Raw genomic sequence first — 42,404 nt, forward strand, 5'->3', positions numbered from 1 at the left:
GCGGTGTCATGCCTATTAAAAAATTGACCACCGAAGAATAGACTTACTCCAAGACTGGGTACTAAGCTGAACATGGAGACAAATTAAATGAGTGGGTTGCTGCTGTACCCGCCCTGCAACTTCTTAAACCGCTCCAGGGTACCCCTCATTGGATCACACCCCACCCCCTAGTGCGTTCGGTGCGAAAAAATGCATTCCGTGAGGTACGTGAACCCCTCTCCATTCCGCCAGCAGCACTCTCACAATCAAGCAAACACATCCTGGCATAATATCCTTTTTTTAAACGTAAGCGACCCATAAATAAACATCGGAAGCCCGTGAGGTACAAATCTTAAATAGGGTATAAGAGGCTACAAAACCGAACCGCAGAGACCGTCGAAGGTGGCTGAACTGCACATTGAGTTGACACGTCGCAATCAAACATTACAAAAAATAATCAAAAAAATGATATGTAAGGCATAACCGCGAGCTGAGCTCACCAAGACCTGAAATTTAAACAACGCCATAGGCCATAGTTAGAGCCATTTTTTCACCCAAGTGAGCGACCAGTCTATTAAGTGTACCTCACAATCCTGATGCAAAGCGGCAAATGCCAGTGGTTCGAAAAAAGTCCGCATGCTGTTGAATGAAGATCATTGGGATGGGTTATTGGCTAACGCTAAATCCCAGGTCAAAGAAGGCGCGCAGATCCTCGACGTAAACGTGGATTACGTCGGGCGTGATGGAGAGAGGGATATGCGAGAACTGGTATCGCGACTGGTGACTAATATCACCCTCCCACTGATGCTCGACTCCACCGAGTGGACAAAAATGGAAGCCGGTCTCAAGGTCGCTGGGGGCAAATGTTGGCACGATCCACCAATTATGAAGATGGAGAAGAGCGATTTTTTAAAGTCCTGCAATTGGCAAAAGCATAAGGTGCAGGTGTTGTCATCGGCTGTATCCATGAAGAGGGAATGGCTCGTTGGAAGAATTATCCCAAGATTGTTCTACCATAATCAGTCCAAAATCCGCTCCTTTTTAAGCAGTCTACAACAAAAACCTTGTACTTTTTCAAGACCTAAAAAGGCTACAACCAATATCAGTCAATGCGCGCGATATTTAATCACCCAGCCCTAAATAGACAACTCCCAAGCCTGATCTTACCTGATCCCTTCTCTAATTATCTTTTCAAGAATTAAAATAGGGCGGCTCCTGCTTCGGCAACGGCATGGTCTTGCTCTCCCGACCCCCACTAACCCCAATTCCCCTACTACAAGTCCCTCACTGTAAAGGGGTATTCCCCCAGCAAAAATCATGATTTTGCCATTGTTAGAGGCATGAATCCCAAAAAATTGTCCTCCTGATTGACTCTGTTCGGCTAAATCTTTAGTGGCCTGATTGAACGCCCGCGAAGTATACGCTTTTTTAATAGATATATCGATACTTCCGATCCAAGCTCCATCCATTCGTACATGGGCTACCAGATTTCCTGCTTTATAAAACTGATACAAAGCGTCACATAACGTGACAATTTGATGTTTACTTCCTGCTGTACGGACGTTGCATGCAACGTCCCAACAGTCGGCGGTTACTCATCCACAGGCATTAACGGTCAAGCCAACCGCATTTATTCACCTTATACTTAAATTTAAGTCTTTGTCAATAGTGCATCAATAGTGCTTCCTATCCAGAAATGCTTAAGCAGATAAACGTTCAACCCGACCAATGAAAGCCATTAGAGCAGAAGATACAAATTTCATGCTCATAACTATCTGTGGAGCAATCGGGAAGAGTCTACCAACTACTATATCTAGTAGGAACAAAGGGCAAGAAAAGTTCCACAAATGGCGTATAATTTCTGATGTTGCGCAAGTCCTGTAAGTATCGTACTATATCGCTTACATACGCAAATTATCAACTAAGTCAAAACTCCCTCATCCACTACTGCTATATTCATTGGTTGACCAATTTCGAGTGCTTTTTTTTCGGCAGCACTAATTACTCTTCTGGCATCTTCTAATGTAACCATTAATCCCTCCATTGGATTTGACTTTAGATGTCTGTTAATTTAGCTGATTGGGTTATATATTCAGGACTTACGCTGAGATTCTATATATAGTGAGGGCGAATGCCATTCGCCCCTACAGATGGTGCTTAAAAGGTCGATTTGCGTAAGTCCTGATATTGAGACATTAAGTAGACTAGCAAATTACAGGCTATTAGACAATACCATTTTATGATCTCTAAATTTCAGTCAATCTCGGTATCAATTGAGCCAAATTTCTGTCTTAGCTAGGTTGAATTTTTCCTTGAACTCTGAAAATATCAGATATGGTAATGTTTATTTAGTTTATCTTAGAAAAATAAATGCAAAGTCATGCACACAACAGCAATTGATTTTATACAGCGTTTTACAGGAAAGGATTTAAGCAATCGAAATATACTCCAAGAGTTTTCAGATCAAGTCATATTCTCTAGTTGGTTAAAAAAACAATACCCTAATACGTCACAAGAAATGTACAATGCCATGCTGTTGGTGGCACGACCATATTTTGAGTATAAAGATACGCCCGTATACGTTGTATCATTGGTCGATACACTTTTTATTACGGGGCGTAGTGACTCTAGCATCAGCTTTATCCGACCTAGTACTTTAGGCACTCAAAAACAAATGATACTTGATGTACCACATGCCGGAACCTTACCACCTTCTTGTGTTGATGGACTATTATTTGATGACGTAATTGCTGATGAATCCGTATGCTCTAGCAATCCTTACACAATTTGGAATCAAGCAGATGTTGGGGTTTTGGAGGTATCTGGAAGTATTTGGCAAAATCATCAAAATTTTGTCTGTGGTTCGGCAGTATTGACAAATTTAATTATCAGCAATGGCAATCGCGCTCCAGCAAAAGAAGGTAGAACTAATCAGGTCTACAATACACACACTTATCGTGGGACTCCTCTATACAAAGATATTTCTCAGCCTACGGTCGAAACAAAACTAGGGTTAAAAAAGAATCATGATTTGAGTATTGCTGTAGCTGGAGCATGTCGTGCTGCTGCGTATATGACAAATCCGAATTATCCTATTATCTGTTTAGAACCACATAGTTATTCAGCATTTTCCCATGAAATACTCGATGCGTTATTTTCACCAAAACTAGATGGTATGAACTTAACTAAATTTGCACCGCACAATGGTGGTACAGATACCAAAGCACTACTAGATTATCTGCGCAATACCCATGACTTGAAATCGTATCAAGAGTTAGTTAGACCATTGGTGTCAGTCCTAGATGTCTCAAGTCCTGACGAGCCAGATAAATACAGTACTGTTAATCGATCTCAAATGGAAGCTTTTGTCGATCCCTTTATAAGCATGATACGGGAGACTTCTAACAGACTACCCATTAATATTGATAATTGGGAAAAATCGCGTCCTGATGTTTATGGTGCTACCAATACTATTCTGAAAAGGTTAGAAGAAGTGATAAAAAAAGCCAATTATTATCTTGACATTAATGATGACAACCTAATATCAAAAACCATAAATACGCTGACAATTGAATATAATAGGGGACTTGTAACATCCAACGAAACCTCTAACATCCACACCAGTGAACAAGATTTTTACGAGCGTTGTCAATTGGTCGGTGCGGCATTTGTAGCCGGCATCAAGAATATGCAAAATCTGTGGTAATAATGTATCCGCTCAATAAATGGGGGCGGACTACCAGTTTAGGAAGGATTTTACGCCATTTGAGCCTTGCCATTTACCGATTTACCCCGGATTATTGAGCGGTTACCGAAAAATTGGGTTTAAAGCCTCGCCCTTGTAGGGCGACTTTTTATTTTTATGTTACAGCGCTTTTCAGATGAGTGAACCACAAAAGTGTAAAATGTAACTAAAGACAAAATAGTTATCTAGAGCGATCGCCAAACGAAAAAATGGCCAGACCATATTCACCAGATTTACGTCTTCGTGTGATTAGAGCCTATCAAAACAAAGAAGGTTCTCAACGTCAAATAGCACAAAGATTTCAAGTTAGTTTGACTTTTGTCCGTAATTTCAGAGCGGCATTATCGAAACACAGGAACTGTGAATCCAAAACAACATGGAGGAGGACCCAAGACTAAAATTGAAAATTATTTTGATTTTTAATGAGCGCAGAAAATTCAACAAAAACCAGATATTTTACTTTGTGAATTATGCCAGTATTTTCAAAGTAAGACAGGAGTAAAAGTTAGTGTATCAACAATGTATCGAACGCGTGAAAAACTCAATATAACTAGAAAAAAAAGTATTTGTGCTTCGGAACAAGAGAGAGAAGATATTAAGCAAAAACGCTACGAATATCGAAAATGGTTGGATTTAATAGATATACATAATTTAGTATTTGTTGATGAATCAGGGGTTAATTTAGGCATGACTCGTGCTTATGGCAGAGGAACAAGAGGAGAAAGAGTAGTCACAAATACTCCTAGAAATCGAGGTCGCAATACAAGTGTATTAGGGGCATTAAGTATAGATGGTTTAATTGCATCAATGACAGTAATTGGCAGTACAAATAAAAAAATATTTGAAGTATATATTGAACAAATTTTAGTACCTCAATTATGGCCTGGAGCAATTGTATTGATGGATAATTTAAGTATTCATAAAGGGCCAAGAATTGAAGAATTAATTAACTCAGCAGGAGCAAAATTAATATTTTTACCAGCTTACTCTCCAGATTTGTCACCTATAGAATTATGCTGGTCAAAATTTAAAAATTTCCTCCGTTCTTATGAGGCCCGAACTTCAGAACAATTGGATCGAGTTATTAGTTTAGCGATCGCTCAAATAACTGAAGATGATGCCGTGGGTTGGTTTGAACATTGTGGTTTATTCATATGAAAACCGCTGTAAGTGAATTGAATATATGCTATAGTGTTATTAGTTGCCGGGGGGCACTCGGAAACTCTAAACGGACGTGGAGGGAAGTGTTAGACTACCGCCAAGGAAGCAGCACCCTGTGTTAGCGACAGCTATGCGAAGCAAAGCGTCAACCCGCCGAGGAGCTATGGCTCAGTAGGAATCCCCGTGCCTAACGGCCGGGGAGGATGTCAAGTAATAATTCCCATGTAGTGGAAAGAATTGGCGAGTTTTTCGCCCTACTGATGGCCTTCTATTTGATGATCAGGGCGTTGCTGAATTGAAGTATGAATGCGCGATTGTTTAGCTCTGGTAAAGCCCCTAAATCCCCCAATTTTGGGGGACTTTTAGAGTTTTATTCCCCCCAAAATTGGGGGGCCAGGGGGGCAAAATCATACCCAGAATCAGCAACGCCTGATCAGAGTCGTTTTTATCATAGTTCAAGCGATCGCCTGATCATCTCTTAAGTTTCGGTCAATCTGGGAATCAATTGAGCTAAATTACAAGGACGATTACGAGAATCAAGTTGCTCTTTGATAATACTCCATCCTGTTTGACAAGCACCACTAGAACCAGGTAAACAAAAGATATAAGTACCGTTAGCTACGCCTGCCAAAGTTCGAGACTGAATGGTAGAGGTTTTAATTTCTTGATAGGAAATCATCCGAAATATCTCACCAAACCCTTCAATTTCTTTGTCTAAGAGTGGTTTAATGGCTTCTGGTGTACCATCTCGTCCTGTAACTCCGGTACCACCAGTAGTCAAAATTACTTGGACAGATTCATCTGCAACCCATCTAGATACTACAGCACGAATTTGGTAAATGTTATCGGGAACGATAGTTTTTTCTGCTAATAAATGACCTGTTGTGGTTAAATTATCCACTAATATTTTGCCCGATTTATCATCAGCTTCGGTTCTTGTATCAGAAACGGTTAGTACGGCGATTTTTAAGGGTAGTAAAGATTCGTTTTGATTCATTTTTGTGATTTTTGTTATTTTTAATTAATGTAGGGGCGGTTCGCGAACCGCCCCTACAGGGAAATAATTTTCTACTTCTAAAACACTTTTACCAAAACAACTATTGACAATTGTTGTCACGCGATCGCTATTTAAGTTAGGCAGAGAATTGCTTATTGTTAATTCTAAATATCCTGAATCACCATAAACAAAGAATCTAACTTTATTATTTTCCCACAGCCAAACTTCAGGAATCTTTAAGTATTGATATTTAGTTAAATCGTCGATACTCCCTGATGTTAGATTTATTTCTACTGCCAAATCTGGCTTGTCTTTGTCTATTTCAAAACAGTAAGCTACATCAGGTTCTTTCCCTTCAATTCCATCTTCCTTAAGAGTAGTTTGATTGTAAGGAAACAGTGCAAGGTTGTTTTGACGGCAGTAAGCCCAAATAATTGCTCTAATATAATCACCAATTAATTCATGGTTACGTCCTGGGGACACGATAGTAATAACTCCATTGCGAAATGAGACTCGTTTACTAGGCAAATCTAAACTAATATATTCAGCCCAAGTTGTATTAGTAATTGTGCTAATTCGATCGCTTTTTTGTGTTCCAATAGTTAACATTTTTACTTAGGGGATATAGTTATTTCGTTACTAATCTAGAATATCAGACTAAAAATCTAAATATTAGCCTTATTAGCGGTCTTAAATCTTTGTGCCATCGCTAAATGTGGCAAAGGTTTTGATACCTAAATCTATACCTACTGAATTATCAGTTTGAGGCAAGATTTCTGGTTGTATTTCTACTACAAAACTTAAGGAATATCTAGTAGGGGCGATTCGCGTTTGCGCAGCATTCCGCAGGAAATCGCCCCTACAATCTTTAATTACTGTGTAAGCATTCAGGCGTCAGCCATCAGCTATCAGTTATTACTTTTAGTTTAGGATAAAAGCAATATTTAATTGTCTTACTGCAAAAGTTGCCTCCCTTGCCCTTAAAATCTATATTAATTTAAACACTGTCCTTAAGGGTAGAGTCTTGTTGCTGATAGCTGACAGCTAATAGCTGTTTGCGCAGCATTCCGCAGGAAATGCTTACATTACTGTTACTGATGATGGAGCTGTAGGTAACTCTCTTGACCATACTATTTTCAGCTCTCCAATCTTAGCCAAATAAACTTTGTGTTGACCAACTTTAAACCTCCCTTTGTAAATCTAGCAGTTTGCTTTGACTTTCTAATGCATAAATTTAGGAGGTTTAACAGGTCTACCTTTTCTCTTGCCTTTTGTCGAACTGAAAAAGTTTTGTAGGGGCGTTTGCTGACGCATAGCTCCGAATGGCGCCCCTACGGTTTAAATCATTCAAAGATTGCTGCAATGGTATAGCAGAAACTTCTGATAACCATTCTCTGTATTCAGTCTTTTTAGCTTGAGTAATAAAAAGTTTTTGTAGCTCAGAATTAATGGGTTTTTTTCTCCTGAAGTATACTTTTTTTTTGCAGCAAGCTAGACTATCATTCCAAACCACACGGACACAAGCAAATAGCTTTGCTAATTGGTGTTTTTGTCCCGGTGTGGGATAAATACGATACTTAAATCTAGCTTTCATAATTTGACTCTTAAGCTAACATTTAGGATAACATATTTATTGACATAAAATCAACTAAAAAGTCGCCCGCTTATGGGCGAGGCTTTAAACCCAATTTTCTGATAAATACTTGAAGATTACACCTGTATGTTAGAATTAACTACTATCAAACAAACAGCCCTCGATTATCTCTTGTCCAATCTGGAAGTATTTCCAGAACATCGTCACTTGTTTGAGGTTGTAGGTGCAACCTGTTTTGATAATAATGAGTGGATGATTAACATTAGTATTGTCGGTTTAATAGGTAAATATTGGAATGTTTTTGTCGATGGCAACACGGGAAAAATTTTACCAGACTGCGAGTTTAATACAGATTGCCAAGACTTGAATGAACCCCATCAATATTCCCATTTGCCCGACTATTTAAATCAACTGCTCAATCACCTGACTGCCAGAGTTTCTAGGTAAATTAAATGGCGTTGCTGATTAGTAATGATCTATGCTTATGTAGGAAAAGTTTGAAATTTTAGATAGTGCAGCAGAAGACGAAGTTCTTTCATCTGTGTTGACATCCTCTCCGACCTAAAGGTACGGAGATTCCCTTCTATCAATCAAACAGACGCTCGCTGAAAGAATGATTCAGAGCGGGTTGACACATCACAGTTAGCAACTGCCTTTTTACGAGCAGATTTACGCCGACTCCGTGTCCGTTTTTGATATAATCGACCGCTGTCCGTCGGCGACTGTATTGAAAAGAGATAATTGCACAGGTGTTTCCAATATTTCAGTCTCAACCTTGGTTATCGGTTGCACTGTTTCAACTATTGGGGTATTTAAAATATTGATGGCAGCATTGATATCACGGTCATGGAAAGCACCACAGTTCAAGCACGTCCACTCCCTAACGCCTAATTCTTTTTTACCACCTTTAAATCCACAACATGAACATTTTTGAGTTGTAGCTTCCCATCTAGAAATAACTCTAAATTCTCTGCCATATTTTTCTGCTTTTCCCTCTAATAATGTCCTAAAAGTTCTCCAACCTAAATCAGAAATAGCTTTAGCTAGTTTTCTGTTTTTAATCATTCCTGAAACATTAAGGTCTTCCAAAACAATGGTGTCATACTTACGAACTAAATCAGTAGATAATTTATTAAGGAAGTCTGTACGTTTGCGCAGCATTCCGAAGGAAATGTCTTTGACTTTAGCATGGAGTTTTGCTACCCTTAAATTAGCTTTTTCACGACGTTTACTGCCTGGTCTTTTTTGGCTAGCTTGCGTTGAAATTTTGCTAACTTCTTAAGGTTTTTTTTCAATGGTTTTGGTGCTAATATTTTCTCACCATTAGATAAAGTAGCAAATGTACTAATACCTAAATCTATACCAATAGAACTTTCAGTTTTAGGTAAGTAATCAACAGATGTTTCTACTACAAAACTCAGGAAATATCTATTGGCTGAATCCTTGATTATTGTTACTGATGATGGAGGGTTAGGAAGTGGTCTTGACCAATGTACTTTTAGGTTTCCAATCTTGGCTAAATATACCTGATCTTGACCAGGCTTAAATCCTCTTAAACTAAATCTAGCTGTCTGTTTTGACTTACGCTTTTTTAATTTTGGAGGTTGTACGGGCGAACGGCCGTTCGCCCCTACCCTTTACGTTTACCCGTAACTGAATTGAAAAAGTTTTGATATACTTGGTGCAAATCATTCAATGACTGTTGTAATGGAACTACTGATACTTCAGTTAACCAAGCTCTTTCAATTGTCTTTTTAGCTTGAGTAATAAATACTTTTTGTAATTCGGTATTACTAGGTTTTTTATTGTTAGCTTTAAACTCTTGAATACAATGAGTTAAACTATCATTCCAAACTACTCTAACACAACCGAATAACTTTGCTAATTGTATTTGTTGTATTAAGTTGGGATAACATCTATACTTGTATCTTGCTTTCACTATTTTTGACCATAATTACTAACACTGAATATTTACAGCGTAGCGCTTTGTTATATATTTATTATAATATATTTGTGGGTACATTGTGGGGTTTTATGAAAGATAAAACATTAAAAGTTAGACTATCAAGCAAGAGATTAGATAAGTTAAGATTATATGCTTTGATAAAGGAAAAAAGTATGACCCAAATAGTAGAAGAAATGATTGATGATTTGCCTAATCCAGAATTAAAGTCGCCCTATAAGGGCGAGGCTTCAGACCCACTTTTTCGGTGAATAGGGTTGACTCTTAGGGGATTCAACGAATTAACGACCACATATTCGACATTGGAAACACTGTTGGCCAGGTCTTAGGCCATTTTTCCTGGTGTGGGTGGAGTTACATTTTGGACATATCATGTTCTGGATTCTACAACATTTATCATTACATTTCAGCAACGCCAATTAAACACTGCTTTGTATGTAATAATGATTATCATTCATTACAAAATTTAGCTAACATGAATCCCCTATTTACCGCTCGCACTTCCGTAGAACAGGTTGAGGAAGGTTTGTTACTTGCGCCCAAATTTGATGCCAATGGTTTGATTCCAGTAGTTACCACAGATGTCAACACGGGTGAATTGCTGATGCACGCCTATATGAACGAAGAGGCGTTAGTTAAAACCATTGAAACGGGAGAAGCTCATTATTACAGTCGCAGTCGTCAGCAGCTATGGCATAAAGGTCAATCTAGTGGACTGGTGCAAAAAGTACAGCAGTTAGCTATTGATGACGACCAAGATTGTCTGTGGATGCAGGTTAAAGTAGCTGGTTCGGGTGCTAGTTGTCACGTGGGTTATCGTTCTTGTTTTTATCGCCGTATTCCTACGGGAAAAAGTGCAAGTGAATCCCAGGAACCAATTCAGTTAATATTTACCGAAACGGAGAAAACCTTTGACCCGAAAACAGTGTATGGTGATGCTCCCAACCCAACAAAATTGTAAATTTACTTCAACCGTAGGAATAAAACTGTAGAAAATCGTGACAGCTTTTATCTTGATATTGAATTAACCAATACTGGCGCTCTTGCCGCATCTCACTATTCCCATCCTCCGGAATGCTACGCAAACGGCAGTAAATGCCTCTGGGAATTTCTTTCTAATTATTGCTCTGCTGATTAAATATCAGATGGATTACGTTGAGCGCGACGATGTAACGTAACTTGAAAATCATGCCAATGGTTCTCTATCCAGATTGGAGGATTATGATGCTTCCGACGTAAGGTAGCACGGATTTGATAATCGAAAATTAGGGACTGCGTAATCACTTGTAACTATGAAGGTAGAATCAAGCCAGAAGAAATAAATAGACTCCTCTAAGCCTGATTTTACCTTATCCATCTCAAATGATGTTTTCCAGAATTAAAATGCGGCGGTTCCAGCTTCAGCTACGGCATGGTCTTGCTCTCCCGACCCCCCACTAACTCCAATTCCCCCCACTACTTGTCCCTCACTGTAAAGGGGTATTCCTCCAGCAAAAATCATGATTTTGCCATTATTAGAGGCGTGAATCCCAAAAAATTGGCCTCCTGATTGACTCTGTTCGGCTAAATCTTTAGTGGCCAGGTTGAACGCCCGCGAAGTATACGCTTTTTTAATGGAGATATCGATACTTCCGATCCAAGCTCCATCCATTCGTACATGGGCTAATAAATTTCCTCCCCCATCCACTACTGCTATATTCATTGGTTGACCAATTTCGAGTGCTTTTTTTTCAGCAGCACTAATTACTCTTCTTGCATCTTCTAATGTAACCATTAATCCCTCCATTGGACTTGACCTTAGATGTCTGTTAATTTAGCTGATTGGGTTAACTTATATTAAGACTTTAAGTACACTAGCAAATTACAGGCTATTAGACAATAGCATTTTATTATCTCCAAGTTTCAGTCAATCTCGCTATCAATTGAGCCAAATTTGTGTCTTAGCTAGGTTTAATTTTTCTTTTACTAATACGTCGCCAAAATGCTTTGACTACCTTGAATTGATCGATCGCGTGTAAGATAATAAATGCTAAAAAAGTATAACCTAACCAAAAATGTATGCTTCGACCTAAGTCTACTAAGTCACTATTCTGGGGAAATAAATCAGGTAAGGTTAGACCAAAAAAGCGGACATTATTGCTTTTAAAGGAGTTAGAAAAAAAGAAACCACTAATAGGAACACCCCACATAAAGATATAAAGAGAAGTATGCAGAGCTACTTTTTGCATCCATGGAAAACTATACTTGGGCAATCGCTTAGTATATTTCTTCCACCACACTCGTAATAGAGTTAAAATTCGCCAAGTTAATAAAGCCATTGCCAATACTCCTAGAGACTTATGGAAATCATAAAGAAAGTTTCGTCCAAAGACTTCTCTAGGCAAACGCGACATAAAAGCACCAACTATAAATATAATAATGTAACAATTAAACATCCACCAATGGATCGACATTAAATTTTTGTAAGCAGAATTTTTCTCGATTTGTTTGTTTTTGAAGCTTGAGCCATGATTTTCCCGCAAGTTATTTTGCAGTGATACTATTTCAAAGTTTTAATTTTAACATTTAATATCAATGGCTTTGTTGCAGGAATATCCTGGAATGCTTGCAGTACAATGCTTTTGCATTAGCAAAGTTTATTGATAAATTCTTATTTCATTAGTTTCTACAAATAGCAACTATTGTATGCAATTTTCATTCAACAGTTAATCACCCTACACAGTGCTGACTCTAAGGAGTTCTGATGGGGCCGCTTGCCCCAGAAGCATCGGGCTTACTCAAACTCCGAACAGGTGCCCCCCAAGCCGGTCACAATGGTGCAGGTGTTGTAAACCAGCATGCCCTGATAGCTGCCTGCGGGAGTGCCCTTTTCCCCGATGCCGTCAGCAATCAGCACATCCTCTGAAATATTCACGCCCGCCTCATTGGCGACGGTGCCCAGCACCTTGTCGTTGGCGGTTAGCTCCGCAAACAAAATGGGGACGCCGATCGCCTTAATTCTCTCGGACAGGGATTTAACCTCGGCTGCTGTGGGTTCTTCCTCGGTTGAGAGCCCCAGCAGGGTACCTTCGACCACCATACCATAGGCTCTGGCGTAATAGCTCATGGCATCGTGGGTGGTAATCAGACGGCGCTGATTCTCTGGAATGGTGGCAATTTGTTTGGGAATCCAGGCGTCTAAGCGCTCCAACTTACTGGTGAGTGCATCAGCATTGCTGGTGTAGGTCTTGGCATTGTCGGGGTCGATTTTAATCAGGGTTTGCTTGATTTGCTTTACCATGCGGATGCCGTTTTCAACGTCATGCCAAATGTGGGGATCGGGTTCTTCCTCCACTTCAATAATGTCCTGGACGGCTTCTTCGTGTACCGCCACTTTGGGGGCTGGGGTGGTGCTTGCTTCCGCCATCTCAATAATCGACGGCTCAAAGTTCATCCCCGCGTAGAACACGGCATCCGCCACCTCGATCGCCCGTCGGTCAGACGGCCTAGCTTGATATGTGTGCGGGTCTTGTTCGTAGTCGATCAGACAGTTTGGTTCCAACACCCCCGCCGCAATTTGCTCCACCATGCTGCAGAGAACGCTGTAGGAGGCGACGACCTCCGGAGTCCCGCCATCTGCCTGGGCGATTTCATCGGTGTCTCTTCCTTCCCTCTGAGTGGCGATCGTCTCCGCAGTGCCGCCACCAGCCGCCAAGCCAACCACAACTGCTAAAGCCGCAAAAATACCTGCAAAACGAGGCTTTGACTGAAATAAAAAACGCATTGAAGTCTCCTGAATAACTATATAATCGAGAAAATATCTCATTAAGTCCATAACATGACCGTGCCAAACAAACCCAGTCTGCATCTGTAACAGAAGGTTATCGCAACTGAGCAGACTCAAAATTCAGTAGCTCCCTTGGCAACCCTCTGGAAGTCTTATCTAGCAACATTATGAAGCCAAACGACAACTCTCAATTCCCCTCAACTGGGAAATTGTTAAATTTTGATATATATTTGCAATAGTATATCATTATTATAGAATATGATAATCATTATCATATTTTTTCATTTTCTATTCACTTTTTTCTAGAGGCAGACTATGCTGATCGTTCAAGATTTGTCCGTGAGGTATCGCAGTTTCACGGCGCTCAACAATGTGAGTTGTACCTTTGACGCTGGCGAGTTAGTGGCCATTCTTGGTCCAAACGGGGCCGGTAAAAGCACGATGGTTAAGGCAATGCTGGGGCTGATTCAGTCGGCTACGGGTACCGCCTTGCTGAAAGGGAAACCTCTGACACAGCAGCTTTCGCAGGTTGCCTACGTGCCCCAACGATCGCAAATTGATTGGGACTATCCCGTCACTGTCTGGAATGTTGTCATGATGGGTCGTACCCTGGAAACCGGGCTGTTTCGTCGGCCCAGTCGCCAATCTCGCGAGCTGGTGAAGGCGGCGCTACAGCGGGTGGGGATGTATGAGTATCGCGATCGCAGCATCAGCGACCTATCCGGCGGGCAGCAGCAGCGGGTCTTTTTAGCCCGCGCCCTGGCCAAAGAAGCCGAACTCCTGATTCTGGATGAACCCTTCAATGGAGTGGATAAGAAAACGGAATCCATTATGTTCGACATTTTTAACGAGCTGAAAGCCCAGGGCAAAATCTTGCTGATCATCAGCCATGACTTCAGCGAAACCCTGGATAATTACGATCAGCTATTATTGCTGAACAAGCACGTTGTCGCCAAAGGCCCGCGCCACGAAGTCATGACAGAAGATAACCTGGTGACTGCCTACGAAGGACCCGTACTGTTTGTCACCGCCTAACCTCTACACCATCGGAATTGATAAATCATATCAAATCCGGTAGCATTGGTGTAATTAGATGGGGAGATGGGGAGATGGGGGGACCCACCCCTAACCCCTCCCTGGAGGGGAATGTGGGGGATGGGGGACCCACCCCTAACCCCTCCCTGGAGGGGAATATGGGAGGATGGGGGATGGGGACCCACCCTAACCCCTCCCTGGAGGGGAGAAATATTTGGTAATCGTTGAAGATGGAACATTTTTTACGTGCCGAATTAAACGGATTTGATATCAAAAGGAGAATTTCTTGAACGTACTACTTGAACCGCTCAACTTTGAATTCATGCGCAATGCTATGATTATGGGAATTTTGCTAGGCATTTTGTGCGCTGTCGTGGGCAGCTACATGATCGTGCAGCAGATGAGCATGATGGGGGACATGATTGCTCACTCTGTCATGGCCGGGTTGCCGGTAGCCGTGTTTCTGAGGTTGCCCCTGTCGGTGGGGGCGCTGGTGGCGGGGGTGGTGAGTGCCGTCATGCTATCGGGGATTGAGTCGCAATCCCGGGTCAAGGTGGATGGCGTAATGGCATTGATCTTTTCATCGTTTTTAGCGATTGGCACAACACTGGTAACAGTTTTGCCAGGAGCCAACCGTATCGATGTGATTCACATTTTGTTTGGCAACATCCTGGGGGTTAACCAGGGCGATCTGAAGCTGACCTTCGGCATCACGTTCATCATTGTGCTCGGCGTCTGGCTGTTTTACAAAGAGCTGTTGTTTTACACCTTTGACCCCATTGGGGCTCAGGCCGGTGGCATGAGGGTGCACTGGTATTACCTCGGGATAGTCACCGCCATTAGCCTGACGGTGGTTGTCAGTCTGCAAACCGTAGGAGTTTTACTGGTGATGGGTATGCTGGTGGCACCTGGGATGACGGCTTATCTGCTGGTCAAAGAGCTGCACCAGATGATGATTTTGGGCAGCTGTCTGGGGGCATTTGCCAGTATTGCCGGGATGTATTTGAGCTACTACCTGGATATTCCTTCGGGGTCTTCCATCGTTCTAGTAGCTTTTGGGCTTTTTCTGCTGGCGTTCCTGTTCACCTTCTTGAAAACTAGACAAAGCTAGGCATTTGCCATCGGTGAGTGCAAATGATTTTGTGGCTCACCCGTTTCAATGTGTACTTGCACAGAAAGTTGATGTTCCGCCCTGAACGAAGTCAGAAGTCAGAAGTCAGAAGTCAGAAGTTGTTAAAGTTAGCAGAGTTTGTCTAGGAATGTCAACAATAGCTGTTTGTCAAGTTGTCTTAAGTAGGAGTGACAGAACTCCGTTCCCCTCTTTTAAAGAATTTAATCCCATTCCAAATCAAGAAACTGTGGATAAAAGTTAGAGCGATCGCCCAGACTATATTCTTAACAAAAATCCTCCCTAAAATAGCTACTGTTAAACCATGTCCGTCTCCCACCATTAACGTAGCAGTCAGTAATATTATCCCTTCAAACAAGATATATCCTATAACTAAACTAGCACTCAACCATAAATAATACCTCCAGATTTTTTGCTCAATAAATTTAGGTTTAATACTAGCTACAATTGTTACTAATAATGTTCCCAAACCCATCACTAATCCCCAAGTCAAAGATTCTAAAGTCTGAGGATATTGACGGAGAGTAAAACCATAGAATTGATTAACTAGCCAAATTATTATTGAGGAAATTATCGCCTGTTTTCTATTAAGTGTCACCCCACTAATAGCAGCAAAACCTACTAAGGGAACGTGAGGATAAATAATACTACTAGCACTGCCAATAGTAATTAACAAAAATTGCCATAGACGAGAACGAGACATTGCTTTTTCAGCATGACTCCAAACATTATAATTTTCCTGCGAATCAACTGTAATTTTATTATTCATAAATCTTGATTCCTACTATTTTTCAACAATCAGTTTTCCGTATTATAATTGATAGATATTTTTCCCTCCATACTTTATCAAAACAATTAGGTCTAAAACCCCGCTTTTTAAGGCGAAATATTTTTGGAGAGTTGCTCAAATCCTCGTTACAAAAATAACTTACAGCAAATTCCACCTTGGTGAGGTATACCCACGCGAGCAAGATGCTCGCACTGGGAAGATTCAATTATTAATATCTGTACTTCATATACTCGGAATCTGCTCTATGTAGGGGCGAATGGCCATTTGCCCCTACTGACTTCGTTAACTGAATATTCCATACAACATTCCTACTTAGGATATAAATTTTTAGATAACTTCACCCCTGCTAATAAATGCTCTTTAACAATACTTTCAGCCACATTAGGAGTAACGCGAGTGTACCAAGTTCTGTCTCCCGAATAAAACACCACCGGACCCATTTTGCAAACTTCCAAACAGCCAGAAGTAATCACATCTATATCTAATTCTGATGTTTTTACCGCAGTTTGTAAAGCCTCAAAAATTGGCTGCCACTTCCGAGAGGGATAACAACGACTCGACCGACAAACAGATAAATAAGGTCGTTTTAAAGGATTACTATTAAAAGGAATTGGACGAGTTCCTAAAACATAAATTTCTCGTAACTCCTCATAAAGTGCAAGTTTAGAAAACTCCGCTTTTTTCTCTGGCAAATAATCCTCATCTTCCCCTAAAAATGGATTCGGCAAAAATATCGTCATTAACTTTTCTGCCGCCCCATTCCAAAACTGAATCCCCCAACTTTTTGCCACTCCTTCAGGGTTTAAGCGACGATACAATGCTGCCCGACTTAAAAGACGTTTTTCTCTTAATTCTATTGGTGTCGTACAGTGAGGTCCTCCTAAATTTTTTTCTAAGCATAAATGAAGGTGCCAAGCGGGAGTTGCTACTGTCAAATAACCATCATAAATTAAGCAAAGTTTTGGAGGTTCAGTAAATTCTAATTCTAGTACCCCACCTTCAACAACATGACCTATTTGAACTTGCTGCCACTGTTGCTGAATTAATGTATATAATAGGGGACCAGTGACATCTATTGTAGTAGGAAAATCTTCATATTCTATCGTTCCACCTTTAGGATTTTTTTCCGATACCGTGCGTTTTAATGGTGTCACCCATTGATTAAATTCACTCATTTTAGTTCCCTGGATTTAAAGTTTGTTTATCAACAAAATACCTCAAAAGTAGGGGTTTGATCTCCAAACCCTTGCAAAAGACCAGGTATATTTTAGTCAATACTATTTAATTATACTTGTTGATTCTTCCCTACTCCCTACTCCCTACTCCCTATTCCCTTCCACTGAATTAAATAACATTAATTATACCGATCGCTTCTAAATCAAAACCACCAGAAGTCGCAACTGAAGATGATGCCTTCGGTTGGTTCAACCACTGTGCTCTATTTAGGAATGAGATTAATAAAGTCAGAACTCAGAAGTCAACCCACCCCTAACCCCTCCCAACCCACTCCTAACCCTCCCAGGAGGGAAGTAGGGGATTTGAGCAACTCTCTAAAAATATTTCGCCTTAAAAGGCGGGGTTTTAGACCCATATTATTTTGATCAAATAAAACCGGATAAAATTAATTACCCTCAAGAGGTTTATGTGGCAGAAACCAGATTTTCCCGGTCTTATTTAATTTCCGTTCCTTACCTGAAAATTGCTGTCATTAATTCACAACTTGACAATATTCTTCATACACGCCATCAAGTAGTAAATTTAAAGCGTCTACTGCTGTTGCTGCTGCTGTTAATGCTTCCTGTTTTTGAGCATCAGTTTCACAGAGTTTTACTAATGCTTCTCGCGTAACTTGGCTGTGAATTTCATCGGCTTTTTCATGTACTTTAAAAAATGCCAAAGCTGCTTCAGAATTAATGTCGTAAAATTCTTTTAAACCAGCAATTTTAGTAGTAGCTACTTCGGGAATTTGGGATTCATAAGCATAGAGAGCAGCTAAACCTTTTGCTGGATTTTCACTGCGGGATAACTGTTGCAAAAGCTTCACAGATTCCTGAGTTTTTGCTAGGTGTTCCCGCTCTTTAACTGCTTCTCTTTTTACACCCAAACCTTCTGCAAAACGCAACCATAATTCTGGGTGATTTGCCGCTCCCATTTCTTCTTCCATAAGATTTTCTAGGAGCATTTTTCTGATTTCTAAGTCGTCACAAGCTGCGTGAGTAGCACTAACATAAGTAGGGAAATAATGAACTTGTAGATAATATTCTTGAGCGTACTCTTGCAACATTTCTAAAGATAATTTTCCTTCATTCCACATTTGATAGAATTGGTGCTTAAGTAAATGTTGTTTTTCAATAATTTCGTCTAATTGAACAAGAAACTCTTGAGCGGTCATTTTTGTATTTTCAATTAACATGATTGTTCGGCAAATGTAAGAATATTTACATATACTATCATAGTTTTTTTATTGTCAAGAAGTGAATAGATTTTATCGAAATAAACTGTTAATAAAGAATAATTTTTTATTCGACAAAATTTTTTTAATGGTATAAATCGAAAAGTAAATGACTTTTTGTGTAAAATAAAGTAAGCATTTCCTGCGGACTGCTGCGCAAACAGCTATTAGCAGTCAGCTAGCCTCCTGCGGAGGAACTTTCCTACGGAATGCTACGCAAACGTTAACAGCTTTTTAATGAATAAAACAAGGGTTCTTTTAATTTATACTACATTTTTAAGCAGATTATTATTGAAGCATAAGAACAACGAATTTAAGTTGTGAATCTATACAATTCTATAGAAGGAAATGTAGATGTGTCTTGGAAGCTGATAGCTGATAGCTGAGTGCTGAATGCTTACAAAATAAAGATATAATAAATCACCAAATTTTAAATATGATGATTATTTTGATATTCAGAGGAATATTGAGATGGAAATTCATCCCAACTTTTGATTACTTGCTGGTAACAATCAGGCGGACTAATCGGTAAATTAGTAAGATAAAAGAAAGTAACATAACTGCCAGACTCTAACATAAAAACTACATCTTTTTCAGGGTTATAATTATCTACTGCTTCTAAAATATGAGCATTCATAAAGTGTGTTTTAAGGAGGACAGTATCGGGTGCTTTTAACCAGGCATTGAGAAGAGGTGCAAGATTATTACGAGGCACAAAATGTACTTTAAATGTTTCTCCCGTTGCACCAATAATAGGTGAATTTGTACTGCAAATAATTAGACCCCGTTGGCTACTTAAATAACCTTGCCAAGCATTATATCCTATAGATATTAAATTAGTAGCAATAAACTCTTGTTGCCAATTATGTAAATAATTTTCTTGCTCCATTTGATTCAATAACCTATATAATTAAACTACAGCGTACTTCCTCCGACAGGAAGCTAACTGAAATTAAAGGGTAAATATTTGTTTGTTCCCCTACTCCCTCAGATTATTTGTTGGGAGGTTGGGAGACTCATTCTGTAGGGTTACCGAATAATTAATAATTAATAGTTAATAATTAATAATTAATAGTTGATAGTCAATAATTATTCATTCAACAATTCAGGTTGAAAGCCTCCCCTTGGATAAGGGCAAAAATTTTCCTTTGAGTCAATCCCCTTCTTTGAAGAAGGGGTAATTATTAATTATTAATTGTTCATTATTAATTACTGAATAACGCACCCTTACTATCTGAGTAAAAACTTTTATTGCGACATCCGCAATAGAACCAGATACCTATCGCACTTTTTCTGGCAATAATTCAGGTTTAACTTTTTGCAGAAATCTAACTATCATCGCCGTAAATACTCCCTCAACTAACATTAGTGGGATGTGAGCAATTACCAATGTAGTCATGATGGTCGAACGTTCGGCACTAGCATCTAGATCCAAAGGAATATTGGCAATCAGAATCACAAATACTGCTAAAACGGTTATTGCCACCCCACTAGCACCAGCCACAAATCCGAAAATACTCGTCCATAAAGAATTTTCTAATCCCACTCGGTGACGAAACTGAAATAAATAGTGGGCGAAAATTGCTGGCACACCTGCTGTCAACCCATTAATACCTAAAGTAGTTAAGCCACCGTGCTGAAACATCACTGCTTGCAGAAACAAACCTACTAAAATAGCTGGAAAAGCATAATAACCTAATACTACGCCCAAAAGACCGTTAAGCAAAGGGTGAACGCTGCTTGGCGGAATTGGCAGTTTGATCGAAGAAGCCACAAAAAATGTGGCAGCTAGTAGGGAAGCTTTGGGAATACTTTCGGTGGGATTTTGTTCTCGTTTTATTTTGCGTAAAAAGTACCATGTTGTCAAACCTGTTAGTGCGTAACCACCTATACAAGTTGATGCTGGTAAGTAACCGTCAGATATGTGCATTGATTTAAGTGCAGTTTTAATTTTTTTTTGAATTTAATAGTTAGAGCTTGCTGATTAAATATAAAAGCATTGATAGATAAAAGTTTTAGCTGTTTTAGGTTGAAAAAAGTGCGCCTGTTTTCGGTAAAGATTGCTCAAAAAACTAGCATTTTGTGCAAGAGTTGGGCAGAACAATTTTGGGACAAAACGCCCGCTCCTACCTCCTCTACATTCCCATTTATCCTGTCTCCTGTCTCCTACCCTCAACCATAAGACTTTTTCAGCAAACCCTAATTAAAAACGACGCCCGTAAGCGGGGGGGCGACAGTTAACTTCAGGAGTAGGAAATAAGTTAGAATTTTCGTATCTTTTAGAGAATTTAATTCCATTCCAAATCAAGAAACTGTGGATAAAAGTTAGAGCGATCGCCCAAACTAAATTCTTAACAAAAATCCTCCCCAAAATAGCTACTGTTAAACCATGACCCTCTCCCACCATTAAGCTAGCAGTCAGTAATATTATCCCTTCAAACAAGATATATCCTATGACTAAACTAGCAGTCAACCATAAATAATACCTCCAGACTTTCTCTCCCATAAATTTAGGTTTAATACTAGCTAAAATTGTTACTAATAATGTTGCCAAACCCATCACAACTCCCCAAGTAAAAGATTCTAAAGTCTGGGGATATTGACGGAGAGTAAAACCATAGAATTGATTAACTAACCAAATTATTATTGAGGAAATTATCGCCTGTTTTCTATTAAGTGTCACCCCACTAATAGCAGCAAAACCTACTAAGGGAACGTGAGGATAAATAATACTACTAGCACTGCCAATAGTAATTAACAAAAATTGCCACAGACGAGAACGAGATATTGCTTTTTCAGCATTATTCCAAACATTATAATTTTCCTGGGAATAAACTGTAATTTTATTATTCATAAACCTTGATTCCTGCCATGTTTCAAAAGTCAGTTTTCCATAGATGAGATATCAAAACAAGCTTTCAATAATTGACAATTGATAATTGATAATTGATAATTACTTCTCCCTAAAAGGAAGAGGATTGAATAAAAGGAAAAAAAATTTTTTCCCCCTTAAAGGGGAGGCTTCAAGGCGCGAATTATTTAATTATTTAATTATTTAATTATTAATTATTCGGTAATTAGGTTATCTTAAATCTATAGAGTTTGGAGACCAAACCCCTACAAAATATCCCTCTATTCCCTATTCCCTTCCACTGACTAAATAACATTAATTACACCGATCGCTTCCAAATCAAAACCACCGGAAGTCGCAGTTGGTGGGGCAGTTGTCCAAGGGTCGAAAATGGGGTTTCCTGTGGCATCTAAAAAGCTACCATTACCAGGAATATCTACAATACGAACAAACTGAATAGCATTAATATCTACTGCACCGGATGTCACTGACGGATCGTTAATTAAGTCATCTAAGTCAAAAGGAGTTCCCCAGGAACTGCCAAAAAATTCTCCCTCAAACTCAGAAGCATTATTAACGTGTTTGCCAGCTAAATTATAAACTTGTGTGGGGTCGATGACATCAAAACTACCTAATGGTTGCTCTGTCAAAGAGTCGCTAGGAAAACGAGCAAAATTTACCCCATCGCTGGAAACTTCAACGAATGCTAGTTCGGCAAAAATACCGCCGAGATTATTGAAACCATTTTCAAATACTGCAAAATCTGCTCCTGCACCATTACTAATACCAGAGTCAAAGGTTAAAGTAATCTCTCCTGGTGGTACACCTGCGTCTATTTGTTCTTGAGTTAGATCGCCCAGTGAAGCAATATCAATAAAATTATCTGTTCTAGCAGTAGGTCCTAATGTTAGTTCGGGAGTTTGGAATCTTTCATCGACTCCTGGTGCAGGGGAATAATTTTGAAATCCTGTTGCCCATGCTGCAAATATGGGATTAACAACACTATCCGGTCTTATTAACCCTTCACCCTCAGAACTAATAAAACCAGGGATGGCAGAATCTATTTTTCCTGGGTCTTGGGTGGAACTGGAATAAGGTCCTAGTTGTTGGACAAATATTCTAAATTGGTCTTCGGAAAGTTCGCTGCTGTTAACACCTGAGAGGATGGCTAAAAATTCTCCTGTGACTGCATCTTGAACAATTGTGCTGTCAGCTAGTTCATTACTACCTTGAAATATATTGAGGTCTTCAAAAGTTATTCCTCCTAATAAACCAATTGCATCTTGTTCTAGATTAAAGTCAGTAATTAAGTCTGCTTGGTTAATATCTGGGTCTCCCGTTGGTGGTTGATTTTGTCGTTGAAGAACAAAATTATCGAAACCGTCTCCCCCAGTTAAGGTGTCTGTACCTACATCTCCATAGATATTATCGCTGCCAAGGTCTCCAGAGATATTATCGTTCCCTTTACCACCCCGCAGCGTGTCGTTACCTGCATTTCCGTTGAGAATATCGTTGCCTTGGTTGCCACTAATTAAGTCTCCACTTTCCAGACCATTGATTGTGTCATCTCCTGCTAAACCAAATATTTCGTCTGCATCTGAACTACCTGTGAGGAGTTCACTATTTTCTGTTCCTATTATTGTTGTCATTTTATTTCTTTCTTAAATGTATGCAAGACTTTCTGTCGCAACTTTTTTGCTAATACCAAAGCTGTTGCGATCGCTATTAATCCCACCGTTAACTATCGCTTCTATTACTTTTTTTGGCGTTGCTGATTCTGGGTATGATTTTGCCCCCCTAACCCCCCAAAATTGGGGGGAATAAAACTCTAAAAGTCCCCCTTTTTATCCCCCTCCAGTCCCCCTTTCCAAGGGGGAAGCCAGAGGATGCTGCGCTTTTTGTTAAATGGGGGACCAGCGGGGGCTTTACCAGAACAAAACAATCGCGCATTCATACTTCAATTCAGCAACGCCCTTTTTTTTAACAACAGTAGATTCTGAAGCACTTTTTGTACTTTTTGCTAACTTTCTAGCTATTATTTTTTTCTTCTTATTGAATAGGGCAAAAGGGAAAATTGCATAGAGGAGATTCCCACCCCAAGCAATTTTAAGCGCGGTGATTATGGTGGGGTATTAAATCCACAAAAGAAAAGATAACTGCTAATTTATTTCTTTTAAGTAGTAGCTGTTTCCCAGAGTTTGGTTTAAATAAGCTTTGTCTAAATATCTGTAGCGAAAGGTTCTTATTTAGAGCTAATTCCCTTTTTGTCAATACTATATTAGTCATCATCCATACCTCGCAGATGTTCTATAAAGTTACTATTCAATCGGCGGGCATTCTGACTGAGAGATAATAAAGTATCTCATCACAGTTGCGGGACAGCGACGGATTTACACCGAACTTTCCCCGTTTCCTCTAACGGCTGGTCTCCATTAGAACCGATTGATTATAATATTAAAGCACAGCTCCTAAATTAATGCAATACTTTGACAAAAATTTTTTTTTGCTAACTGTAGCATTTCCCAAGCTTGTGAGGTACAGTTTTGGAGATCCCCCCTAACCCCCGTTTAACAAAAAGCGCAGCATCCTTCTGGCTTCCCCTTCCCAAGGGGGACGGGAGGGGGATTAAGGGGGAACTGGAAGTCCCCCTTTTTAAGGGGGATTTAGGGGGATCATAAATGTATTTCATAACTGTGGGAATTGCTATAGATATTCTGGTGGTGGTGCATAGTAATGGTAGAGAGAGTGTGGGGGATGGGGAGATGGGGGATGGGGAGTGTGGGAGAAATTAAAAAATATATATCCTCACCATTACCATGCAGGACTACCGATATTCTGACTCCAGACAAAAATATCCCGACTATTATTATTATCTCCAACTACTAAATTAGTCGCAAAAGAATCAAAAGCGACAACTTCCCCGGAAGCAGAAATCGTCGGATTAAAAGAACTAAAATTTCCTTCTAACCCCCGATCGTTTACTGATATTTTAGTCGTGACACCATTTAGCAAATCCCGCACGAATATATCATTGGTGCCATTGCTATCTCCAGGCACCAATAACGGGTCGAAAGAATCAAAAGCTACAAACCTACCATCACCAGAAATCGTCGGTGCAAAGGAACTTCTACTAACTTGATTACCAAAAATATCCACAGAGACGCGAGTCGTGATGCCATTTAGTACATCGCGCACAAATATATCTCTGACACCATTTGTATCTCCCGGTACTAGATTAGTTGCCGTAGACTCGAAGGCGATAAAGCGACCGTCCGCAGAAATAGAAGGAGTGATGGAACTGAAATCTCCTTGGTTCCCTAAAGGATCTACCGAAATACTGCTGGTAATCCCAGTTAGGGTATCGTGCCAAAAAACGTCTCTGGTATTATTGGTGTCTCCTGCCACAATATTAGTCGCAAAAGAGTCAAAAGCGATAAAGCGACCATCAGCAGAAATAGTGGGGTTGAAAGAACTAAAATTTGCTCGATCGCCCAGAGAATTTTTAGATATTTGGGCAGTTATACCAGTTAGGGTGTCATGTAGAAAAATATCTCTGGCGTTGTTAATATCTCCCATAACTAGGTTGGTTGCATCAGACTCAAAGGCAATGAAGCGACCGTCAGCAGAAATAGTGGGGTTTATTGAGGCAGCATTGCTTTGGTTGCCTAGAGAATCTACCGATATTCTTGTAGTTGTACCAGTTAAGAGGTCTCTGAGAAAAATGTCTGTTGTATTATTGCTATCTCCTGGCACTAAATTAGTGGCATTAGAAGCAAAGGTTACAAAGCGACCATCGCCAGAAACAGAAGGATGAAAAGAATTGAGATTTCCCCCAGACCCAAAAGAGTTTACCGAAACAATATCTGTAGTTTGAGTTTGTCTGTCTGTAATGAAAATATCTGTTTGGTTGTTGGTGTCTCCTATTACTAAGTTGTTGGCAGCAGATTCAAAAGCAATATAATTACTATCGCCAGAAATAGATGGATTAATGGAAAAGTTATTTCCTTCATTTTCTTGAAAATTTACTGATAAGCGATCGATATTTGTTTGCGGAATAATGTTTGTAACCATGCTCAGGCAATAAAAGTCTACGTTATTGACTCAGTAATAATACATCCAAATTTGAGGTTTTGTTGTCATAAGTTCGATTTATGACCAAAGTAGAGGTCAATTGGGAGAAGATTTTAATGATATTTTAAATTGGAAACGGTCAGAAATTTTGCCAGTTATTGGAGTGGATGGTTATGATTATATTCCTGAACTTTTGGTGAAATATCAACAGTCTCTTTAGTTTTTTGTGGAGCAGAATATGTTTTTCACTCGCATAACTATAGTAGGGGTTAACGGCCGTTAACCCCTAAAGATGGTGTCTAATTTCACGTTTTGCGTAACTTCTGTCTAAATCTAGAATTAAGCCATTTTTCTCAAGTCCTACTTTAGCTGCGTCAGTTTTGGTCAAGAGCAAGCAAAACTTACTCTGGTTTTGCCCACCCCTTAACAATAGCCATGACAATATTGACGTAGGAGTTATCTAGAGCTTCTTTGATAGCTGCTTCACCACCAGCTTGTAACGCACAACCAACCCGACGCTTAAAACTAGGTGTAGTTTCATCATTAACATAGATAATTTTTTCACTCTCAGTCGCAGTAGGGTTAGTTTCCTCCAACTGCTTTAGGAGTTGTTGAATTTCTTTTGCTGCATCAGCTAAAGTCTGCTTTTCCTTAGACTGATATAAAGTATTGTTATTGTTTTCTGCATGAAAGTTTTTCCCTACAGCAACAGCTTGTTCAACATTGAAAGTATCTCCCATAATTCCCTCTCCTTTTACGTCAACCAATAACGGAATGTCTTCATCGTTCTTAAAAAGCTTGACAAATGTCCAACCAAGAAGTTCTGTGTAACCAAAGGAAACAGTGGCATTGACAAGATTTCCAGCAAAAGGAATAAAACCAAGTATGGCTTTGACTCCAAAAGCACCAATACCAACTCCAACACTGGAGCCAAGTAGTGCTGCTGCTGTACTCTTATTCAGCTTTCTTCCAAATACTTCTCCTAACTGAATAATCATTCCAATGTGTATAGTTATCAGAACAGGAGTATCTAACCCAAAAGCTGCTCCTTGAGCCAAAGCACCAGATGCTGCTGCTGCACTTCCTGAAGCAGTATGAATAATAACTTCAAGTTTTGAAAAGTCCTCGTTCTTTAAAAAAGGTCGTACCTCTTCTTTAATAGGGTCAGTTTTTTCTTGATAGAATTTGCGTGCTTTTTCTACAGATTCTTCTATAGAAGGCTGCACCTTGTCCTTAATTGTTGGCTCTATTTTTTCCTTGTATAATTCGCGCCCTTTGTTTATCAATTTCTTCACGTTCATACTCATAAGAACCTTAGCGTATTACAAAAGTTTTTTGATTGCCAAAGCTAGGGATACCAGGAGCAAATTTAACTTATTTGTTGTCTCATCCAAAACCTATGAACTTATGCAAAGAAAAACCTTCCTGATTATGATTCCTAAGCTCGATATATTGATAAGCTAGCCTGTTTTTTCAGAAGTTTAATCATGGAAAGGAGTTATTATTTGCAAAATGTCCACTTTCAGATTTTTTCATTATGACAACTTTCTATAACCTCCAAGCAATTGCTGCTATTTTCCGGATAAATAAAATTTCTAATCTCTTTTAGTTGTGTCAGTTTGCGTCAAAAGCAAGTCCTACTTACTCTGGTTTTGCCCACCCCTCAAAAATGGCTACTACAGTATTGACGTAGGAGTTATCTAGAACTTCTTCGATAGCTGCCTCACCACCAGCTTGTAACGCACCAACAACCCGACCCTTTAAACTAGGTGTAGTTGCAATATTAACATAAGCAATCTTTTCATCCTCAGTTGCAGTAGGGTTAGTTTCCTCCAACTGCTTTAAGAGTTGTTGAATTTCTTCTGCTGCTTCGGCTAAACTCTGCTTTTCCTCAAAGTGATAGAACGTATAATTGTTGTCTGAACTGGAGTTTCTCCCCACAGCACCACCTTGTTGTTTAAGTTCTTTAATGTTGTAAGTATCTCCCATAATTCCCTCTCCTTTTAGAGCAACCAATAACCTACTGTCTTCATCGTTCTTAAAAAGCTTGACAAATGTCCAACCAAGAAGTTCTGTGTAACCAAAGGAAACAGTGGCATTGACAAGATTTCCAGCAAAAGGAATAAAACCAAGTATAGCTTTAACTCCAAAAGCACCAATACCAACTCCAACACTAGAGCCAAGTAGTGCTGCGGCTGTATTCTTATTCAGCTTTCTCCCAAATACTTCTCCTAACTGAATAACCATTCCAATGTGTATAGTTATCAGAACAGGAGTATCTAACCCAAAAGCTGCTCCTTGAGCTAAAGCACCAGAGGCGGCTGCTGCACTTACTGAAGCAGTATGAATAATAGCTTCAAGTTTTGAAAAGTCCTCGTTCTTTAAAAAAGGTCGTACCTCTTCTTTAATAGGGTCAGTTTTTTCTTGATAGAATTTGCGTGCTTTTTCTACAGATTCTTCTATAGAAGGCTGCACCTTGTCCTTAATTGTTGGCTCTATTTTTTCCTTGTAGAATTCCCGCCCTTTGTTGATCCAGTTTCCTATTCCTGTAGAGGTCTGTACCTTTTCCTTGTATTGGTTAACTATATTCTTATTATCTGGTATGGTTCTTCTGTTGGTGCGGCGTAATAAACGGATATATGTAGTTGGTCCTGGCAATTCTCTACAAATAATACTATCAGAGCCATTTTCTTTTATATATTCCTTAAATATATCAAAACCACGGCCAATTCCTTCAAATGCCAAGTTTAAAAGATAAAACGAAATAGCTTCATCAACTGGTCTTGATATAGGTGCTATACAATCAATTAGCTGATTCCAGGATAACTCTGGTAAGAATCTACCCGGACTGTAAACTTCAAGTGCTTCTGGTGTAATACTAACTTTTACTGTTCCTTCTAATTGGTAATCTCTGTGAGCAATAGCATTAGAAATTAGTTCCCGCGCCACTTGAATATCGATTTCTTCTACTTTATGGCTAAGTCCATCTCCTCCTATGTATGATATACTTTCTGTATATTTTTTGACTTTTTCCACAAGTTGTTTAACTTGGGAACTTAAAGGACCTCTTATGTCTTCTCTAACAATACTCGATTCTCTGGGTCTTCCAACGATAAAAACAGACCTAGCCTGGGAGTATATCATTTCAGGTCTTTTGTGAAAGCAGAGGACGGCAGATTTATGAAGTACATTTCTGCCTCCATCTTGAATGCGGGAATAAAGCTTTAGTTTCCATAGGACTTCCTCTAAATTAGCTGTCTTATAAAGTTCTGGCTCGACTTTATTAGCGTATTTCTCTAGAAGTTCTAAATCTATATCTTCAATAGTAGCTTCTGGGCAAGGATGTCTATTAGGGTCAGTTTGTTCGTAGAGAATTTTTAGCTCTTCAGGTGTTCTTATAGAATGACTTGATTTAAAATTTACCGGAGTTAAATCTTCCTTCTTTTTCCCTTGAGCAATCCAAATTTTTTTCTCAGCTCTATCGAGATGAAAAACTGAACGTTGTGGAAACTTTGAGTATTTTTCTTCTGTTTCTAATTTATTATTAATATAACTAACTATATCTTCAACATAAATTTTTCCATCATTTGTGCCCTTTCCATCAAGACTTGTTTCAATGCCAGTGCAAAAAATATCTGTAAACAGTCCAGACGAACCATCTGGTAGCTCCTTACTTTTTTGAGTCTTTCGAGAGGAAGCGATAATAGCAATTCCTTGAGGAATATCATCCTTTTTTATAGAGTTAAAAATATTATCGTCTAAATTTTTATTCCCTTCTACAGCAGCTCCACTATGGCAAGCATCAAGAATAATAATGGCACGTTGAACTCCTGCCATATCTAACTCATTCATTAAATTTTTGAACGGATACCACTCTGAATTATCCAACCCCATTTTTAGACAATATTGATTATTTCCTAGAATACCTCCATGTCCTGAAAAGTAGAATACTAACTGAGTTTTGATATCCCAATTTTTTAGAATAGACTTCAAAATTTTTTCAAATTGCTCTCTATTTTGACAGTCATGTATTGGTGTAGATCCATTGGCCGGACACATTCCCTGCTCTGGGTTAGTCAGAATAGAGTAAACTCTTGAAACATCTTGCCTTCCTCCCTTTAGCTCTTCACCAGTTAAAGGATTCAAGACTAAAGCAATTCTTTTTGGTGAATCTTCTGACATTAACCTTTACCTCTGCTTCAGTATTTGAACTTCAATATATTCATCTTCAACAGAAGGTTGGAGTTGATGCTGATGTATTATTTCTTGCAGTTCTATAAGCTTTTCTTGCGACAAGTTTTTGAGTAAATGCTTTTCCTTACGAGTCCGAGTATAGACAATAACAAGTAGAGAATACTTCAGTTCTAATTCCCCATTCTGTTGTCTTGACTCCCAGTATTGTAAAGTAGTGAAAAAGGTTTGAATACCAGTTAGAGTTAATGAAGCAATGGTTAAACCTATTATTAAACCACTATCTCTCATCCCAACTTGAGGCTCTGTTTTTTCAATCTCTACAGATAAGTCACATTCTTTTTCTATAAGATTAGCAAGTTCTTTAAAATAAAAAGAATCCTCTTCTGTAATATCTCCCTCTAGCTTAATATAAGCTTTCATAGCAATATTATGTAAAATAAACTTATTCTAGATAAATAATCCTATTATAGAACCGTAATAAGAATACTGTCAATATTTGCGAATGCTATCAACAGATTATCAAATATAGTTATACAATACTAGAGCGATCGCTACTCCACAATTAAAGATAATTTTTAACGCTAACCTTTTTAATTTCTGACTTTTTTTCCTCTACTCATCCACACTAAAACTACAAACATTTTTCAACACAAAACCATTATTTTCATTCACCAAATCACCCCTACATAACACGGGAAAACGTTCTTGATATGCCCTAATAGCTGTCACATAATCCTGGTCAAATAATCTCAATTTTATCCGTTCCAACCTATTCATAACTACTCCCATTAAATCAACTTCTCCACTCAATTTATCTCCTTCCGGAGACCTCATCCTCACAACTAATCCCTGTATCTCCATATTAGGCAAATTAGTAATTAAGTTTTGCATAATTTCTAACTCAGTTTTATCCTCAAACTTAGCTAAATTTTCCACTAATAAATTTATAGTTATAGGAAAATCAACTACTTCTCGGTTCAAGGGTAAAACCAGAGTTAAATTAGACAATTTATTGCTCCAAATAATTGCCTCATTTTCAATCTCTCTTAGCTGCTGCCAACCTCGTTTTTCTAAATAATTAGCTACAACTTCCGGCTGAATATTTTTCAATAAATCAATATCTTTATCTTTAATAATTAAATTCATAACCCTTCTACAGCATTCGCGATCGCGGAGCGGAACGGAGTTTTATCGCGCAAGCGTAACGTAGTTTTATCGCAGAGCGGAACGGAGTTCTATCGCTAAAACACTATACTTTTTTAGTTGAATAAATAGTCATGCGTAGGGGCGAACGAACCCTTATAGTCTTTATAATATCACAAAAATTGTGAGGATGCAGCCGAAAATACTTTGACGCGCTGATTTTTTTTGAGCTTCACAAAATGAAAATTTTATTAGTTTTCCATTCGGGGGGTAGATAGAAAGATGCGATCACAGGAAAAACCAGCATATCTGCTTATTGAGCTTCACAAAATGAAAATATGAAAATATTTCTGGCATTGCTTTTGGGGAAAGTTCCTGAATACTGAATATTTAATTGTCTATTAGTAACGAATCTTAGTTGAATAAAAAGTCATGCGTAGGGGCGAACGACCCCTTATAGTCTTTATAATATCACAAAAATTGCGACGATGGAACTAAAAATCCTTTGGCGCGCGATTTTTTATGAGCTTCACAGAATGAAAAAGTTGGTGGCTTTCCATTCAGTAGAGATAGATAGTAAAGATGCGATCGCGGGAAAAAACCAGCATATATTTATTAGAGCTTCACAAAATGAAAATATCTTTGGTATTACTTTTGGGGAAAGTTCCTGAATACTGAATATTTAATTGTCTATTAGTAACGAATCTTAGTTGAATAAAAAGTCATGCGTATAGACGAACAAACCTTTATAGTCTTTATGATATCACAAAAATTGTGAGTATGGAACTGAAAATCCTTTGACGCGCGATTTTTTTTATGAGCTTCACAGAATGAAAGTTTTGGTGTTTTCTACTGAGCAGGGATATATACAAAGATTCGATGATGGGAAAAACTAGCATATATTTATTAGAGCTTCACAAAATGAATATATCTCTGGTATTGCTCCTGGAGAAAATTCCTAAATACTCCATCGCTTCTGAGTAAGAAAATTTAGTTGAATAAAAAGTCATGCGTATAGACGAGCGACCCCTTATAGTCTTTATAATATCACAAAAATTGTGAGAATGGAACCGAAAATCCTTTGACGCGCGATTTTTTTTAGAAGCTTCAGGGAATGAAGGTGTTGGTGGTTTTCCACTCAGGAAGATAGATGGAAAGATTCGATCACAGGAAAAAACCAGCATATATGTTTATGGAAGCTTCACAAAATTGAAGATATCAAGAAATTCCTGAATACTTGATCGCCTTTGAGCAAGAAAATTTAGTTGAATAAAAAGTCATGCGTATAGGCGAACAAACCCTTATAGTCTTTATAATATCACAAAAATTGTGAGGATGGAACCGAAAATCCTTTGACGCGCGATTTTTTTTAGAAGCTTCACAGAATGCAAAAGTTAGCACTAGCTAACATAGCGATCTAACCAAATTAATCTTCTGACTCTAATCTTAAAAGTAGGGGAGTATTTTTAAATCTTTTTCCTGTATTGCCTCTATTTCACTCCCAGAAAATATCAGGAACGGGAAAATATCAGGAACGGGCAAGATGCCCATTCCACAAGGGTTTTATAAGGCATGGCTTAAAAAAATTCACTGAAGTTGCCAATATTAACATCATTAATATTACTGCCAGGATCTACATCAACAACTGGATCGACAGTAGTTTGAGAGAAGCCAAATTTTTGTACTTCTCGTACTGTGTAAGTATTGGGAGGTAAATCTTCAAAAGAATAGAAACCAAATTCATCAGTTATAGTTGCAGGTTCCCCAATATCTAAGAGACTATTGTTATTCAAATCTAGATACAAAGTGAAGTTATCTAAACCATTTTCTCCAGGGTCTAATATTCCATTAGCATTTCCATCATTAAATTTAATCCCATTAATTTCACCCCGGTTACTGACATTCCCAATATCGACATTTGTAATGTTACTTCCTGGAGTTACATTAATAATTGGGTCGGGAGTAGTTTGGTCAAAATTTGGTGCTTGAGTTTCCCTAATTGTATAAGTATCTGGGGGTAAATCTAGGAAAGAATATTCACCATTAACACCAGTAATAGTTGGAGGTTCTCCATCATCCAAGAATCCATTTTGATTCAGGTCTAAATATAAAGTAATATCTGATAAACCTAATTCTCCATCGTCGAATATTCCATTAGCATTCGTATCATTAAATTTCGTGCCACTAATTTGACCACGATTATTTACATTGCCAATATTGACATTTGTAATATTACTTCCTGGAGTTACATTGATAATTGGGTCGGGAGTAGTTTGGTCAAAATTTGGTGCTTGAGTTTCCCTGATTATATAAGTATCTGGGGGTAAATCTAGGAAAGAATATTCACCATTCACACCAGTAATAGTCGGAGGTTCTCCTTCATCAAAAAATCCATTTTGGTTGAGGTCTAAATATAAAGTAATATCTGATAAACCTAATTCTCCAGGGTCTAATATTCCGTTAGCATTAGTATCATTAAATTTCGTGCCACTAATTTGACCACGATTATTTACATTGCCAATATTGACATTTGTGATGTTACTTCCTGGAGTTACATTCACAACAGGTTCGGGAGTAGTTGGAGCAAAACCTGGTGGAGAAATTTCTCTCAATATATAAGTATCTGGGGGTAAATCTAGGAAAGAATATTCACCATTAGCACCAGTAATAGTTGGAGGTTCTCCCTCATCCAAAAATCCATTTTGATTGAGGTCTAAATATAAAGTAATATCTGATAAACCTAATTCTCCAGGGTCTAATATTCCATTAGTATTTGTATCATTAAATTTCGTGCCACTAATTTGACCCCGGTCACTTACATTGCCAATATTAACTATCAGATTACTACCCGGAGTGACATTTAAAATTGGGTCGGGGGTAGTTGAAGCAAAACCTGGTGGAGAAATTTCTCTCAATATATAAGTATCTGGGGGTAAATCTAGGAAAGAATATTCACCATTAGCACCAGTAATAGTTGGAGGTTCTCCCTCATCCAAAAATCCATTTTGATTGAGGTCTAAATATAAAGTAATATCTGATAAACCTAATTCTCCAGGGTCTAATATTCCATTAGTATTTGTATCATTAAATTTCGTGCCACTAATTTGACCCCGGTCACTTACATTGCCAATATTAACTATCAGATTACTACCCGGAGTGACATTTAAAATTGGGTCGGGGGTAGTTGAAGCAAAACCTGGTGGAGAAATTTCTCTCAATATATAAGTATCTGGGGGTAAATCTAGGAAAGAATATTCACCATTAGCACCAGTAATAGTTGGAGGTTCTCCCTCATCCAAAAATCCATTTTGATTGAGGTCTAAATATAAAGTAATATCTGATAAACCTAATTCTCCAGGGTCTAATATTCCATTAGTATTTGTATCATTAAATTTAGTACCGCTAATTTGACCGCGGTTACTGACGTTGCCAATATTACCAATATTAATATTTGTCAGATTACTACCCGGAGTTACATTTACAATTGGAGTGGGAGTAGTTTGATTAAAACCTGGTTGCTGAATTTCTCTGATTGTATAAATATTAGGAGGTAGGTCATTAAATAGATAACCCCCAAAATTATTAGTAATATTGGCAGGTTCGTTGAAGTCTAGAAAACCATTGTTATTAATATCTAAGTAGATGGTGAAATTAGATAATCCAAATTCATCCGGATCTAATTGACCATTACCATTAGTGTCATTGAATTTTAAGCCACTGATACTACCTGTCGTATTAATTTGAGATGCTTCTATTTCTGTTACTTCTAATAATTCTTCTTTTTCTGCTATTAATTCCGCCATATATAACTCCTTTTACTATAGAAGGTATCTATATTCTTGAATGTTATTTTTCTGTGTATTTAATCTTATTGGTTTGAGAACAATATTTTTGTGTGCCAAATCTAGTTCAAAATAATTCCATCTGCAAGTCTCAATTTAAAATTCTGAGCTATGTTGATAAATCCGGATAGATAACTCAGTTTTATTGCTGATATAGCAGAAGGAAGAAAGAAGAAGGAAAAATATTATGTTATCTGAGTTTTAAGCTTTTGATTTGTCCTAACCTTTGCTTCGACTGCTATACCTAAATAAACCTTGAAGAAAGTTGTAGGTGGTAGGTTAATAATTTCAAAAAGCCATGAGAAATTTGTCGTAATATCCTTAATATTTGTGGGTTAATCTATAGGATATTAAAACTTGATGGTTGAGATATGATTGTTAATTTTATAGAATCAAAAATACTTCATTAATTGATAATTGATAATGGATAATTGATAATTACCTCTGGTTAAAACCGTCCTTGATTGAATATAAGGAAATATTATTTCTTTTTTCCCCTTAAAAGGGGAGGCTTTAAACCATAATTATTTAATTATTAATTATTAACAATTAATAATTCGGTAATAATGTTCCGGGGTTTTTCAGATAAACCTACGACATAAATCGGATGGTAAATGCTAGATATATTCTCGATAAAATTCATTAATATTGCTAGATTGATGCTCTCTTTGTCTTATGAATGAAAAGATATAAATTTCGATATTTTCTATTTATAAAGAGTGATTCTCTATTTTTCTCTTACAAAAAACTTTTTTATCTCTTACTGTTTTCTCAAATATTTAATTTCCCGTTCAAAACTTAAAAGTCAGTTGCAAAGTAAGCATTTCCTGCGGAATGCTGCGCAAACAGCTATTAGCTGTCAGCTTTTCCTACGGAATGCTGCGCAAACAGCAAAAAAAGGGGGTTTTAATGAAAATAGACTGTTTCAGCCAGCTTTTATAGTCAGTTATTAAATAATTTAAAAATATCGAATAACTTTTTTGCTAATCTGAGCAAATTTAATGTTAATTATTCTTATGTTGACTTCTCCCTCGCTCCTCTACTCCCCCACTCCCCTACTATATATATTGATTACCATAATAAATTAGGCTGTCTTCTGGGAGGATAATTTCTTCTTTCTACTTGGTTTTTATTTGGTCTCCATTCAACAGAGTCTGGCGGTAAACTTCTTTCATTTAGAGCATTTAAAAAACTGGAAATTTCTGGGTCGTTAGGCTTAAGTTTCAACGCTTGTTGAGCAACTTCTCTAGCTTCTTGATACCGCTCTAAACGATAAAGAACTTCCCCTTTTCCCAGCCAAGCATCAACAAAATTAGACTTTAATCGAATTGCTCGATCGTAAGCAGCGATCGCTTCTTTATATTCTCGAAAATGTTTTGTTAAAATATTTCCTCTCAGATACCAAACTACAAAATCATCTGGCTTGTATCTAATTACTTGATTAAAAGATATTAATGCGTCGTGAGGTCTATCCAAATAAGCTAATAAGGCACCTTTGTCTCGCCAAGCTAAATAAAAATCTGGTTTAATTTTTACTGTTTTTTTATAGGCATCAATTGCTCTATCATGTCTACCTAAAGCTGATAATACATTTCCTTTTCCATACCAAGCAGGATGAAAATTTTCTCTGATTTTTATTGCACGTTCAAAAGCTATTAATGCTTCTTCAAATCTCTCCAATCTATACAAATGATTCCCACGATTTGCCCATGCTGCTGCACTAGAAATATCTGTTGTTTCTGGAACTTTTAAATAAGCTTCTATAGAAAAAGCTTCTTTTTCAGTTAGTTCTGGTGGTGGGAAATTTTCCAACTGAAAATTTAATCTCATATTGAACTTATCTGCTAATTGTAAAAAGGTACTAATGGGAATTCCATAACTAAAACCAGTACTCACTCTCTCCACTGAATTAGACTTTTCATCATAAATTTTTGTACCTTCAGAAGCACCATGAATTCCAATTAATCTTCCTTGAGTATCTAAAATAGGTGCGCCACTCAAACCTAACTCAGTAATATTGTTATAAAAAAGTTCATAACCATTAGAAACCGGGTCTTTGATAAAAGCTAATTCATAATCTTGATTAATTAATAATCCCGGACTAAATAAAGGTTCTCTTTGGGAAAAAGGTAATCTCGATGCAGGCCAACCAGACACAAAAATATGACGAAATTCAGCTTGATAATCATAATCAGCTAAAGTAGCTATTTGATACTTTTTCTGACTCCGAAATTCTAAAAGTGCTAAATCTACTCCTGGTAATTTAATTATTCTTTGATAATCAATTTTATGTCTTTCTCCATCTTTGGTAATAACTGTATATTCATCTTGGGTTTCTATAACGTGCTTGGCAGTTAAAACATAATAAGTGTCTTTTTTACGAGAAATTATTACACCAGAAGCTGGATTTATCGAATCAATTAATACTGTAAATTCTGTGGCAATTTGATTAATTTCATCTGCCATTAAAGCTTTAGCAGTAGGTTGAATTAAAAAAATTACTGTAGAAGGAAAAAGTAAGAGAGAGGAACTCAGAAGTAATGGCTGAATTGGGAATAATAAATTCACAAAAGTCCATAGATAATTTTTAAAGTTCATAGCAGAAGGAAGAAGTAAGAAGGAAGATGGAAGATGGAAGATGGAAAAATCAAGAATTTAAGAAGGAAGAAGGAAGATGGAAGATGGAAGATGGAAAAATCAAGAATTTAAGTAGGAATCAACATTTACGAAACTCCATAGATAATTTTGAAATCCATATTTGATAATTCAGCACTCAGATGGAAAATTAAGAATTTAATTAGGAATCAACATTTACGAAACTCCATAGCAGAAGAAAGAAGGAAGATGGAAGATGGAAGATGGAAGATGGAAAAATCAAGAATTTAAGTAGAAATCAAAATTAACAAAAGTCGATGGACAATTTTGAAATCCATATTTGATAATTCAGCACTCAGAGGGAAAAATCAAGAATTTAATTAGGAATCAACATTTACGAAACTCCATAGCAGAAGGAAGAAAGAAGATGGAAGAAGGAAGATGGAAAAATCAAGAATTTAAGTAGAAATCAAAATTAACAAAAGTCGATGGACAATTTTGAAATCCATATTTGATAATTCAGCACTCAGAGGGAAAAATCAAGAATTTAATTAGGAATCAACATTTACGAAACTCCATAGAGAATTTTTAAAGTTCATGGCAGAAGGAAGAAGTAAAAAGGAAGAAGGAAGATGGAAAAATCAAGAATTTAAGTAGGAATCAAAATTAACAAAAGCCAATGGGAAATTTTGAAATCCATATTTGATAATTCAGCACTCAGAGGGAAAAATCAAGAATTTAATTAGGAATCAACATTTACGAAACTCCATAGAGAATTTTTAAAGTTCATGTTAGTTCTATTTTCAGCAGCTAATGGTTTTATTGCGTATGTCGCAATAGGAGTTTTTGCTTAGTTCTATTTTCAGCAGCTAATGGTTTTATTGCGTATGTCGCAATAGGAGTTTTTGCTTAGTTCCATTTTCTGGAGTTAGTGGTTTTATTGCGTATGTCGCAATAGGAGTTTTTGCTTAGTTCCATTTTCTGGAGTTAGTGGTTTTATTGCGGATGTCGCAATAGGAGTTTTTGCTCAGTTCTATTTTCAGCAGCTAATGGTTTTATTGCGTATGTCGCAATAGGAGTTTTTGCTTAGTTCTATTTTCAGCAGCTAATGGTTTTATTGCGTATGTCGCAATAGGAGTTTTTGCTTAGTTCTATTTTCAGCAGCTAATGGTTTTATTGCGTATGTCGCAATAGAAGTTTTTGCTCAGTTCCATTTTCTGGAGTTAGTGGTTTTATTGCGGATGTCGCAATAGGAGTTTTTGCTCAGTTCCATTTTCTGGAGTTAGTGGTTTTATTGCGTATGTCGCAATAGGAGTTTTTGCTTAGTTCTATTTTCTGGAGTTAGTGGTTTTATTGCGGATGTCGCAATAGGAGTTTTTGCTCAGTTCCATTTTCTGGAGTTAGTGGTTTTATTGCGGATGTCGCAATAGGAGTTTTTGCTCAGTTCCATTTTCTGGAGTTAGTGGTTTTATTGCGGATGTCGCAATAGGAGTTTTTGCTTAGTTCTATCAATAGAGTAAGACTCTTAGTAAAATTAATTTTTTAATTTCAGTAAGAAATTATTTCATCTAAAAATCAACTTTTATGCCGATACTCTTTGTATGAAGTTTATTCCTACAACCTTGACCAAGAGAAAGAAAAATTCAGTATTTCAAGCTTCCTACTTTCCTACGGAATGCTGCGCAAACAGCAGGAGGTACTGTTAACTGATAACTGATAACTGATAACTGAAATGACCTTGAGCTTTCGCGAAACTCTTGACTCATATAGCAGTAGAAGGAAAAGTTAGGACAGAGCAAAAGCTTAAAACTCAGACAACGCCTGATTTTTTCTTCTTCTTTCTGCTATACATGAAGTTGGCAAAATAGGAGGAGAAAATTTCCAATTCACCACATCAATAAAATCAGGAAAAAATAAATAATTGAAAATCTTACTACTAGCAGTTCGATCGACTTTAATAGTTGGTACAGATGCGAACTGGGGAGCTAATTTAGCCACAGTTTCAATGGGAATAGCAAATGCTAAATGACTCATTTGTTGACGCAAATTAATATTAGGTTGCTCGCCATCACGATACACATAAGGATTCCCCCATAAAGGATAAGCGTGCATTCCATTAATACCAATAACTTGCCCGTAAATATTCAGTAGAGGACCACCACTCATTCCCTTTTTAATCAAATTAGTGTAGCCAACTTGATAACCTTTTTCTAAAGGTTTATCAGACAATATTGACACTTTTCCCCTGGTAAATAAAAACTCTCTATCTTGAGGTTTTTCTAAAATAGGAAACCCAGCAGCAAAAATTTTATCCCCTTGAACAAGAGTATGAGAATTTCCTAGAGATGCAACATTGTAGGTAGAATTAGTGCTGCGAAATTGTAATAGAGCTAAATCATTTCCTTGAAAACCTTCATTTTCTATTTGATTTGCTTCATAGAAATTACCATCTGGAGTTTGAATAAGATAAGATTTATCTTGAGTATCTAAAACGTGCTGATTAGTAACAATTGTATAGATTTGCTCTTGCCGTTTTAAAATAATTCCTGAACCCCAACCATTTTCAGAAATAACTTTAACTGTGATTGATTTAGCTAAACTTTTAAGCTCTTCAATAGTACAAAAATCATTACAGTCAGTACAATTTTGAACTTGTATTTGAGTTTCTGAACTTTTGAAGTTATCAAAATTTTTAGGAAGTGCTTGTATTGGCAAACAAAATAACCCATTACCAAAACAAACCGTTAATATCAGCGATCGCCAATTCAAAGGATATTACTCCATTACCGAAAATTTCTGGTCTAAAGCCTCCCCTTTTATACTAATTCCCATGCATTAATACTATACTTGGCTGGAACTTCAGTTATCAAATAATTAGAACAGGTTTAATAACTTATTTCCTAATTATTAGCCAGTTAATGCTAATTATTTTGATGTTTATCTCTCCCCAACTTCCCTACTCCCCAACTCCCTTACTGTAAGTATTCAGCCGTCAGCTATTAGCTATTAGACATTTCCAATAATAAAAAATAAAATTAATTATCGCACAGAAATTATCAATTATTTCCCCTATTCCCTACTCTATACTCCCTCATTTGGAGGAGATGTCTATTAATTTTGCGTCCGCGTAAAAGCAACCTTTGAAATTGAAAAAGAACAAAAAGTTACTGTCATGTGTCCCTGGACAAAATCTGAGAAGTAATTATTCATTACTAATTGCTGAAGAGCGTAGTTCCTCCGGAGGAGCTAGCTGACTGCTGATAGCTGTTTGCGCAGCATTCCGCAGGAAATGCTTACCCCTTACTTAAGAAAGTGTAGAAAAGTTTTTGAGAATTGGTATTATTGCAGAGGTACTGAAGTCCGCAGTTCCCCTGGAGGAGGCTAACTGATAACTGATAACTGATAACTGATAACTGAAATTACCAACCAGTAAAACTAGAACTTTGAGAATTAGTAGAAGACCTGTCATATTTGTTTTTTACTAAATCTTCTATGTAGTCATTAAAGTTTAAATAGAAACGGGAACCACTTTCATATAGTGGACCTGTAGAAGCACCAACTCGAATATCAAATAACTTTTGAACTGTTTCACTAGCACTTTGCTGAGGTTTGAGAGTAAATAATACCCCTTGGCAAGGACCTCCCTTTCTGCCAGAAACACAGATTACCGGTTGACGGTTAACAATACCAGTCGTAATGTAATCTAGTCTGCCATCGTCATAGAAAAATTGAAATTTATCTGATACTTGACGACAACGAGTAAGGGGACTATATCCAGCAGATAAGAAATAATTAGAAACCCAGCGAATAACTGGATAAGTACCTTGTGGTGTTTTGACAAAAGTAGTTGGGATACCATTTTTACCCCGGTCACAATAAAACTTATTAGGTCGAATTATCGGTTGAACTTCTTTAACTACTGGCTTTGTTTTCTCAGAACAGCTTTCTTTTTCTATACATACATTCTGTTCCTTTCTTTGACATAGTTCTTCTCTAATTTCACAAAGCAATCTAGATTTTGGTCTAGCATGGGCAGGATTATTGATAGTTAAATTAATCCCTAAGCAGAAAGCAAATGCTAAACATATTTTTGTACAAATATTGATTTTCATAACCACGAAATCTTGAGATATTTATGTTGTAGGTTATTGCCAATAAATAATTGATATAGCAGAAGGAATAAGTAAGAAGGAAGAAGTAAGAAGGAAGAAAGAAGAAGGAAAAATCTTACTTACGTTGTCTGAGTTTTAAGCTTTTGATCTGTCCTAACCTTTCCTTTGATTGCTATAAATATTATCTATTACTTATATTCTCAACAACCTTCATCCCATTTATCAAGACTTTCGCTCTTGTTCCGGAAAAGCTGTTAATTACTTACATCAGTTTATTGATTGATACCAAATTCCCTTGTCAAAAACTCTCTACAAAAATAGGTTAAATAATTTTATATCGAGAAGTTAGAGCTATTTATATAATGGGGTTTTGGGAAGAATATTTAGTATGAAATAGTACTTTCAAATTAGATTACGCACGTCAATTTTTCAGATAAAATAACCACAAAATTGGCTTTTTTAATCAGCACTTATACTCCATAAATACTTATAATTTAACAGATAAAAAAACAATAAAAATTCAATAAATCTAAATAAATCAAGTATTTATACTTGATTATCTGAAATGATTAGTCAGTATTACTCCCTACTAACTAATAACTATTCACTACTGAATACTTGCCCTTTATACTACGCTTTAAAATGCCCAATGTAGGCTTTAAATAACTTGTAAAAAATCTATTATCCTAGTCAATTAATTACAGCTAGATTTGTTCGCCATACCTTAGTAACTCGTATCTGCTCCGAAACCAGAAGCTGCACCCTTGTTTCTTAATTCCAAAATATTTTTATTACAACTCAAATAGGACTGTAATACAGGATAAAAATCTCAAATTCCTGTAGAGAAAAATTTCTCCAATTCAAAATCCTATTAAGATACGATTCAACATTTTTCTACTTTTTTTTCCAGTCAATACCTAGTCGTTTTAAGTAATCCCAACCTCTTTGAGGCCAGACATGGTCGCGACCAGTTTTCTGAGCAATC

The 42,404-nt window shown here is 37.5% G+C and carries 37 protein-coding genes, 3 pseudogenes and 1 riboswitch; of the genes and pseudogenes, 12 read left to right on the forward strand and 28 right to left on the reverse strand.

The features are described 5' to 3' along the window. Positions 1 to 588: 588 nt before the first annotated feature. Positions 589 to 914: pseudogene (locus SAGCYANO_RS33835) on the forward strand (dihydropteroate synthase); the annotation flags it as partial. Between the two features lie 228 nt (positions 915 to 1,142). On the opposite strand, the gene SAGCYANO_RS33840 reads toward SAGCYANO_RS33835, so the two are convergent. Together SAGCYANO_RS33840 and SAGCYANO_RS33845 are read right to left on the reverse strand one after the other, a co-directional pair. Then, positions 1,143 to 1,493, reverse strand: coding sequence for a heme-binding protein (locus SAGCYANO_RS33840; RefSeq protein WP_375340046.1), 351 nt, complete (start codon positions 1,491 to 1,493; stop codon positions 1,143 to 1,145). A gap of 407 nt (positions 1,494 to 1,900) precedes the next feature. After that, positions 1,901 to 2,011: a heme-binding protein gene (locus tag SAGCYANO_RS33845; RefSeq protein WP_237396948.1), complete on the reverse strand. Its 111-nt coding sequence runs from the start codon at positions 2,009 to 2,011 to the stop codon at positions 1,901 to 1,903. Positions 2,012 to 2,359: 348 nt separating this feature from the next. On the opposite strand from SAGCYANO_RS33845, the gene SAGCYANO_RS33850 reads away from it, so the two are divergent. Both SAGCYANO_RS33850 and SAGCYANO_RS33860 read left to right on the forward strand, forming a co-directional pair. Continuing rightward, positions 2,360 to 3,685 (forward strand): hypothetical protein, encoded by a 1,326-nt coding sequence (locus SAGCYANO_RS33850; RefSeq protein ID WP_202224058.1) that lies wholly within the window; start codon positions 2,360 to 2,362, stop codon positions 3,683 to 3,685. 474 nt (positions 3,686 to 4,159) lie between these two features. Then, positions 4,160 to 4,882 (forward strand): IS630 family transposase, encoded by a 723-nt coding sequence (locus SAGCYANO_RS33860; protein ID WP_202224087.1) that lies wholly within the window; start codon positions 4,160 to 4,162, stop codon positions 4,880 to 4,882. Between the two features lie 481 nt (positions 4,883 to 5,363). Here SAGCYANO_RS33860 and moaB read toward each other — a convergent pair whose 3' ends face one another. The 3 genes from moaB to SAGCYANO_RS33875 all read right to left on the reverse strand — a co-directional run bounded on the left by moaB (position 5,364) and on the right by SAGCYANO_RS33875 (position 7,476). Then, on the reverse strand, positions 5,364 to 5,882 hold the full coding sequence (gene moaB, locus SAGCYANO_RS33865; protein ID WP_202224059.1) for a molybdenum cofactor biosynthesis protein B: 519 nt from the start codon (positions 5,880 to 5,882) through the stop codon (positions 5,364 to 5,366). Positions 5,883 to 5,906: 24 nt separating this feature from the next. Next, on the reverse strand, positions 5,907 to 6,491 hold the full coding sequence (locus tag SAGCYANO_RS33870; protein ID WP_202224060.1) for a Uma2 family endonuclease: 585 nt from the start codon (positions 6,489 to 6,491) through the stop codon (positions 5,907 to 5,909). 643 nt (positions 6,492 to 7,134) lie between these two features. Continuing rightward, on the reverse strand, positions 7,135 to 7,476 hold the full coding sequence (locus SAGCYANO_RS33875) for a helix-turn-helix domain-containing protein (RefSeq protein WP_202224061.1): 342 nt from the start codon (positions 7,474 to 7,476) through the stop codon (positions 7,135 to 7,137). Between the two features lie 126 nt (positions 7,477 to 7,602). Between SAGCYANO_RS33875 and SAGCYANO_RS33880 the strand changes: the two genes are divergently transcribed. Further along, on the forward strand, positions 7,603 to 7,923 hold the full coding sequence (locus tag SAGCYANO_RS33880) for a hypothetical protein (protein ID WP_202224062.1): 321 nt from the start codon (positions 7,603 to 7,605) through the stop codon (positions 7,921 to 7,923). A 222-nt stretch (positions 7,924 to 8,145) separates the two neighbouring features. Here SAGCYANO_RS33880 and SAGCYANO_RS46265 read toward each other — a convergent pair. Beyond that, a pseudogene (locus SAGCYANO_RS46265) lies at positions 8,146 to 8,987 on the reverse strand (RNA-guided endonuclease InsQ/TnpB family protein). Between the two features lie 119 nt (positions 8,988 to 9,106). Next, positions 9,107 to 9,415 carry a helix-turn-helix domain-containing protein gene (locus SAGCYANO_RS46275; protein ID WP_237396949.1) on the reverse strand — a complete coding sequence of 103 codons (309 nt, stop codon included), beginning with the start codon at positions 9,413 to 9,415 and terminating at the stop codon, positions 9,107 to 9,109. 95 nt (positions 9,416 to 9,510) lie between these two features. On the opposite strand from SAGCYANO_RS46275, the gene SAGCYANO_RS33890 reads away from it, so the two are divergent. Together SAGCYANO_RS33890 and hisI are read left to right on the forward strand one after the other, a co-directional pair. Then, positions 9,511 to 9,690 (forward strand): hypothetical protein, encoded by a 180-nt coding sequence (locus tag SAGCYANO_RS33890; RefSeq protein WP_202224063.1) that lies wholly within the window; start codon positions 9,511 to 9,513, stop codon positions 9,688 to 9,690. A 110-nt stretch (positions 9,691 to 9,800) separates the two neighbouring features. Then, a complete protein-coding gene (gene hisI / locus SAGCYANO_RS33895) occupies positions 9,801 to 10,400 on the forward strand; it encodes a phosphoribosyl-AMP cyclohydrolase (protein ID WP_237396950.1) in 600 nt (199 codons plus the stop codon). A gap of 173 nt (positions 10,401 to 10,573) precedes the next feature. Here the strand turns inward: hisI and SAGCYANO_RS33900 are convergent, their stop codons facing one another. The 4 genes from SAGCYANO_RS33900 to SAGCYANO_RS33915 all read right to left on the reverse strand — a co-directional run bounded on the left by SAGCYANO_RS33900 (position 10,574) and on the right by SAGCYANO_RS33915 (position 13,202). After that, positions 10,574 to 10,723, reverse strand: a complete 150-nt coding sequence (locus SAGCYANO_RS33900; protein WP_202224064.1) for a hypothetical protein — start codon at positions 10,721 to 10,723, stop codon at positions 10,574 to 10,576. Positions 10,724 to 10,817: 94 nt separating this feature from the next. Further along, on the reverse strand, positions 10,818 to 11,213 hold the full coding sequence (locus tag SAGCYANO_RS33905; protein WP_237396951.1) for a heme-binding protein: 396 nt from the start codon (positions 11,211 to 11,213) through the stop codon (positions 10,818 to 10,820). Positions 11,214 to 11,379: 166 nt separating this feature from the next. Beyond that, entirely contained in the window at positions 11,380 to 11,892 is a 513-nt protein-coding gene (locus SAGCYANO_RS33910; RefSeq protein WP_202224066.1) for a cytochrome b, read from the reverse strand. A gap of 320 nt (positions 11,893 to 12,212) precedes the next feature. Continuing rightward, positions 12,213 to 13,202: a metal ABC transporter solute-binding protein, Zn/Mn family gene (locus SAGCYANO_RS33915; protein WP_202224067.1), complete on the reverse strand. Its 990-nt coding sequence runs from the start codon at positions 13,200 to 13,202 to the stop codon at positions 12,213 to 12,215. Between the two features lie 318 nt (positions 13,203 to 13,520). Here SAGCYANO_RS33915 and SAGCYANO_RS33920 point away from each other — a divergent pair, with 318 nt between their 5' ends. Together SAGCYANO_RS33920 and SAGCYANO_RS33930 are read left to right on the forward strand one after the other, a co-directional pair. Next, complete coding sequence (locus SAGCYANO_RS33920; RefSeq protein WP_202224068.1) at positions 13,521 to 14,240, forward strand: metal ABC transporter ATP-binding protein; 720 nt, start codon at positions 13,521 to 13,523, stop codon at positions 14,238 to 14,240. Between the two features lie 286 nt (positions 14,241 to 14,526). Further along, the gene (locus SAGCYANO_RS33930; RefSeq protein WP_237396952.1) at positions 14,527 to 15,351 is read left to right on the forward strand and encodes a metal ABC transporter permease; all 825 of its coding nucleotides are present in this window, start codon (positions 14,527 to 14,529) and stop codon (positions 15,349 to 15,351) included. Positions 15,352 to 15,529: 178 nt separating this feature from the next. Here SAGCYANO_RS33930 and SAGCYANO_RS33935 read toward each other — a convergent pair whose 3' ends face one another. The 12 genes from SAGCYANO_RS33935 to SAGCYANO_RS33990 all read right to left on the reverse strand — a co-directional run bounded on the left by SAGCYANO_RS33935 (position 15,530) and on the right by SAGCYANO_RS33990 (position 30,873). After that, a complete protein-coding gene (locus SAGCYANO_RS33935) occupies positions 15,530 to 16,138 on the reverse strand; it encodes a hypothetical protein (protein WP_202224070.1) in 609 nt (202 codons plus the stop codon). 329 nt (positions 16,139 to 16,467) lie between these two features. Next, positions 16,468 to 17,334, reverse strand: a complete 867-nt coding sequence (locus tag SAGCYANO_RS33940; RefSeq protein WP_202224071.1) for a ferredoxin — start codon at positions 17,332 to 17,334, stop codon at positions 16,468 to 16,470. A gap of 533 nt (positions 17,335 to 17,867) precedes the next feature. Further along, positions 17,868 to 18,551, reverse strand: coding sequence for a CADD family putative folate metabolism protein (locus tag SAGCYANO_RS33945; protein ID WP_237396953.1), 684 nt, complete (start codon positions 18,549 to 18,551; stop codon positions 17,868 to 17,870). Between the two features lie 490 nt (positions 18,552 to 19,041). Then, positions 19,042 to 19,500: a hypothetical protein gene (locus SAGCYANO_RS33950; RefSeq protein ID WP_202224073.1), complete on the reverse strand. Its 459-nt coding sequence runs from the start codon at positions 19,498 to 19,500 to the stop codon at positions 19,042 to 19,044. 390 nt (positions 19,501 to 19,890) lie between these two features. After that, entirely contained in the window at positions 19,891 to 20,541 is a 651-nt protein-coding gene (gene cbiM / locus SAGCYANO_RS33955; protein WP_202224074.1) for a cobalt transporter CbiM, read from the reverse strand. 273 nt (positions 20,542 to 20,814) lie between these two features. Then, positions 20,815 to 21,465 (reverse strand): hypothetical protein, encoded by a 651-nt coding sequence (locus SAGCYANO_RS33960; RefSeq protein WP_202224075.1) that lies wholly within the window; start codon positions 21,463 to 21,465, stop codon positions 20,815 to 20,817. 302 nt (positions 21,466 to 21,767) lie between these two features. After that, positions 21,768 to 23,111, reverse strand: a complete 1,344-nt coding sequence (locus SAGCYANO_RS33965; RefSeq protein ID WP_202224076.1) for a calcium-binding protein — start codon at positions 23,109 to 23,111, stop codon at positions 21,768 to 21,770. 661 nt (positions 23,112 to 23,772) lie between these two features. Continuing rightward, a riboswitch (cobalamin riboswitch) is annotated at positions 23,773 to 23,920 on the reverse strand. A 353-nt stretch (positions 23,921 to 24,273) separates the two neighbouring features. Beyond that, entirely contained in the window at positions 24,274 to 25,533 is a 1,260-nt protein-coding gene (locus SAGCYANO_RS33970; RefSeq protein WP_202224077.1) for a PD40 domain-containing protein, read from the reverse strand. Positions 25,534 to 25,934: 401 nt separating this feature from the next. After that, a complete protein-coding gene (locus SAGCYANO_RS46280; protein WP_237396954.1) occupies positions 25,935 to 26,819 on the reverse strand; it encodes a hypothetical protein in 885 nt (294 codons plus the stop codon). Between the two features lie 355 nt (positions 26,820 to 27,174). Further along, positions 27,175 to 29,715 (reverse strand): caspase family protein, encoded by a 2,541-nt coding sequence (locus tag SAGCYANO_RS33980; RefSeq protein ID WP_202224078.1) that lies wholly within the window; start codon positions 29,713 to 29,715, stop codon positions 27,175 to 27,177. 6 nt (positions 29,716 to 29,721) lie between these two features. Continuing rightward, positions 29,722 to 30,147 carry a hypothetical protein gene (locus SAGCYANO_RS33985; protein WP_202224079.1) on the reverse strand — a complete coding sequence of 142 codons (426 nt, stop codon included), beginning with the start codon at positions 30,145 to 30,147 and terminating at the stop codon, positions 29,722 to 29,724. Positions 30,148 to 30,339: 192 nt separating this feature from the next. Further along, a complete protein-coding gene (locus tag SAGCYANO_RS33990; RefSeq protein ID WP_202224080.1) occupies positions 30,340 to 30,873 on the reverse strand; it encodes a hypothetical protein in 534 nt (177 codons plus the stop codon). 533 nt (positions 30,874 to 31,406) lie between these two features. Here SAGCYANO_RS33990 and SAGCYANO_RS48395 point away from each other — a divergent pair. After that, complete coding sequence (locus tag SAGCYANO_RS48395; protein WP_255502807.1) at positions 31,407 to 31,541, forward strand: hypothetical protein; 135 nt, start codon at positions 31,407 to 31,409, stop codon at positions 31,539 to 31,541. A 906-nt stretch (positions 31,542 to 32,447) separates the two neighbouring features. Here the strand turns inward: SAGCYANO_RS48395 and SAGCYANO_RS33995 are convergent. Continuing rightward, positions 32,448 to 34,673: an SdrD B-like domain-containing protein gene (locus SAGCYANO_RS33995; protein ID WP_202224081.1), complete on the reverse strand. Its 2,226-nt coding sequence runs from the start codon at positions 34,671 to 34,673 to the stop codon at positions 32,448 to 32,450. Between the two features lie 1,110 nt (positions 34,674 to 35,783). Continuing rightward, positions 35,784 to 37,310: a tetratricopeptide repeat-containing serine protease family protein gene (locus SAGCYANO_RS34000; RefSeq protein ID WP_202224082.1), complete on the reverse strand. Its 1,527-nt coding sequence runs from the start codon at positions 37,308 to 37,310 to the stop codon at positions 35,784 to 35,786. Positions 37,311 to 37,336: 26 nt separating this feature from the next. Here SAGCYANO_RS34000 and SAGCYANO_RS34005 point away from each other — a divergent pair, with 26 nt between their 5' ends. Genes SAGCYANO_RS34005 through SAGCYANO_RS48400 form a run of 3 tightly spaced genes read left to right on the forward strand, consistent with a single transcriptional unit; the run spans position 37,337 to position 37,773 of the window. After that, the gene (locus tag SAGCYANO_RS34005; RefSeq protein WP_202224083.1) at positions 37,337 to 37,474 is read left to right on the forward strand and encodes a hypothetical protein; all 138 of its coding nucleotides are present in this window, start codon (positions 37,337 to 37,339) and stop codon (positions 37,472 to 37,474) included. Further along, positions 37,458 to 37,598, forward strand: a complete 141-nt coding sequence (locus SAGCYANO_RS34010; RefSeq protein ID WP_202224084.1) for a hypothetical protein — start codon at positions 37,458 to 37,460, stop codon at positions 37,596 to 37,598. Before SAGCYANO_RS34005 ends, SAGCYANO_RS34010 begins: the two co-directional genes overlap by 17 nt. A 49-nt stretch (positions 37,599 to 37,647) precedes the next feature. Further along, positions 37,648 to 37,773, forward strand: coding sequence for a hypothetical protein (locus SAGCYANO_RS48400; RefSeq protein WP_255502808.1), 126 nt, complete (start codon positions 37,648 to 37,650; stop codon positions 37,771 to 37,773). A gap of 1,337 nt (positions 37,774 to 39,110) precedes the next feature. Here the strand turns inward: SAGCYANO_RS48400 and SAGCYANO_RS34015 are convergent. The 3 genes and pseudogenes from SAGCYANO_RS34015 to SAGCYANO_RS49660 form a co-directional block, all read right to left on the reverse strand. Further along, a complete protein-coding gene (locus SAGCYANO_RS34015; protein WP_202224085.1) occupies positions 39,111 to 40,076 on the reverse strand; it encodes a serine protease in 966 nt (321 codons plus the stop codon). Positions 40,077 to 40,726: 650 nt separating this feature from the next. Beyond that, complete coding sequence (locus tag SAGCYANO_RS34020; RefSeq protein WP_202224086.1) at positions 40,727 to 41,419, reverse strand: COP23 domain-containing protein; 693 nt, start codon at positions 41,417 to 41,419, stop codon at positions 40,727 to 40,729. An 894-nt stretch (positions 41,420 to 42,313) separates the two neighbouring features. Beyond that, a pseudogene (locus tag SAGCYANO_RS49660) lies at positions 42,314 to 42,404 on the reverse strand (helix-turn-helix domain-containing protein); the annotation flags it as partial.

The sequence above is a fragment of the Okeania sp. KiyG1 genome (genome assembly GCF_014132355.1).
GTDB lineage: Bacteria > Cyanobacteriota > Cyanobacteriia > Cyanobacteriales > Microcoleaceae > Okeania.

Coding starts and splice junctions, on each gene's coding strand:
- moaB (WP_202224059.1), bottom strand. CDS start 5,882: ATGAATCAAAACGAATCTTTACTACCCTTAAAAATCGCCGTACTAACC.
- SAGCYANO_RS33915 (WP_202224067.1), bottom strand. CDS start 13,202: ATGCGTTTTTTATTTCAGTCAAAGCCTCGTTTTGCAGGTATTTTTGCG.
- SAGCYANO_RS33880 (WP_202224062.1), top strand. CDS start 7,603: ATGTTAGAATTAACTACTATCAAACAAACAGCCCTCGATTATCTCTTG.
- SAGCYANO_RS33940 (WP_202224071.1), bottom strand. CDS start 17,334: ATGAGTGAATTTAATCAATGGGTGACACCATTAAAACGCACGGTATCG.
- SAGCYANO_RS33875 (WP_202224061.1), bottom strand. CDS start 7,476: ATGAAAGCTAGATTTAAGTATCGTATTTATCCCACACCGGGACAAAAA.
- SAGCYANO_RS33980 (WP_202224078.1), bottom strand. CDS start 29,715: ATGTCAGAAGATTCACCAAAAAGAATTGCTTTAGTCTTGAATCCTTTA.
- SAGCYANO_RS33965 (WP_202224076.1), bottom strand. CDS start 23,111: ATGACAACAATAATAGGAACAGAAAATAGTGAACTCCTCACAGGTAGT.
- SAGCYANO_RS33920 (WP_202224068.1), top strand. CDS start 13,521: ATGCTGATCGTTCAAGATTTGTCCGTGAGGTATCGCAGTTTCACGGCG.
- cbiM (WP_202224074.1), bottom strand. CDS start 20,541: ATGCACATATCTGACGGTTACTTACCAGCATCAACTTGTATAGGTGGT.
- SAGCYANO_RS33990 (WP_202224080.1), bottom strand. CDS start 30,873: ATGAATTTAATTATTAAAGATAAAGATATTGATTTATTGAAAAATATT.
- SAGCYANO_RS48395 (WP_255502807.1), top strand. CDS start 31,407: ATGAAAAAGTTGGTGGCTTTCCATTCAGTAGAGATAGATAGTAAAGAT.
- SAGCYANO_RS33850 (WP_202224058.1), top strand. CDS start 2,360: ATGCACACAACAGCAATTGATTTTATACAGCGTTTTACAGGAAAGGAT.
- SAGCYANO_RS34020 (WP_202224086.1), bottom strand. CDS start 41,419: ATGAAAATCAATATTTGTACAAAAATATGTTTAGCATTTGCTTTCTGC.
- SAGCYANO_RS34000 (WP_202224082.1), bottom strand. CDS start 37,310: ATGAACTTTAAAAATTATCTATGGACTTTTGTGAATTTATTATTCCCA.
- SAGCYANO_RS33950 (WP_202224073.1), bottom strand. CDS start 19,500: ATGGAGCAAGAAAATTATTTACATAATTGGCAACAAGAGTTTATTGCT.
- SAGCYANO_RS33970 (WP_202224077.1), bottom strand. CDS start 25,533: ATGGTTACAAACATTATTCCGCAAACAAATATCGATCGCTTATCAGTA.
- SAGCYANO_RS33845 (WP_237396948.1), bottom strand. CDS start 2,011: ATGGTTACATTAGAAGATGCCAGAAGAGTAATTAGTGCTGCCGAAAAA.
- SAGCYANO_RS33985 (WP_202224079.1), bottom strand. CDS start 30,147: ATGAAAGCTTATATTAAGCTAGAGGGAGATATTACAGAAGAGGATTCT.
- SAGCYANO_RS33945 (WP_237396953.1), bottom strand. CDS start 18,551: ATGACCGCTCAAGAGTTTCTTGTTCAATTAGACGAAATTATTGAAAAA.
- SAGCYANO_RS33890 (WP_202224063.1), top strand. CDS start 9,511: ATGAAAGATAAAACATTAAAAGTTAGACTATCAAGCAAGAGATTAGAT.
- SAGCYANO_RS33960 (WP_202224075.1), bottom strand. CDS start 21,465: ATGAATAATAAAATTACAGTTTATTCCCAGGAAAATTATAATGTTTGG.
- SAGCYANO_RS33910 (WP_202224066.1), bottom strand. CDS start 11,892: ATGTCGATCCATTGGTGGATGTTTAATTGTTACATTATTATATTTATA.
- SAGCYANO_RS33870 (WP_202224060.1), bottom strand. CDS start 6,491: ATGTTAACTATTGGAACACAAAAAAGCGATCGAATTAGCACAATTACT.
- SAGCYANO_RS34005 (WP_202224083.1), top strand. CDS start 37,337: ATGGAAGATGGAAGATGGAAAAATCAAGAATTTAAGAAGGAAGAAGGA.
- SAGCYANO_RS33905 (WP_237396951.1), bottom strand. CDS start 11,213: ATGGTTACATTAGAAGATGCAAGAAGAGTAATTAGTGCTGCTGAAAAA.
- SAGCYANO_RS33995 (WP_202224081.1), bottom strand. CDS start 34,673: ATGGCGGAATTAATAGCAGAAAAAGAAGAATTATTAGAAGTAACAGAA.
- SAGCYANO_RS33935 (WP_202224070.1), bottom strand. CDS start 16,138: ATGAATAATAAAATTACAGTTGATTCGCAGGAAAATTATAATGTTTGG.